The sequence below is a fragment of the Saccharibacillus sacchari genome (genome assembly GCF_037722395.1).
Lineage (GTDB): Bacteria > Bacillota > Bacilli > Paenibacillales > Paenibacillaceae > Saccharibacillus > Saccharibacillus sacchari_A.
The window spans coordinates 230,687-288,357 of the sequence record NZ_JBBKAR010000016.1 but is presented as its reverse complement, the minus strand read 5'-3'; the positions used below and the strand labels follow the sequence as shown (position 1 = coordinate 288,357).

Annotated in this window: 50 protein-coding genes and 2 pseudogenes (2 of these 52 running past the window's edge); 30 read left to right on the top strand and 22 right to left on the bottom strand. The window is 53.6% G+C overall.

From position 1 onward, the window contains the following. From WKI47_RS05500 to WKI47_RS05485, 4 genes are all read left to right on the top strand, one after another. Nucleotides 1–63, top strand: partial view of a CPBP family intramembrane glutamic endopeptidase gene (locus WKI47_RS05500; RefSeq protein ID WP_340226152.1) — the end only. The gene continues 570 nt to the left of window position 1, outside the view; the window shows 63 of its 633 coding nt (coding positions 571–633); the start codon falls outside the window, past its left edge; its stop codon occupies nt 61–63. 12 nt (nt 64–75) lie between these two features. Then, a complete protein-coding gene (locus WKI47_RS05495) occupies nt 76–498 on the top strand; it encodes a hypothetical protein (RefSeq protein WP_340226151.1) in 423 nt (140 codons plus the stop codon). A gap of 19 nt (nt 499–517) precedes the next feature. Next, a complete protein-coding gene (locus tag WKI47_RS05490; RefSeq protein ID WP_340226150.1) occupies nt 518–2,221 on the top strand; it encodes an ABC transporter ATP-binding protein in 1,704 nt (567 codons plus the stop codon). Nucleotides 2,222–2,323: 102 nt separating this feature from the next. Further along, on the top strand, nt 2,324–3,274 hold the full coding sequence (locus WKI47_RS05485; RefSeq protein ID WP_340226149.1) for a sulfurtransferase: 951 nt from the start codon (nt 2,324–2,326) through the stop codon (nt 3,272–3,274). Nucleotides 3,275–3,326: 52 nt separating this feature from the next. Here the strand turns inward: WKI47_RS05485 and WKI47_RS05480 are convergent, their stop codons facing one another. Then, nucleotides 3,327–4,100, bottom strand: a complete 774-nt coding sequence (locus tag WKI47_RS05480; protein WP_340226148.1) for an SDR family NAD(P)-dependent oxidoreductase — start codon at nt 4,098–4,100, stop codon at nt 3,327–3,329. Between the two features lie 127 nt (nt 4,101–4,227). Between WKI47_RS05480 and WKI47_RS05475 the strand changes: the two genes are divergently transcribed. Continuing rightward, entirely contained in the window at nt 4,228–5,064 is an 837-nt protein-coding gene (locus WKI47_RS05475) for a helix-turn-helix transcriptional regulator (RefSeq protein ID WP_340226147.1), read from the top strand. A gap of 80 nt (nt 5,065–5,144) precedes the next feature. On the opposite strand, the gene WKI47_RS05470 is transcribed toward WKI47_RS05475, so the two are convergent. Beyond that, nucleotides 5,145–6,068 carry a VanZ family protein gene (locus WKI47_RS05470; RefSeq protein ID WP_340226146.1) on the bottom strand — a complete coding sequence of 308 codons (924 nt, stop codon included), beginning with the start codon at nt 6,066–6,068 and terminating at the stop codon, nt 5,145–5,147. Nucleotides 6,069–6,306: 238 nt separating this feature from the next. Here WKI47_RS05470 and WKI47_RS05465 point away from each other — a divergent pair, with 238 nt between their 5' ends. Then, nucleotides 6,307–7,473, top strand: a complete 1,167-nt coding sequence (locus WKI47_RS05465) for a diguanylate cyclase (RefSeq protein ID WP_340226145.1) — start codon at nt 6,307–6,309, stop codon at nt 7,471–7,473. Nucleotides 7,474–7,570: 97 nt separating this feature from the next. On the opposite strand, the gene WKI47_RS05460 is transcribed toward WKI47_RS05465, so the two are convergent. Next, on the bottom strand, nt 7,571–8,107 hold the full coding sequence (locus WKI47_RS05460; RefSeq protein ID WP_340226144.1) for an NAD(P)H-dependent oxidoreductase: 537 nt from the start codon (nt 8,105–8,107) through the stop codon (nt 7,571–7,573). 214 nt (nt 8,108–8,321) lie between these two features. Between WKI47_RS05460 and WKI47_RS05455 the strand changes: the two genes are divergently transcribed. Next, the gene (locus WKI47_RS05455; RefSeq protein WP_340226143.1) at nt 8,322–8,672 is read left to right on the top strand and encodes a helix-turn-helix domain-containing protein; all 351 of its coding nucleotides are present in this window, start codon (nt 8,322–8,324) and stop codon (nt 8,670–8,672) included. A gap of 67 nt (nt 8,673–8,739) precedes the next feature. Here the strand turns inward: WKI47_RS05455 and WKI47_RS05450 are convergent, their stop codons facing one another. After that, a complete protein-coding gene (locus tag WKI47_RS05450) occupies nt 8,740–9,288 on the bottom strand; it encodes a hypothetical protein (RefSeq protein WP_340226142.1) in 549 nt (182 codons plus the stop codon). Between the two features lie 216 nt (nt 9,289–9,504). On the opposite strand from WKI47_RS05450, the gene WKI47_RS05445 reads away from it, so the two are divergent. After that, nucleotides 9,505–10,473, top strand: a complete 969-nt coding sequence (locus tag WKI47_RS05445) for an SDR family NAD(P)-dependent oxidoreductase (RefSeq protein WP_340226141.1) — start codon at nt 9,505–9,507, stop codon at nt 10,471–10,473. Between the two features lie 198 nt (nt 10,474–10,671). On the opposite strand, the gene WKI47_RS05440 is transcribed toward WKI47_RS05445, so the two are convergent. Then, nucleotides 10,672–10,929, bottom strand: coding sequence for a hypothetical protein (locus tag WKI47_RS05440; protein ID WP_340226140.1), 258 nt, complete (start codon nt 10,927–10,929; stop codon nt 10,672–10,674). 308 nt (nt 10,930–11,237) lie between these two features. Between WKI47_RS05440 and WKI47_RS05435 the strand changes: the two genes are divergently transcribed. The 3 genes from WKI47_RS05435 (at nt 11,238) to allD (ending at nt 14,139) form a co-directional block, all read left to right on the top strand. Continuing rightward, the gene (locus WKI47_RS05435) at nt 11,238–11,942 is read left to right on the top strand and encodes a hypothetical protein (protein WP_340226139.1); all 705 of its coding nucleotides are present in this window, start codon (nt 11,238–11,240) and stop codon (nt 11,940–11,942) included. Nucleotides 11,943–12,240: 298 nt separating this feature from the next. Continuing rightward, nucleotides 12,241–13,029, top strand: a complete 789-nt coding sequence (allE, locus tag WKI47_RS05430; RefSeq protein ID WP_340226138.1) for a (S)-ureidoglycine aminohydrolase — start codon at nt 12,241–12,243, stop codon at nt 13,027–13,029. 51 nt (nt 13,030–13,080) lie between these two features. Then, nucleotides 13,081–14,139 (top strand): ureidoglycolate dehydrogenase, encoded by a 1,059-nt coding sequence (gene allD, locus WKI47_RS05425; RefSeq protein ID WP_340226218.1) that lies wholly within the window; start codon nt 13,081–13,083, stop codon nt 14,137–14,139. Nucleotides 14,140–14,315: 176 nt separating this feature from the next. On the opposite strand, the gene WKI47_RS05420 is transcribed toward allD, so the two are convergent. Then, nucleotides 14,316–15,947, bottom strand: a complete 1,632-nt coding sequence (locus tag WKI47_RS05420; RefSeq protein ID WP_340226137.1) for a PucR family transcriptional regulator — start codon at nt 15,945–15,947, stop codon at nt 14,316–14,318. Nucleotides 15,948–16,257: 310 nt separating this feature from the next. Here WKI47_RS05420 and allC point away from each other — a divergent pair, with 310 nt between their 5' ends. Next, on the top strand, nt 16,258–17,484 hold the full coding sequence (gene allC, locus WKI47_RS05415; protein WP_340226136.1) for an allantoate deiminase: 1,227 nt from the start codon (nt 16,258–16,260) through the stop codon (nt 17,482–17,484). 43 nt (nt 17,485–17,527) lie between these two features. Beyond that, complete coding sequence (locus tag WKI47_RS05410; RefSeq protein WP_340226135.1) at nt 17,528–18,817, top strand: MFS transporter; 1,290 nt, start codon at nt 17,528–17,530, stop codon at nt 18,815–18,817. Between the two features lie 244 nt (nt 18,818–19,061). On the opposite strand, the gene WKI47_RS05405 is transcribed toward WKI47_RS05410, so the two are convergent. Then, a complete protein-coding gene (locus tag WKI47_RS05405) occupies nt 19,062–19,931 on the bottom strand; it encodes an alpha/beta hydrolase (protein WP_340226134.1) in 870 nt (289 codons plus the stop codon). A gap of 169 nt (nt 19,932–20,100) precedes the next feature. On the opposite strand from WKI47_RS05405, the pseudogene fdrA reads away from it, so the two are divergent. From fdrA to WKI47_RS05345, 12 genes and pseudogenes are all read left to right on the top strand, one after another. Further along, nucleotides 20,101–21,822: pseudogene (gene fdrA, locus WKI47_RS05400) on the top strand (acyl-CoA synthetase FdrA); the annotation flags it as partial. 30 nt (nt 21,823–21,852) lie between these two features. Further along, on the top strand, nt 21,853–23,112 hold the full coding sequence (locus tag WKI47_RS05395) for a DUF1116 domain-containing protein (RefSeq protein ID WP_425355436.1): 1,260 nt from the start codon (nt 21,853–21,855) through the stop codon (nt 23,110–23,112). A 6-nt stretch (nt 23,113–23,118) separates the two neighbouring features. After that, nucleotides 23,119–23,955, top strand: a pseudogene (locus tag WKI47_RS05390) (DUF2877 domain-containing protein); the annotation flags it as partial. A gap of 42 nt (nt 23,956–23,997) precedes the next feature. Continuing rightward, nucleotides 23,998–24,957 (top strand): carbamate kinase, encoded by a 960-nt coding sequence (gene arcC / locus WKI47_RS05385; protein WP_340226216.1) that lies wholly within the window; start codon nt 23,998–24,000, stop codon nt 24,955–24,957. A gap of 193 nt (nt 24,958–25,150) precedes the next feature. Then, on the top strand, nt 25,151–26,137 hold the full coding sequence (locus WKI47_RS05380) for a LacI family DNA-binding transcriptional regulator (RefSeq protein WP_340226133.1): 987 nt from the start codon (nt 25,151–25,153) through the stop codon (nt 26,135–26,137). A gap of 86 nt (nt 26,138–26,223) precedes the next feature. Beyond that, nucleotides 26,224–27,126 (top strand): ribokinase, encoded by a 903-nt coding sequence (gene rbsK, locus WKI47_RS05375; RefSeq protein ID WP_340226132.1) that lies wholly within the window; start codon nt 26,224–26,226, stop codon nt 27,124–27,126. Continuing rightward, the gene (gene rbsD / locus WKI47_RS05370) at nt 27,123–27,530 is read left to right on the top strand and encodes a D-ribose pyranase (protein WP_340226131.1); all 408 of its coding nucleotides are present in this window, start codon (nt 27,123–27,125) and stop codon (nt 27,528–27,530) included. Before rbsK ends, rbsD begins: the two co-directional genes overlap by 4 nt. Nucleotides 27,531–27,549: 19 nt before the next feature. Continuing rightward, nucleotides 27,550–29,031: a sugar ABC transporter ATP-binding protein gene (locus WKI47_RS05365; protein ID WP_340226130.1), complete on the top strand. Its 1,482-nt coding sequence runs from the start codon at nt 27,550–27,552 to the stop codon at nt 29,029–29,031. Nucleotides 29,032–29,059: 28 nt separating this feature from the next. Further along, nucleotides 29,060–30,004 carry a ribose ABC transporter permease RbsC gene (gene rbsC / locus WKI47_RS05360; protein ID WP_340226215.1) on the top strand — a complete coding sequence of 315 codons (945 nt, stop codon included), beginning with the start codon at nt 29,060–29,062 and terminating at the stop codon, nt 30,002–30,004. Between the two features lie 22 nt (nt 30,005–30,026). Continuing rightward, nucleotides 30,027–30,959, top strand: coding sequence for a ribose ABC transporter substrate-binding protein RbsB (gene rbsB, locus WKI47_RS05355; protein ID WP_340226129.1), 933 nt, complete (start codon nt 30,027–30,029; stop codon nt 30,957–30,959). Nucleotides 30,960–31,313: 354 nt separating this feature from the next. Next, nucleotides 31,314–31,856, top strand: a complete 543-nt coding sequence (locus WKI47_RS05350) for a DUF1697 domain-containing protein (RefSeq protein ID WP_340226128.1) — start codon at nt 31,314–31,316, stop codon at nt 31,854–31,856. A 40-nt stretch (nt 31,857–31,896) separates the two neighbouring features. Then, on the top strand, nt 31,897–33,879 hold the full coding sequence (locus WKI47_RS05345; protein WP_340226214.1) for an AraC family transcriptional regulator: 1,983 nt from the start codon (nt 31,897–31,899) through the stop codon (nt 33,877–33,879). Nucleotides 33,880–33,902: 23 nt separating this feature from the next. Here WKI47_RS05345 and WKI47_RS05340 read toward each other — a convergent pair whose 3' ends face one another. From WKI47_RS05340 to WKI47_RS05300, 9 genes are all read right to left on the bottom strand, one after another. Continuing rightward, on the bottom strand, nt 33,903–35,729 hold the full coding sequence (locus WKI47_RS05340) for a hypothetical protein (RefSeq protein WP_340226127.1): 1,827 nt from the start codon (nt 35,727–35,729) through the stop codon (nt 33,903–33,905). 275 nt (nt 35,730–36,004) lie between these two features. Further along, the gene (gene mtnN / locus WKI47_RS05335; protein WP_340226126.1) at nt 36,005–36,730 is read right to left on the bottom strand and encodes a 5'-methylthioadenosine/S-adenosylhomocysteine nucleosidase; all 726 of its coding nucleotides are present in this window, start codon (nt 36,728–36,730) and stop codon (nt 36,005–36,007) included. A gap of 46 nt (nt 36,731–36,776) precedes the next feature. Then, nucleotides 36,777–37,646 (bottom strand): MetQ/NlpA family ABC transporter substrate-binding protein, encoded by an 870-nt coding sequence (locus WKI47_RS05330; RefSeq protein WP_340226125.1) that lies wholly within the window; start codon nt 37,644–37,646, stop codon nt 36,777–36,779. Nucleotides 37,647–37,766: 120 nt separating this feature from the next. Continuing rightward, entirely contained in the window at nt 37,767–38,537 is a 771-nt protein-coding gene (locus tag WKI47_RS05325) for an SDR family NAD(P)-dependent oxidoreductase (RefSeq protein WP_340226124.1), read from the bottom strand. Nucleotides 38,538–38,540: 3 nt separating this feature from the next. Continuing rightward, nucleotides 38,541–39,002 (bottom strand): S-ribosylhomocysteine lyase, encoded by a 462-nt coding sequence (locus WKI47_RS05320; protein WP_340226123.1) that lies wholly within the window; start codon nt 39,000–39,002, stop codon nt 38,541–38,543. A gap of 102 nt (nt 39,003–39,104) precedes the next feature. Then, nucleotides 39,105–39,785 carry a methionine ABC transporter permease gene (locus WKI47_RS05315; RefSeq protein ID WP_340226122.1) on the bottom strand — a complete coding sequence of 227 codons (681 nt, stop codon included), beginning with the start codon at nt 39,783–39,785 and terminating at the stop codon, nt 39,105–39,107. Next, nucleotides 39,782–40,849, bottom strand: a complete 1,068-nt coding sequence (locus WKI47_RS05310) for a methionine ABC transporter ATP-binding protein (RefSeq protein ID WP_340226121.1) — start codon at nt 40,847–40,849, stop codon at nt 39,782–39,784. Before WKI47_RS05310 ends, WKI47_RS05315 begins: the two co-directional genes overlap by 4 nt. 225 nt (nt 40,850–41,074) lie before the next feature. Then, nucleotides 41,075–42,208, bottom strand: a complete 1,134-nt coding sequence (locus tag WKI47_RS05305) for a bifunctional cystathionine gamma-lyase/homocysteine desulfhydrase (protein WP_340226120.1) — start codon at nt 42,206–42,208, stop codon at nt 41,075–41,077. A 2-nt stretch (nt 42,209–42,210) separates the two neighbouring features. Further along, the gene (locus WKI47_RS05300; RefSeq protein WP_340226119.1) at nt 42,211–43,134 is read right to left on the bottom strand and encodes a cysteine synthase family protein; all 924 of its coding nucleotides are present in this window, start codon (nt 43,132–43,134) and stop codon (nt 42,211–42,213) included. Between the two features lie 474 nt (nt 43,135–43,608). Between WKI47_RS05300 and WKI47_RS05295 the strand changes: the two genes are divergently transcribed. Continuing rightward, nucleotides 43,609–43,851, top strand: a complete 243-nt coding sequence (locus WKI47_RS05295; protein WP_340226118.1) for a hypothetical protein — start codon at nt 43,609–43,611, stop codon at nt 43,849–43,851. Between the two features lie 86 nt (nt 43,852–43,937). Here WKI47_RS05295 and WKI47_RS05290 read toward each other — a convergent pair whose 3' ends face one another. Further along, nucleotides 43,938–44,909 (bottom strand): hypothetical protein, encoded by a 972-nt coding sequence (locus WKI47_RS05290; protein ID WP_340226117.1) that lies wholly within the window; start codon nt 44,907–44,909, stop codon nt 43,938–43,940. A gap of 94 nt (nt 44,910–45,003) precedes the next feature. Between WKI47_RS05290 and WKI47_RS05285 the strand changes: the two genes are divergently transcribed. From WKI47_RS05285 to WKI47_RS05275, 3 genes are all read left to right on the top strand, one after another. Further along, nucleotides 45,004–45,177: a hypothetical protein gene (locus tag WKI47_RS05285; protein WP_340226116.1), complete on the top strand. Its 174-nt coding sequence runs from the start codon at nt 45,004–45,006 to the stop codon at nt 45,175–45,177. A gap of 37 nt (nt 45,178–45,214) precedes the next feature. Beyond that, on the top strand, nt 45,215–46,168 hold the full coding sequence (locus WKI47_RS05280; RefSeq protein ID WP_340226115.1) for an AraC family transcriptional regulator: 954 nt from the start codon (nt 45,215–45,217) through the stop codon (nt 46,166–46,168). Between the two features lie 454 nt (nt 46,169–46,622). After that, nucleotides 46,623–47,834, top strand: a complete 1,212-nt coding sequence (locus WKI47_RS05275; RefSeq protein WP_340226114.1) for an MFS transporter — start codon at nt 46,623–46,625, stop codon at nt 47,832–47,834. 758 nt (nt 47,835–48,592) lie between these two features. Here the strand turns inward: WKI47_RS05275 and WKI47_RS05270 are convergent. After that, nucleotides 48,593–48,973, bottom strand: coding sequence for a hypothetical protein (locus tag WKI47_RS05270; RefSeq protein WP_340226113.1), 381 nt, complete (start codon nt 48,971–48,973; stop codon nt 48,593–48,595). A 21-nt stretch (nt 48,974–48,994) separates the two neighbouring features. Continuing rightward, a complete protein-coding gene (locus WKI47_RS05265) occupies nt 48,995–49,648 on the bottom strand; it encodes a stalk domain-containing protein (RefSeq protein WP_340226112.1) in 654 nt (217 codons plus the stop codon). A gap of 209 nt (nt 49,649–49,857) precedes the next feature. On the opposite strand from WKI47_RS05265, the gene WKI47_RS05260 reads away from it, so the two are divergent. Then, the gene (locus WKI47_RS05260) at nt 49,858–50,691 is read left to right on the top strand and encodes an alpha/beta hydrolase (RefSeq protein ID WP_340226111.1); all 834 of its coding nucleotides are present in this window, start codon (nt 49,858–49,860) and stop codon (nt 50,689–50,691) included. A gap of 119 nt (nt 50,692–50,810) precedes the next feature. Here the strand turns inward: WKI47_RS05260 and WKI47_RS05255 are convergent, their stop codons facing one another. The 3 genes from WKI47_RS05255 to WKI47_RS05245 form a co-directional block, all read right to left on the bottom strand. Further along, complete coding sequence (locus WKI47_RS05255) at nt 50,811–55,883, bottom strand: discoidin domain-containing protein (RefSeq protein ID WP_340226110.1); 5,073 nt, start codon at nt 55,881–55,883, stop codon at nt 50,811–50,813. Between the two features lie 314 nt (nt 55,884–56,197). Continuing rightward, a complete protein-coding gene (locus WKI47_RS05250; protein ID WP_340226109.1) occupies nt 56,198–57,184 on the bottom strand; it encodes a sensor domain-containing diguanylate cyclase in 987 nt (328 codons plus the stop codon). Nucleotides 57,185–57,211: 27 nt separating this feature from the next. Beyond that, nucleotides 57,212–57,671 carry the 3' portion of an alpha/beta hydrolase gene (locus WKI47_RS05245; protein WP_340226108.1) on the bottom strand. The gene runs 347 nt beyond the window's last position, so only the last 460 of its 807 coding nucleotides appear in the window; its start codon lies beyond the right edge, outside the window — the gene reads right to left on this strand; its stop codon occupies nt 57,212–57,214.

Here is a 57,671-nt window from a genome sequence, read left to right as displayed (position 1 = left end):
CGAACCGGCAATTTGCGATACACGATCATGTTCCATTTTGCTTACAACTTACTGAATGTGTAGGAGGGGACTTGCTTGAATAAGAAAATGTTGCTGCTTGTATCCTGTATGATCCATCTGGCTGCTCTAGTGCTGCTATTTATTGTTCAAAAAAATATGGATATTTTCGGGATGTTCGCATTCGTTTTACTTCCGTTGCTGTTCAGCTTAGCGCTTGTTTGGTGGAGCCAGGTCAAACTTAAACAAGTTGAACTTCGAAATTTGGGCATTATCTACAGCATCCCCAATATCGTATATATCACGGCTGCTCTATTTATTATTTATCGGAATATGGATAGTATCTTTGCTACAAGTCAAAAATATCAGTCGGAGTACATGACGGTTTCTTCCGGAAATTCTCCTTGGCTGAGTTATATCATTCTAGCTGTATTAACTTTGACGCTGCACTATTTTATATGTAATCTGGTTTTACGAAAAACTGTGAAAAATGTCGGATAAGCAGTGGAGGAGATCGGCAATGAAATATGTGAAGATCGATATCCGGCTTATAGTTATTGTCGGCTACCATTTGTTTTTATCGCTGGTTTCGGTATTGTTTCCTCTGGCTCTGATGAAAGTAACGGATGCGCTGACTCAAGGCGAATGGAATGAATTTCAATACTATTTAATGCTTTCTTTCGCGGTGTTGATTGCCCAGATGAGTTTGACGTATGTGAGCAGCAGGGTCGGCAATACCTATGTTATGCAAAGGATGAACGAAGTTCGAAAAAGACTGATGCACGCGATCCTCCACTCTCGGTATACTGATTTTAAAAAGAAAAAAAATGAAGAATACCTTTCTTTGTTGCTGACTAATGTACAGACTCTTGAAAATGATTATTACAGCTCGGGAATTACGATCATGAGCAAATCGATTCTGATTATAGCTTCGATCATAGCTTTGTTGCTACTCAATTCTTTGCTGACTTTTAGCGTAATTGCCGTTATTGTACTGCTTGCTTTTTTTCCGTTGCTTTTTTCAAAACGTATTTTAAAACAAAAACAAGAACTCATAGAATCGACAGAAAAATATACAGCTTCTGCGACAGAATGTTTATACGGGTTTGAGGTCATCAAAATCAATGCAATTATACATAAGGTGTTTCACAAGTATACGGAAAAAGCTGAAAAAATGGGCAGCGACTCCCGCAAAATGGATAATACGATATCGCTGGCGAATGTGGTGTTCGGGAGTTCGACCATGGTGTTGATTCTGCTTGTATTTCTGATTGGCGGTTACTCGGTAAGCCAAGGGCTGCTTAGTATCGGTTCGCTTATTGCCTGTACTCAACTCATCATGTACGTGCTTGAACCCGCTGTTCAACTGGCTCAAGAAGTGAACGTTATCCGCTCCACTCAGCCGATTCGTCAGCAGCTTGACAACATCATCGCAAATTCCAAGCAAGAGGCAGAGCTTGAACGTTCGGCTACTCACGAACAAGTCCATTCTATTCGTATGAAAAATGTTAGTTACCGGTATGGCGTCGAACAGCGTATGGTCCTGCAAGATTTTTCTTTCGATTTTCAAGCGGGTAAACGTTACGCTCTGATCGGTCCCAACGGCAGCGGCAAGTCTACTGTATTGAAGATCATTGCCGGACTTATTGACGATTATAGCGGAAGCTTGAGTATGAACAACGCACCAGATACCAAAGGAAAGATAGCCAATCCAGGGTATGTCGATCAACAAAACTTTTTATTCAATTCCAGCATCTATGAGAACCTGTATATTTCCGGAGATGAGCATCATGATCCCGTATTCTTTTTGAGCATGCTTGAGCAAATAGGATTGGATACTTATCTTTCGAATCAAGCGGAAGGCACTGACTTTATTGTAGGAGAAGCGGGTCAGCTACTTTCCGGCGGAGAACGGCAGAAGATTTGTATAGCACGGGCGCTGCTCAAAAACAAGGGACTGCTTCTGATGGACGAACCGCAATCGGCTCTTGATCCCGAGGGCGTAGATCGCTTGATGGATCTGCTTGAACAGCTTGAGAACACGCTGTGCATCGTAGTCACCCACAAACAGGATGAAAGCCTGCGAATGTTCGATCAGCTTTTGGTCATGGAAGAGGGACGGTTGGTCAAAGCAGGACGCTATGACGATTTGTTTTCGGAAGACGAGCCAAAAGAAGCCGAACTGTTCGTCATAAATTCTCTTAACAGTCCAATCGCAAGATAAAAATATCGACAATTATTTAGCTCGAATGGAGTCGATCTGGATTCTGGCAGGCGAAAATGCTATTCTAGGTGAAAAGTTCTGTCGGTTGAAGGGAGAGAAAAAATGCAAAACATCGTATCGAACAAATGGCTGCTGGCCCGGCTGTACGAACCGGAGCAAACGATCGTGGATTGCCGATTCACGCTGGGGCAACCGGAAGCGGGACGTCAAGCCTACGAACAGGAACATATTCCGGGCGCGATCTATCTGGATCTGGAAAAAGATCTGTCGGCGCCGGTCTCGGATCACGGAGGACGCCATCCGCTGCCGGAGCCGGAAGAGTTTGCGGCGCGCCTTGCGAAGCTCGGCATCGGCAACGGTACGCGCGTGGTCGCGTACGACGACGAAGGCGGCATGAACGCGGCGCGGCTGTGGTGGATGCTGCGCTGGATCGGGCACGAGAACGTGGCGGTGCTGGATCGAGGTTTCACGGCATGGAAAGAAGCGGGGTTCCCGGTCGACGACAAGCAGGCGGTACGCGTGCCTTCGACATTCGTCCCGAACGTGCAGCACCATCTGGTGACGGACGTGAACGAAGTGCAGCGGATCGTCGGCACGATCAAAGCGGAACAGATCGTCGAAGGCGTCGAGGAAGAAATGGCGGCGGAGCGCGGCGACGTGCCGGTGCAGGATATCGAGATTCCCGCCGCGGGCAGTCCGGCCGTCTTTTTCACTCCGGTGCTGATCGATTCGCGTACGCACGACCGCTACCTCGGCCAGAACGAAACGATGGACCAGGTCGGCGGCCATATTCCGGGCGCGGTCAATTTCTTCTGGAAAGACCTGTTCAGCGATGACGGATCGTACAAGAGCAAGGAAGAATTGGAAAAACACTTCGAAACGGTGGATAAAGAAGCGGAGATCGTCGTGTACTGCGGCTCCGGCGTGAGCGCGACGCCGAACGTGCTGGCGCTCGAACAAGCCGGGTTTAAAAGCGTGAGGTTGTATGTGGGAAGTTGGAGCGATTGGATTAGTTACGGAGATAATCCGATCGGGACAGGGGAAGAAGTTTAAGTTGGTTTGAAGCAGGGAAGCCCGCGGCGGACGCGGGCTTTTTTCGTATCTCTTATACGCTCAATCCCCCGTCTACAGGCAGAACGACTCCCGTGACGAAAGAAGAATAATCGCTGAGCAGCCAGGCTGCCGCATTGGCGATCTCGATCGGTTCGGCCGGACGCCGAAGAGGCGTTTTGGCGCTGATTTGTTCGATAATATCGGGATTGATCGCCACCCACTGCTGGATCATATCCGTCATGGTCGTTCCCGGAGCAATCGCGTTGACGCGGATGCCCGCCGGTCCGTATTCGACCGCGGCTGTTTGCGTCAGACTGTTTACCGCCCGTTTGGATGCTCCGTATGCTCCCAAACCCGGGTTTCCTTTCAGACTGCCCACGCTGCTGGCGTTCACGATGGAACCCGAGCCCGAAGTCTCCAACATGGCTTTGATCTGGGCTTTCATGCACAGCCAGACCCCTTTATGATTTACGGATTGAATAAGGTCGAAATCTTCTTCTTTTTCCTCATGCAAAGGCGATACGGTCACCCCTACGCCGGCATTGTTGAACGCCCCATCCAGACGGCCATAACGTTCTAACGTCGCTTTTACCGCCGCTTCGACGCTGTCCGCCTGCGACAGATCGGCTGCAAAAACAGCCGCTTCGCCGCCGGTTGCCGCGATTTCTTTTCCGATCTGGTTTAGTTCGGATTCGGTTCTTGCGACAAGCATTACGGAAGCTCCCTGCTTTGCAAACAGTCTTGCCGATTCTGCTCCGATTCCTCGTCCCGCCCCTGTAACCATTACGACTTTGTTTGCCAATAAAGGCCTGAAAATAGCTGTCATCTTCATTCTCCTCGTCCTCGGGATTGTTGAACTCGTCAACTGCCTTGAGTATACTTGGACTGTAAAAAGGTGACGATAACCTGCTTGATGGTGGGTCTGCGAGTGACAGGATAAGGGGGAAAAGACTTTGAACGATCATGAGCGCCGTCTGGCGCTGGGCGACTTTTTGCGCAATCGCAGGGCTTCCCTTTCCCCGCCGGAAGTCGGTCTTCCGCCCGGCCACCGCCGCCGGACTCAGGGGCTACGTAGGGAAGAAGTAGCGGTTATCGCCAACATCGGGCTTTCTTGGTATACAAGGCTTGAACAAGGACGCGATATTCATCCGTCTGTTGCCGTACTGGAAAGCTTGGCTTCGGCGCTCCGACTTACCGCCAACGAGCGCAGGCATCTTTTTCTGCTTGCGGGAGAGTCGCTGCCTCCTCAATCCACAATCGCCGAAGAGAAGATTGGCGATTCCGTTCTGGACATGCTGGACAAGTTGAATCCGAATCCGGCTTACGTCATCGGGAAGAAGTGGGATTTTCTGGCCTGGAATCAAGCGGCGGATGCCTTGTTTACAATCACCGGTTCGCCGCTTCCGCATGGTTACAATCTAATGTGGCGTCAATTTACCGATCCGATGTGGCGCGAAGGTTCGGAGGATTGGAACAGCGTTTCGAAGAAAATGGTCGCCGAGTTCCGGACGTCGCGAGCACGCTATTTGTCCGATGCTTCCTTTGATCGCTTGATTAAAGATTTGAAAAAGGCAAGCCCGGACTTCGCAACAATGTGGCAGCAGCACGAGGTTTCGCGTTCTCTTGACGGCTATAAAAAGCTGCTTCATCCCGATATGGGAGCGGTAGAGTTTGAACAAATCACTCTGCAATTCCCCAACGAACCCGATCAACGGATCATGATTTATATGCCTGATCCGGCAGCAAAGTCGCAGTTGGAGCGTTATTTGGCGGACATACAAACCTTTTAGCCGTCTTTTCGCTTCCTGCGAAGTTTAGCATACCTTTTCAAAAGCCCGCGTTCTTTCGCGGGCTTTTTGCATGATAGCACTCATTCCCACCAATGCTTCATCTCCCGATAGCCGGCATCCCATGCTTTCTCGTTTCCTTCTACCGTGATCGTCAGCTCGTCGGCTTGCTCGAAGTACCATTCGAACACCAGCGGGGCATCTCCTTGATACGCTGCGGAATCGGACAAAATCTCTTGTCCGTTCACGGACAAGCTTATGCTTCCTTCGAAATCTTGGGGATCGGAGATTCCGTATTGCAGGCGAAAATAGAAATCTTCCTGATCGAGCTTGTAGCGGTAGGTTTGCTTTTTTCCGTCTTCGGCATCGTACAGATTGAATTCGGGAACGATTTCTTGACCGCCGATCGCAAAAGGTCGCGGCTTTGTTTCTTGCGCTGCCGATCCGCTGCCGCTGATTCCTTCGTTCAAAGCGACAAACGGACCCTGTTTTTTGGCAAGAGCCTGCTCGACTCCCGCGCCGACCGCTCCTGTCCCGATCAACATCAAGACGACGGACATCCCCATCACGGCCAGGCTTCGCCAAACGCTTTTGGTACGCGATCCAAGCTTGTACGCCCCGTATCCGATTGCCGCGCCTGTGGAATTTCTCAAAATATCGTCGACATCGAAGCTGCCGAGCATCGTCAACGCCTGCACGGTTTCAAGCACGGTAATCGATAACACGAAGCCGAGCAGAAAACGAACGAATCTGATCGGGTAGAGCAACGGGATCAATAGGCCGAAAGGAATAAAAGCGGCGATATTGCCCAGACTGACGAGATCCATCAGTGTAGGGTGAAGCAGATCCGACAGACTCGGCAATTTCAGAAAATTATCCGGGACAAACATAAAGGTGTAGCTGTCCGCTACGGAATCGCCCCTGCCGAAAGCGAAAAACATAAAATAAACAATCAACAGCGTGTACAGCGATGTTATGGCGAAAATAAGCTTGCGGTGTTTGGACATCGTCGACTCCTTCGGAAAAAACGTTTTGGTCTACGATGTCTAAGACCCTCCCAAGCTCGATTTTGTATCAAGCGGCTTCATTTTTATGTGACCATTAAGCAATTAGAGAAGAAAGGAGGCAAGAAGTTAAAGTGTAAAAATAAAACAAATCCCTATTTTATAACAAATCAGATTCCCTTAAACAACCGATAAAGGTTCTAAGTCGCTTTATAAATAGACAGGGTTGGAGGAATGATCGATGGATAACGCGATAGAAACGCTGGAATCGGCGGCAAAAGGGACGTACCTTCGAAAACTCCTTTTTAAAGGAAAATTGGAGAAAGAGTACCGGGAGTATCTGATGGATAGCCAGCATCGTCCTTTTTTGATGATTGCGTCGGTGGCGATCGTGATCTGGTTCGGTTTTTTGATCCTCGATATTTGGCGAATCACCTCTGCGGATTTGTGGCGGCATATGGATTTTATCGTCTTTTTATGGATAGCTAGCCGAACGTTTTCTTTTGCTTTTATCTTCTGGTTTTGTTGGTATATTCCGAAAAAGAAAGGCATGGTCGTCGTTGCTTTGGCCTGGACGGTATATATTCTGCTCGGAGCTTCCGTCAATATCGGCATGTACGCCGCTTCCGCGAAAGGGTTGTTCGTGATCGACAGCGCCTGCGTATTGGTCATTATGGCGGCTTATTTGCCGATCGGCCTGACCTTCCGCCAATCCACCTCGATCGCTCTGCTGCTGACCGCTTTTTCGTTGTTCACGCTTTGGATTTGTCCGCCCGGTCCGGAAAGCCATTCCAAAATCGCGATCATCGTGTTGATTTCGTTGCCTTTTTTCATGATCAGCGGTTATTTGCGGGAAAAGGCCGATCGGAAACAGTTCATGTACGCTCTTTTGCTCAAAAAACAGTCCGAAACCGATCAACTTACCAATATTCCGAACCGAAGACACTTTTTGGAGCATGTCTCGGTCTTGCTGGAACGCGCGCGCACGCGCGACGAGACGTTGAGCGTAGGCATTATGGATATCGACTTTTTTAAAAAGTTCAACGATACTTACGGCCATTTGCAAGGCGACGTGGCTTTGCGCGCGGTAGCCGACGCGCTGCGGCAATCGGTGCAGGAAGCGGACTCTTTGCTTGCCCGGTTCGGCGGCGAAGAATTCATCGTGGCTTTTTACAACCGCGACGCGCAATACATCTGGAGCCGGTTCGAGCAGATTCGCGCGCGGATCGAACAATTGCCTGTGTCGCACGTTCAGTCTCCGTTCGGGCATTTGACACTCAGTATCGGATATGCAATGCTGTGTCCGCAAGATTCGCAGATCGAAGACCTGATCAAAAGAGCCGACGATGCGCTGTATCTGGCTAAAGAGCAGGGACGGAATCAAACGGTAGCGCAAACCGATTGCTGATCGAACGCTCGGCAACGAGAAATAAAGCGGCAAGGAACTGTTCGATATGCGTCGGTGTCTGTCCGCGAGTGGTCTGACGACAACTCCGGTTTCCGATTCACGGCGTTTCCCCCAACGCATGCCGGGCATACTCGCGCGCGCTTTGCTCCACTTCTTCGTCGCTCGCCTGAAACGAAGCGCCGTACAACGCGAAAAAAGGCAGCTCGATCGCGCCGACGTGGCGCAAACTGGCTTTGAACGGCGCGAGAATTTCGTCCACGGTGAACGAAACGCCGCCGCTGCGGGTATAATTCTGCTTTTTGTCTCCGATCGAGATGGCGGTGCCAAATGTTTTGCCAGTCAGCTTGTCGCCGCTCGATCCGTAAGCCCAACCGTAAGCGAACACTTCGTCGAACCATGTTTTCAGCAGAGGCGGATAACTGTACCAATACAGCGGAAATTGTAAAATAACGCGATCGTACCGCTCCAGCCGTGCTTGTTCTTCCTTGACGTCGATCCGGCCGTCGGAGTAACGTGCGTACAAATCGTGCAGGTCAATCTGTTCGGGGTGGCGCAGCAGTTCTTCCCGCCAACGTCGGTTGACGCGGGATTCGGACAGATGCGGATGGGCCAAAATAACGAGCGTGCGTTTCATGAAAAGGTCTCCTTTTTGCGGACTGCGTATCGGAACGTCGGCCCGTTTTTCGAATCGGTGTGCCGTTTATTATGCGCCCGGCGGCGGAAGAAGAAAATACGCACAATGAAGTAAGAAGCTTACCTCAAGGTGCGTACTGTACGAAGCCCGGCAAGTATGCCACAATGGACGTTCGCAGATGGCGCAGTCCCGGCCGGAGGAAAGGAACCTGATCATGAAAACCTACAATATGGGCATCGAAGCCACGCTCGAAATCATCGGCGGCAAATGGAAAGCCCTGATAATCTGTTTGCTGATGACCGGAGTGAAGCGGACAGGCGAACTTCGTCGCGGCATCCCCGGCATCTCGGAAAAAGTATTGATCCAGCAGCTCCGCGAATTGGAACGGGACGGCTTGGTGCAGCGCAAAGTATACGAGCAGATGCCGCCCCGGGTCGAGTATCGACTGACCGAATACGGCGTAACCGCCAATTCGATCGTCGAGGTCATGTGCCGCTGGGGAACGGACAATATTCATAGAAGGCAGCGGAACGGCGAAGAGGTCGGATTGTCGGAAAAAGACTGAAAAGGAACCGCCGAAAAGCCCGCGTGTTTTCGCGGGCTTTCGGCTTGTGCAAGATGAGACGGTCGGATTAAGGCTGATAGCGCGTCACGTCTACCGCGACGTGTTCCAGCTTCGTTTTGCTCAAAGAATGGTACGGCGCGTAGATCGTCACGAACCGGTCTTTCAGCGGGAAGGTGAGCATATCGGTGTTGCCGACTTTGTACCATTTGCCTTTGACGTTGTTGGAATCAGGCAGCGTCACGGTCGTTCCTTTGTAGCTGTAGGAATCGTCGCGCGGAGATACGGATACCTTCATATATTTGAATGTAAACGTAACGCTGTCGCCGGATACGGCTACGTTTTTGAACGCGTCGCCCGTGATCATGCGCGACGGCACGTACGGGGTCTCGAATCCGTCGAAAGCGGCGAACGCTTTGACGATGCTTTTGGATTGGGCGGCCGAGTAGTTAACGTCGCTCAACGTAAAGTTGGCGGCTTTGGGTTTGGTGACGGCAGCGGAAGTTGCGGCGGTCGCCGGAGCGGTAACGCCTGCGGCCGAAGCCGTCTGCGCGGACACCGTCCCTGTCAAAAGTACGCCTGCGGCGAGTGAAGCTGCGATCCATTGGGGGTAACGCATAGTTGATCCATCTCCTTTGAGGTCTGTTTTCTTGTATCTGAGGTTATCTTACCCAACGAATGCGTCCGATTTGGAGCGTAATTGTATCCAAGATGTAAATAAATTCGTTTATCCGTCCATACGTCAAACTTGACTTATAGTACGCTCTAAGGAGTAAAGTGGAGAAAGAAAACGCAAGCCCTTCAAACTTATCCGAACTCAAAGGAGCGAACCAACATGGCACAGGCGTATACGCGAACCCCGCAGCATCCGATACACTCGGGATTCGGTCTCAGAAGCACGGCGAACGACGTTTTGAACGGAATTGACTTGTCCGGCAAACTGGCTCTGGTCACAGGCGGCTATTCCGGTCTGGGCCTGGAAACGACCAAAGCGTTAGTTAAAGCCGGAGCGCGCGTGATCGTGCCGGCCCGTCGCCCGGGTGCCGCGCAAGACGCGCTGGCGGGGCTTGACTCCGTAGAAGTAGAGAAGCTGGATCTGTCCGATCTGGGCAGCGTCGAAGCTCTCGCGAATCGCTTGCTGGCAAGCGGACGCAGCATCGACCTGGCGATTCTTAACGCGGGCGTTATGGCAAGTCCGGAGACTCGCGTCGGCCCGGGTTGGGAACTGCAATTCGCGACGAACCATCTGGGACATTTCGCGCTGATCAATCGGCTGTGGCCGCTGCTGACGGCGGGTGCAGGCGCGCGAGTCGTGGCGACTTCGTCGACCGGACATCATTTCTCGTCGATCCGCTGGGACAATCTGAACTTCGAAGGCAACTACCACAAGTTCGAAGCGTACGGCCAATCCAAAACGGCGAACGCGCTGTTCGCGGTCGAATTGGACCGTCGCGGCGCCGAGCAGGGCGTTCGCGCTTTCGCCGCGCACCCGGGCGGCATCCTGACGCCGCTTCAGCGGCATATGGACCGGGAAGAAATGATCGCGCTGAAATGGATCGACGAAGAAGGCAACGGCAATCCGGGCTTCAAAACGCCGGAGCAAGGCGCCGCGACGCAAGTCTGGGCCGCCACCTCGCCGCAGCTTGAAGGCAAAGGCGGCGTGTATTGCGAAGACTGCGATATCGCCGAGCCCGCGCGTGAAGACGGCCCGCGCGTCGGCGTCAAAGATTATGCGGTCGATGCGGAAGAAGCGAAGCGGCTATGGGATCTGTCGGTGAAGCTGACCGGAGTGAGCGGGGCTTAAGCCCGGATTTACGCGATATAAAAAGCACACAAAAACATTTCGTTTTTGTGTGCTTTTTTGTGTTTTTTTGAAAAAATAAAACCGAATAAGGCGTTAAAACGTCTATGTATGCAAGATGCAAAAACGACGTGGCAGGTGTGGTCATTCATCATGACCCCAAAGACCTGCGCACGTCTTTTCGATTATACCAATAAAAAGTTACTTGAGAGAACTTGAACGACGTTTACCGGCTTTTTTGAAAATCCTGATAAATACGGGAAGGTACAAAAGAATGCCTAAAAGGAAAAGAGTATTCTCTGTAATCGTTATTTTTCCGGTATAGGCCGATACGATTAACCAAATAAAAGTCAAATGAAGGGCTAGATAGCCATATTCATACGCTTTTTGATGTTTGGGGAAAAACGGAACTTGAGACATGTAAGCAACCGCCCCGATCGTCATTAGCATAGTAAGCATAGGTATCCTCCTTACTTGTTCATAATTTATAGGCAAGATTTGAACAATTATTCCTAAAAAATAAAATAAATATAAAAATATTTTAGTAAACCGTATCACACTTATTACAAACGAGTCAAAACTTTATTCAATAATCGAACCCCGTTAGCTGTAGACAAAAACGATTTTTCGAATAAAAGAAGTGTTTTTTGAATTTATAATTTATCTTATTAATTTAAATAAATATATAAATTTGACTTCTAAAGGATGTAGTGCTAGGCTTTTTATAGGCAACAAAAAAGTATTAATATTGAAATGGAGGAATTTTTGTGGAATTTAAAATCAATCAAAAAGCTAAGAAGATGATGGCAACCGGACTTGCAGCCGCGTTATTGACGACTGCTTTACCGCTCTACGGAGCTTCGGCGGCAGAAAGCGGAACGATTGAGTCTTCCGTTTCGGCCAACGATGCGACAAATGCTCAAAACGAACAGCTCGTAAACGAGTTATCCAAGTATGTTGAAAAACAACCTGACGGACAGGTCTATCTAAATAAAGACTTTAAAAAAGAAGTTGCGATTAGCGAAGAGGATGCGCAAAAGCTGGAAAATCATATCAATCTAATCAATGAGTCCGTAAGAAACGGCGATCTGGTCGTCAATGATGATTTGTCTGTAGATATTGTAGGCAATCCTTCCGGCGTATTATCCGAATATGGAATCAATTCCGCGACGGCAGCAGCTTCGGGCACTTCTTATACCATCAGCGTATGGGGCGTTACGGTGTTTATGGATAACAACGCTGCTGTTGAATTTGCGCAGACGCTGATCAGCAACGGTGGAGCTGTCGTAGGGGCTTCCGTGATTTCAAGATTTATTCCGACTCCTCCTACTGTACTGGTCTCGACAATCGCGGGAGTGATCGGCGGCGGCGGCGTAGCGGCAGGAAAACGCATAGAGCAATACAATAAAGGTAAAGGCGTGCGTCTGGAATTTAAATTGCCTGCCGGATTCTATGTCTATACAAGATATTAAAATATGTTCGTTTCATGACTCTTTATCATGAATTGTTTTAAATAGAAGAAAGCGACCTTTTCCGAATCGGAGAGGTCGCTTTTTTTATGCAGGAAGTATCGGCACCTGTTTGAATACGTATTGCACACACGATCCGCTGATTTTTGTCTAAAAAACGCACCTTCTTTGTTCATCATCAACAATTTTGCCTCGAGAATTGTATGTTTTGAAACTAGTCGCCTTCCCGGCTAAGCGTTTACAATGAACAGGAACAGTGATTTCGGCTGTAATCCTACCCACGGAAAGGGAACGATTAGACATGGGATATAAAAATAATAACGTCGGCTATCTGGATGGAATTCTCACTTCACGCGCAGTCGTTAAAAAAAATAATTACGCGATTTTGCCTCATGACGGGTTGGTCAACAACGTCGTACCGGGCTTCGAAAATACACGCATCAGCATTCTCGGTTCTCCGCGTCTAGGCGCAAGCTTTTCCGACTTTATCGCGGAGTTCCAGGAAGGCGGCAAAAACATGCTCGGCTTCGGCGGCGAAGGCATCGAGACTTTCGTTTACGTCATTTCCGGAAAATTGACGGTCAGCGACGGCGGAGAGAAGCACGAACTGACCGACGGCGGATACGCGTTCTTCCCTGTAGGCGAGAAAATGTACTTCGAAAACGCCCAATCCGAAATGACCGAAGCTTTCCTTTACCAACGCAAATACGATCCGCTCGCAGGCTACGAAGCGCATAAAGTCGTAGGCAACCGCGCGGATATCGAACCGATCGAATACGAAGGCATGACGGACGTGCTGTTCTGGAATCTGCTGCCGACCGACGATCTGGGCTTCGATATGAACATGCACATCCTGGAGTTTTCCCCGGCGGCCAGCCACGGTTACGTCGAGACGCATTACCAGGAGCACGGCGCGTACATCCTGTCCGGCAAAGGCATGTACAACCTCGACAACAACTGGTATCCGGTCGAAAAAGGCGATTATATCTTTATGGCTTCTTATGTACCGCAAGCGGCGTATTCCACGGATCGCAAAGAAAAGTTGGCTTATGTCTACTCCAAAGACGCCAACCGCAACCCGGGCGTTTAATCATCCAGAAGGGGGTCTTTGACCATGTCGACCACAGAAGAAGAAAAAATGATCCGCGTCAGCGGAGAGCAACTGCACAGCCTGATTAAAAATAAGCTGGTTGCGGCGGGATTGAAAAGCGAGCAAGCCGAAGAAACCGCGCACCATTTGGTCTACGCGGATCTGAGCGGCATCCATTCCCACGGCGCGGTACGCGTCGAGTATTATGCGGAGCGTATCAACAAAGGCGGCATCAACGCGCAGCCGGAGCTGAACTTCGAGCAAACGGGACCGAGCACGGCGATTTTCCACGGCGATAACACGCAAGGACATTACGCGGCGAACGAAGCATTGGAACCGGCGATCAAGATGGCAAAAGAAAGCGGCGTAGCCGTAGTCGGCGTCTCCAGAGTCGGCCATACCGGAACGCTGTCGTATTACGTGCGCAAGATCGCCGAGCAAAACCTGATCGGCATCTCCATGTGTCAATCCGATCCGATGGTCGTTCCTTACGGCGGCGCGGAACGTTACTACGGTACCAACCCGATCGCTTTCGGCGTGCCGAGCGCGGGCGAAGATCCGTTGATTTTCGATATGGCGACGACGGTTCAAGCGTGGGGTAAAATCCTCGACGCGCGTTCGAAAGGCAAACTGATCCCCGATACGTGGGCGGTCGACAAAGACGGCGCGCCGACGACCGATCCGAACGAAGTCAACGGCCTGCTGCCGATCGCGGGACCGAAAGGCTATGGCCTGATGATGATGGTCGACGTGCTGTCCGGCGTGCTGCTGGGACTGCCGTTCGGCAAAGACGTCAGCTCCATGTACCATAATCTGCACGAAGGCCGCAATCTCGGACAGATCTATATCCTGATCGACCCGGAACGTTTCGTCGGATTGAAGCCGTTCCAGGAATCCATCACCCGTACCATGAAAGAGCTGAACGCGATCAAGCCGGCAGCCGGTTTCGACCACGTTCAGTATCCGGGGCAAGGCAGCCATGAACGTTATCTCAAAAATCTCAAAGAAGGCGTCGATATTCCCGAATCCATTATCCGTTACTTCGAATCGGACGTGATCCATTACGACCGGTACGAAGGATTGGACGCGTTCGCGAAATCTTCCAAGTAATACTCTGTATCAGGTCAAATAGACGGATAGAACCATAGCAAAAAAGCATGGAAAGCGAAATCGCGAAAGCTTGCGGCGTGTCTGGTTTAAAAAGGGACACTCCGCTTCATACAGCTTGCTCCGAGACGTTTTCGATGCTTTTTTGCTTTAGGATCTTTTAACATGCAAGTTGGTTTTTAATGATTTTCGTCGCTAAGCGCCAGCGCCAATCTCAGGTTCAGCGAATGGCTCGGCGAATTGACGGCATGGCCGAGAATTTCTTCGCAGCGGAGAATCCGGTATTTGACCGTATTGCGGTGCACGAACAAAGCGGACGCTGCGCTGGCGATTTCGCACTGCGCGCCCAGGTACACGGCCAACGTTTTGCGCAGTTCCGCCAAAGCGGGCTCTTTCGGATAAGCGAAGTCTTTCAGGATGTTTTCGCAAAAAAATCGCACGTCGTTTTTCTCCAAATGATGGAACAACTGCACCATGCCTTTGTCTTTGTAATGGATGATCGGCTGGGTTTGCAGTTTGTTTTTCCGTTCGTCAAACATGAGCCGCGCTTCCGTATACGATTGATTGATCCGTTTCCAGTCCGTGTACGGGTTGCCAATACTGAATACCAATTGAATATCCAGGCTTTCGCTCAGTTGATTGCGGATTTCGAGCAGCTTTTCATCCAGTTCCGCCGTTTCGCGCTGGATCAAAATCACGCTTTCTTTGCTGACGCCGAAAAACAGCACCAGAGCGTTTGCGAAATAATCCGGTACATGCTTTTGCAGCCATTGCGAAGACAGCACCAAACGTTCTTCCTGATGCAAACTCGGCATGGTTTCTTCGAGCGCCGTTTCGTCGAACACATGCACCACTTGATAATAATCCGACAACAAATACCCGTGCTTCATGTTGAGTTCGAACGAGCGAACCGAAGGATTGGAGCCGGAATGGTAGTCGATCAGTTCTTTGAAATATTCCGTCGCGATCGACTGCCTTGATTCCGATACTTTTTCGTTTTTGAACAATACGAACGACAGCACCATCGCCGCCTGATCGATCGCGAAACTTGAGATGGGATACGGGATTTGTTCAGGGTTCACGATCACCAGATAATGCGGGAAATACGTATGCACCCGGATCGGAATGATCGAGATTTGGACTTCATGGCCTTTGGGACCGTTGATGATAAAGGAGTCGTTTTCTTTTGGCATCTCCTGCATGGTCTGTACGATCTGATTGACGTAATGCTGCGCGGGATTGCGGGATTGGTTGAACTGTTTGGAGTAATCCATGATTTCCTTGAACGGGTTGAGCAAAATAATCGGCGTTTTTACGATCTCGCTCAGCTTGTTGATGACCACCTGGTTGTTCGCGTTTTGCACCAGCAGGCTGAAGAATTTTTTTTGAATATCCAAAGCGAACGAAATTTCTTCATACCGCGTGCCCCAGATTTTGTTGAGCAATTGGTGCAAAAGAGAACCGAGCGAGTACGTGTTGGGGATATCAAACAGCGGAAAATTCACTTTTTCGGCGTAGGCGATGATTTCGGGTTCGATTTTACCGATAAAACGTCCCGTTTTGATACCCAGCCCGACCGCTTTGGCGCGGATCAGGGAGTCAATCAGCGAGATTAGACCTTTCTGGTCGTCGACATAGCTCATGGCTGTGGTCAACAACAAAACGTCGTTCGGAATATAATGTTCGATATCGGGCGTTTCGGAAATTTCTACGCTTTGTATCGTTTTTTGCGTATCGACAGACTCCTGATTCGTTAAAAGCTTGAGATCGGAGTAACGGGGAAGACTCAAAATTTCGGCTAGTGTCGTCATCTTTATTTCCTTTCTGTTCAAGCGTGCTACAGGCTCATAACTTCGATCTTAATGAATCGGACGCATGACCCCTAAAGTATAGCATGACAGTTCGCGACACGAAATGAAAGCGATCAATTTTGATTATATGGATATTAATGGATTTTTGCATACGATTTTTGAGCAAAAAATGTGCAGAGTAAACAAAAGAACCGCGACGTTTTGTATAAATCACCAATGATATTGAAAGCGGTTATATTTATACTTGGTGTAGCAAGTCGATCGGTAAGATCATTTAAGGTAGAAAATCAAACATAACGGGGTGAGCTTTGTGATCCAATCAGAACCACAAACAATCGACGAGTTGATGGACTGGATTTCCGGTATATCGGATGCCGAAGGTCCGGGGACGACCCGATTGCTGTATAGCCAATCTTGGATCAAGGCGCAACAGGCGTTAAAAGAAAAATTCGAAGAATTGGGCATGAAAACGGAATTCGATGCCGTCGGCAATCTGTTCGCGACAATCGAAGGCACGGAGCAGCCGGAAGAAATCATCGCGACGGGTTCGCATGTGGACACGGTTGCCAAAGGCGGACGTCTGGACGGGCAGCTCGGAATCATGGCGGGTTACATGGCGGTCAAAGAACTGCTGGAAACCGAAGGCAAACCGAAAAAATCGCTGCAAATCATCTCGATGGCCGAAGAAGAAGGCTCCCGTTTCCCTTACGTATTCTGGGGCTCCAAAAACATTTTCGGTATCGCGGATTCCAAAGACGTCGAAGAGATCGCGGACGCGAAAGGCGTGAAATTCACGGACGCCATGCGCGAAGCCGGATTCGATTTCCTGCAAGGCGAGCCTAGGCATAACCGAATCGCCGCTTTCCTGGAACTGCATATCGAACAAGGCAACTTCCTGGAAAACACGGGCAAAAAGGTTGGCGTGGTGAACGCGATCGTCGGCCAAAAACGCTATACGGTCACGCTCAAAGGACAAGCCAACCACGCGGGTACGACGCTGATGGAATATCGCAAAGATACCGTTGAGTGCATGGCGCGCATCGTGGTTCAAAGCATCGACAAAGCGAAAGCCGAAGGCAATCCGCTTGTTTTGACATTCGGTCGCGTGGAACCGAAGCCGAACACGGTCAATGTCGTTCCGGGGGAAACGCTGTTCTCGATGGACTGCCGGCATACCGACGCGGACGCGCTGGATCGTTTCACCAAAGAGATCGAAGCGGATATGCGGGCGATGGCCGAAGGAATGGGCATCGAGATTGAAATCGACAACTGGATGAACGAGAAGCCGGTTCCGATGGACGCGCATATCATCGACACGATCGAAAGCGTCTGCAAAGACAACGGTTTGAGCTATCAGGTCATGCACTCCGGGGCCGGACACGACTCGCAAATTTTCGCGCCGCGTGTACCGACAGGCATGATCTTCGTTCCTTCCATCGACGGTATTAGCCACAATCCGGCCGAGCACACGGAAGCGGTCGATATTCAGCAGGGCGTGCAAGCGCTGGCGGAAGCTTTGAAACGTTTGGCTTACTAAGAAAAATAGAGACAGATAGACTAAAAAAGAGAGTTGGGTAGCGATGTCCACACTTCAAAACCAAAGTATTTACCCGCCGAATTATTGGAAAAGAGTCGTCTTCACGTTCTGTATGGGCTGGGCGATCATCTGGGTATACCGTTCCATGCTTTCGCCGATCTACACCGAGATTCAAGGCACCATCGGTCCGCAGACCAATGCCGCAATGGGTCTGATCGCATCGTGTTATTTCTTCGGTTACACCGCTTTGCAGATCCCTTCCGGGATTCTGGTCGATAAATTCGGGCAGAAAAAAATCTTGATTCCCGGTTTTATCGTATTCGCGCTGGGCGTTCTGTCGATCGCGTTCGCGCAAAACCTGACCATGATCTACCTCGGTGCCGTTTTGGCAGGCGTAGGCTGCGGTACGTATTACGGCGCGGCGTTCTCGCTGACGGCGCAGCACGTTCCGCCCGAAAAGAAAGGCATCGCGACGGCAATCGTTAACTCCGGTTCCGCGCTGGGTCTGATTTTGGGTATGACCGGTTCGTCGTTTATCGTCAAACAGCTCAACCTGCCTTGGCAGACGATGGCTTTCATCTCGGCGGGTCTGATCGTATTTTTGGTGATCTGGTTTGCCGTTATGATCGTGGGCGCCAAAAACCCGCAAAACGTTCCGACCGCTCAAGCCGCCAAAACGGCCGGAAGCGACGAGACGATCGAGCCTTTGGCTCAAGCCGCAGCGGAAGAAAACAAACCGAAAAAAGGCTTGTTCCGCAGAGAACTCGTGGCTTCGTATATTTTGTACTTCTCGACGTGTTACGCGTACTACCTGATCGTCACGTGGCTGCCGAAGTTCCTGGAATCCGAGCGCGGCATCCAAGGGTCGATGATCGGTCTGATCACGTCCATGATCGCGGTCGCGGCCGTTCCGGGCGCTTTGTTCTTCGCGAACATGTCCGATAAAAAGAAACACAAAAAACCGCAAATCATTATCGGGCTTGAATTTTCGGCCTTCGTACTGATCGCGGTTTCCGTATTCGTGCCGAACGCCGGTCTGCTGGCAGGCGTGCTGCTGCTGTACGGTTTCCTGGGTAAACTGGCGGTCGATCCGGTCTTGATTTCGTACATTACCGACAAAGCCGATTCCAAATCCGTCGCGTCGACGCTCGGCGTGTTCAACTTCTTCGGCATGTCGTCGTCCGTTGTGGCACCGGCGTTGACCGGGTACATCATGGATACGACGGGATCGGGCGAATGGGGCTTCTATATCGGGGCGATCATTCTGTTGGTGGGTACGGTGATCTTCACCGTTATCTCGGTCACTTCGAAAAAGACGGTCGGCGTAAGCTGACTTTAGGCGAGGGAAACGAGAAGACTTCGAGAAAAATCCGTTCAAGACGCTGTCTCACTTGGAAAACTGGATTGGAATTTTAGTTGTAGGGTTTTCCAAGTTCAAAGGCGTCTTTCACTGGATTTTTCTCTCCGTCTTCTCGTTTCCAGTTACGGTGAGTGTTAATAGGTAGGGGAAAGTAAAGGCGGCTTGAACGTGTTTCTACGTTCAAGCCGCCTTTTTTTGAAAGTGATGATTTAAGCAATTATGGGTTTGAAGATCGGGTATTCAGCCAGGCGATCAATTTTTCGTAAAGGTCTGTTCCGAACTCTTGGATTTGCGTGCGGTCGAAGTCATGTTCGGCGGATTCCACCAGATGGAGTTCGCTGTTCGGGATGAATTTGTGCAGCATTTTCGATTGCCGTACCGGAACGTCGGGGTCTCCGGTAGCGGCGGCGAGGAAAGAAGGGGGCAAAGCGGCCAATTGTTCTTTGGCCAAAGCGTAGGTGCTGGCGTCTGCCGGGTCGTTCGAGATGAACGGAATCCAATTTCCGCGCTGCCGGACGGCCAGGTACAGTAGATAACGTTGATCGGAAGGCGAAGTCGCTAACGGTTGTTGGCTGATCAGGCTTTGCATCATCGTATCGGACACTTGAGGGTAACTCAGGAAATGCCGATTGGGTACGCTGAAGCTGGCTTCGTGCAAGGTGTAATAGCCGTATAACGCGATTACGCCTTGCGGACGAACCGGAGCATGGACGGCGTGATACAGCGCCAGATAAGCACCGGCCGAGCGTCCCATCAGATAATAGCGGGACGGATCGACGTGAAGTTGGTCCGCCGAGTTTGCCAAAAACCATTCGATCCCGCGCTGGACCGATCGCATGATCGCGGGCAGTTTGCTTTCCGGAGCCAGCAAATAATCCAGCGCGAGCACGTTATATCCGTTATCGGTCAACATATCCAGGTAGACTTGCGGCAGATCTTCCCGGTGGCCGAAAATCAATCCGCCGCCGTGAAAATAAAGCAACGTCGCTTGATCGGCACCGCCGTTTTTTGCCCGGTAAAAGGTTCCGTTCAACTGTGCGCCGTCAACGGTTTCGATCGGAACCGTCCGGCTTTCGTAAGCAGGCAATCATTTTCCCACCTTTCTTATAAACCATGACTGTTTTCTTTCTTACTTTATCATAAGGCGTTTATCGCTCTTTTGTTGAAAGTGCACAAAGGTATGAGCGTTTTTATACGGATTGTTCATTTTTCGTATCCATGAAAGCGGTTATACTAAATGCAAAAGGAGGGTTTCCATGTTACACTCTGTGATCCAAAAAAACAATTACCAAGACTCGATCAACTTAATGCTGTTAACCAACTCCATTAACGGATTAGAAGGTGTTCAACAAGGCCAGGTCATGATGGCTACGGACGCCAATAAAGATATTTTGAAAGCTGCGGGATTGTTCACTGACGAAGTTCAAGCTGCGGGTGCCAACGATATGGCAATTGTCGTGGAATCTGACAATGCCGACATTCTCGAATCGGTCGTCGAAGAAACGAAACGCTTTTTGAGCAACCTGTCGGGCAGCAAAAAAGGCGACGGAATCGAAAGCGTGGACAACTGGAAAGACGCGCTCGAAGGCATGCCGGACGCCAACCTGGCACTGCTTTCGATCCCGGGCATCTACGCGGCGGGCGAGATCGAAAAAGCGTTGGATTCGGGACTGCATGTATTCTCCTTCAGCGACAACGTGAGCCTGGAAGACGAGATTCGCCTGAAGCAAAAAGCGCATGAAAAAGGTCTGCTGTTGATGGGTCCGGATTGCGGTACAGGCGTACTGTCCAGCGTTCCGCTTGCCTTCACCAACGTGACGAACCCGGGCAATATCGGCATCGTGGCCGCATCCGGCACGGGTATTCAGGAAGCGACCACCATCATCGACCGTCTGGGCGGCGGCGTCGTTCACGCGATCGGAACCGGCGGGCGCGATCTCAAGGAAGGCGTGAATGCGCAAACGATGATCGACGCCGTAGTCGCGCTTGAGCAGCACGCGCCGACCGACGTGATCCTGGTTATCTCCAAACCGCCTGCGAAAAAAGTCCGCGACAACGTGATGCAGCTGCTGCAATCGTTGTCCAAACCGGTCGTCGCGCTGTTCCTGGGCGAAAAGCCGGAAGCGCATATCGGCAACGTATCGCTGGCTTACACGCTGGAAGAAGCGGCGAAGATCGCGGTCGATATTTCGAACGGCGACGACGTGAAGCCTAACTACAACGAGCCGATCGAATTCACGGTCGACCAACCGCTTGCCGCAGGCAAAACGGTGAAAGGCCTGTACTCCGGCGGCACGCTGGCGAGCGAAGCGGCGACGCTGATCTCCGACGCGCTCGGCCTGGACAACGTCAAAGGCGAAGAAGGCTATATTCTGAACACGCAAGGCTTCCAGGTCATGGACCTCGGCGACGACGTGTATACGCAAGGCAAGCCTCACCCGATGATCGACCCTGAAGTGCGCGTGAACAAACTCAAAGAAGTGCTGAAAGACGAAACGACAGGCATCATTCTCGTCGACGTCGTGCTCGGATACGGCGCGCATGCCGACATGGCGGGCGCTCTCGCTCCGAGCATCAAATCCGCTTTGGACGAAGCCCAAGCTTCCGGCCGCCAATTGTACGTGATCGGCAGCGTGGTCGGTACGGACAATGATCCGCAAAACTACGCCCAAGCCGTGCAAACGCTCAAAGACGCCGGCATAATCGTCGAAAGCAGCAATGCGCGTGCGATCCGTTTGGCGCTCAAGCTGATGGGACGCGAACTGCAAGTGGCCGACAAAGGCCGCGTGGAATATACCGATTCTAAGATCGAAGTTCCGGCTCCGGGCGAAAAAGTGCTTGAGTTGTTGAACAGTGTGCCGCGCGTGATCAATATCGGCATTCAAAGCTTCACCGAATCCATTACCGCATTCCAGGGCAAGGCGCTGCAATTCACATGGCGTCCGAAAGCGGGCGGCAATCAGAAGCTGATCCGTATCCTGAACGAACTGGAAAAACGCGAAGAAGAAATCAATGCGTCCAACGATAAAGTCGTGGCCCGCCTGATCGAATCGCAACCGTTCCTCGTGGACGCGCGTCCGGCCAAAGAAGTGATCGCGGAACTGAACACAGGCGAGAAAGTGATTCTGCACGCGGGACCGCCGATCAAGTACGAGAACATGACCGGCCCGATGAAAGGCTCCGTGATCGGCGCGATGCTGTTCGAAGGCTGGGCAGCCGATCAGGAAGACGCTTTGCGTCAGCTCGACAATAACGAAGTGAAGTTTATTCCGTGTCACCACGTCGGCGCCGTAGGCCCGATGGGCGGCATTACGTCGGCGAACTTCCCGGTATTCGTCGTCGAAAACAAAACGGACGGCACGACCGGTTATTGCATCATGAACGAAGGCATCGGCGAAGTGCTGCGGTTCGGCGCCAACAACGAGAACGTCATCAACCGTCTGAAATGGATGCGCGATGTGCTGGGTCCGGTACTGGGTCAAGCGCTGCGTACCCTCGACGAAGGATTGAACCTGAACGTCATGATCGCCCGGGCGATCGCGATGGGCGACGAGTTCCACCAACGCAATATCGCGGCGTCGCTCGTGTTCCTCAAAGAAATCACGCCTGCGATCACGCTGCTCGATATCGATCAGAAAGACAAAGCGGACGTGATCCAGTTCCTGGCGAACACCGATCAATTCTTCTTGAACATCATGATGGCGACAAGCAAAGCGATGGTCGACTACGCGCGTAAAATCCAAGAAGGCTGCGTCGTCACGACGATGGCCCGCAACGGCGAAAACTTCGGCGTACGTATCAGCGCTTTGGGCGACGAATGGTTCAACGGTCCGGTCAATACGCCTGACGGCTTGTACTTCACCGGCTATTCGGCGGAGCAGGCCAACCCGGATATCGGCGACAGCGCCATTACCGAGACGGTCGGCGTCGGCGGCATGGCGATGATCGCGGCACCGGGCGTAACGCGCTTTGTCGGTCTGAACGGTCTGGACGACGCGCAAAACATTTCCGAAGAAATGCAGCGCATCTCGATCACCAACAACCCGACCTGGACGATTCCGAACTGGAACTTCAAAGGCGCGACGCTCGGCATCGATATCCGCAAAGTCGTGGAAACGGGCATCACCCCGATCATCAATACCGGGATCGCGCACAAAGAAGCGGGCGTCGGCCAGATCGGCGCGGGTACGGTGCGTGCGCCGCTGGTCTGCTTCGAAAATGCGCTGATCGCCTACGCGAAATCGCTGGGCATCAACGTTGAAGAGTAAAACACAATGAACGATCGGAGCTTGACCTCGGAAAAGTCCTGTATCAGCTCCTACGTCTTTCTGCAACTTCAGCAGCATAAGCAACAACCAAGCATTCAGGCGCGGGTCCATTCGATCTTCTCGAATGGATTCAACCTGAAAGTTCAAGATCGGTTATGGTTCGTCGGAAAAGGGGAAGGCAATCTGTCGGCGATCGGGCTTGCGCTCGATGCCACAGACTTCGAGCGTATTGCGGCAGGCTTATTCGTAGGCGCACAAGTCAGACTGAATCCCGTTTTTTCCCGATCCGACGAACAACTTGATCTGACATTGACCTGCTATATCAGGCCGATGCCGATCACGGTAACCGTACCTTCTATTCGTAGGATAGATTTGTCTGTTCCTCACATCCCATACGAAAAGTTGAACCGTAGCACTTTGCTGCATCAACTCGAAAAAGCGAAAATACGGGAAAAATCAGGCTTTGCTTCGGCAGCGCTTGAACAGGCTTATACACGCTTCGTTGACGGGTCAGACTCGTTTTCTGCCGTTTCTCTTCAACCTTTAATCGGTGCGGGAGTCGGCTTGACGCCTTCGGGCGACGACTTGTTGCAGGGGATGATCTTGTTTGAACGAATCACGGGCGGCGCGGCAACAATCACGGAGCTGACCCGGCAAGAACTGCAAAACAGGTCTACGACGGAGATCAGCCTGACTTATTACCAAGCGCTGTTCGACGGATACGCCAACATACAGTGGATCGACCTTTGCCAAGCGATCGACAGCGAAAACGAACAGCGGATTGCCGCAGCGATCAAAAAGATTCAAGCATACGGAGCAACCTCGGGAAACGACAGTCTGATGGGTGTGCTTACTTTTTTAAGACAAGCCAAAATGGAGGCAATCATGGGAAAACGAATCGTAGTCGCACTCGGCGGTAACGCCATTTTGAACGAAGATCCTTCGACGCAGGGACAGATCGAAGCGCTGCGTCATACCAGCAAACAGTTGATCGAATTGATCAAACAAGGGCATCAGCTTATCATCAGCCACGGCAACGGTCCTCAGGTCGGCAATCTGTTGCTTCAGCAGTCGATCGCGCAATCCGAGAAAAACCCGGCGTTGCCGCTCGATACGTGCGTGGCGATGACGCAAGGCAGTATCGGCTACTGGCTGCAAAACACGATGAACGAAGCAATCGCCGAAGCCGGTCTGAACCAGCAAGTGGCTTCGATCGTGACGCAGGTCGTCGTAGACGAAAACGATCCGGCGTTCAGCAACCCGACGAAGCCGATCGGCCCGTTCTTCACGCAGGAAGAAGCGGAAAAGCTATCGTCGGAAACCGGCGAAGCGTACGTCGAAGATTCGGGCCGCGGTTACCGCAAAGTCGTGCCGTCCCCGAAACCGCAAACGATCGTCGAATACCCGATTATCAAAACGCTGATCGAAAACGGCTATGTAACCGTATCGGCAGGCGGCGGCGGTATTCCGGTCAAAAAAGTCGCGCATGGTTATGAAGGCGTGGAAGCCGTAATCGACAAGGACTTTGCCTCGGCGAACCTGGCAAATCTCGTCGAAGCCGACTATCTGTTCCTGCTGACGGGCGTGGACAACGTCTATGTGAACTACAACAAGCCGAACCAGGAAAAGCTGGAAGACGTCACGATCGACCAACTGCAAGCCTGGATCGCCGAAGACCAATTCGCGCCGGGCAGCATGCTGCCGAAAGTTCAAGCGGCGATCGCGTTCGCGGAAAGCCGTCCGGGCAGCAAAGCCGTCATCACCTCGCTCGAAAATATCGGCGCGATCTTCGATGGCGGATCAGCTACGGTGGTAATGGCGGGAAACCCGGTGCAGGCGGTCTGACCACCCCATAAGGATCGTCTGCTCCCTTCCCGCGTTATCCTATATACAATAGAAGAAACACGATCGACGAATCCTTTCGTTTCTCGGCTTAGGCCGTGCGCGAAAGGGTTTCTTTTTTTATCAACATATCTTGAAAGCGGTTAAAATTTGTGATACCTTATGTGTAACCGGTTACTCATTTGAGGTGAAAAGCATGGTCACGATAAAAGATGTCGCAAAACACGCCGGCGTATCGGTCGCTACCGTATCGCGGGTGCTGAACGAAACCGGCTATGTGCATGAAGATACGCGCCGTATGGTCGAAAAGGCGATTGAGGAACTGAATTACACGCCCAACGAAGTGGCCCGCTCCTTGTATAAGCGCAAATCTAGATTGATCGGATTGCTGCTGCCTGATATTACCAACCCTTATTTCCCGCAGCTTGCCCGAGGCGTGGAAGACCGCATGCAGGAAAGCGGATTTCGCCTGATTTTCGGCAACAGCGACGAAAGCGAACAAAAAGAACGGCATTATATCCAGACCTTCGTGCAAAATAATGTGGTCGGCATCATCTCGTCCACCAATTTTCCGGGCATGGATTTCTATCGGCGTTTGAAAATACCGGTCGTGTTTTTGGACCGGATCTCCAGCGACCGGCCCGCGGTTTACGCGGACGGTCGCGAAGGCGGGCGGATCGCGGCGCAGCAGATCGTCGAACGCGGCAGCCGCCGCGTCGCGGTGCTGCAAGGCCCGGCGCATATCCGTCCGGCACAGGACCGCTTTCAAGGCGCGATCGAGGTACTTCAGGATAACGGCGTTTCGCACGAAGTGATCCGGACCGATTCGTTCGCGCTGCATGAAGCGGAGCAAAAAGCGAAAGAGCTGTTCGAGACGGTCCCGGATGCCGACGGCGTGATCGCCAGCAACGATATGGCGGCGATCGCCGTGCTGCACGAAGCGCTTCGGTTAGGCAAAAAGGTGCCGGAGGACGTGCAGATTATCGGTTTCGACGATATTCCGCTGAGCGGACTACTCTTCCCGCCGCTGTCGACGATCCGCCAACCCGCTTACGATATGGGCTACAAAGCGGCGGAATTGATGATTCAATTGATCGAGGAACAAACGGTAGAACTCCGCAATATCCAGATGCCCGTCGAATTTATCGAACGGGGCAGCACGCGCGCGAAGCCGGAGCAATGACAGCCTGTCCCCTTTTAAATCAAAGAAAGCATTAAGCAAATTTCTTGACCGTAACAAACTATTTTATAGAAAAGGCGTGAATATAGATGAGTATAGCTAACGAAAAACGCGCACGCGTCGTCGTGGTCGGAAGTTGTTCGATGGACTTGGTCGTTACGTCTTCCAGACGGCCCGGCGCGGGAGAAACGGTGCTTGGAGAAAGCTTCAAGACCGTCCCCGGCGGCAAAGGAGCCAACCAGGCGGTAGCGGCAGCCAGACTCGGCGCGGAAGTGTCCATGATCGGGCGGGTCGGCGACGATTCGTTGGGCCAAACGATTTTGGATAACCTGAACCAGAACGGTGTTCTTGTGCAAAATGTGGAACCGGTTACACATTGCGAAAGCGGAACGGCTCATATCATTTTGGCCGAAGGCGACAACAGCATCATCGTGGTCGAAGCGGCCAATCGCGAAGTAACGCCCGAGTATGTGGAAAAAGCCCGCGCAACGATCGAGCAGGCCGATATCGTGCTGATCCAGCAGGAGATCCCGGCCGAGACGGTGCTGTTGGTTAGCCGCATCTGCAAGCAGGCCGGCGTGCCGCTGCTGCTGAATCCCGCGCCTGCCCGGCCGGTTGAAGCGGAAATCATCGAAAATAGCACGTACTTGACCCCGAACGAGCATGAAGCCAGCCTTTTGTTTGACGGAACCGATCTGAGTGAAAGCTTGCGGAAGTACCCGAATCGCCTGATCGTGACCGAAGGAAGCCGGGGCGTGCGTTATTTCGATGGCAGCGAAGAAGTGGTCGTACCTTCTTATCCCGTCGAAGCGGTCGATACGACGGGAGCCGGGGATACGTTCAACGCGGCGTTTGCGGTAGCGCTGGCTGAAGGACAAGGGATCGCGGACAGTTTGCGTTTTGCCAACAGAGCCGCATCGTTGTCCGTCACCCGCTTCGGCGCGCAGGGCGGCATGCCGACCCGGCAGGAAGTAGAGGAGGCGCTGGCATGAAAAAACACGGCATCCTGAACAGCCATATCGCCAAAGTGCTCGCCGATCTGGGGCATACCGATTATATCGTCATCGCCGACCTCGGGCTTCCGGTGCCGGCCGGCGTGCCGAAGATCGACTTGGCGTTGACTTACGGCGTTCCCGGTTTCGAGCAGGTCGTCGAGACCGTGGCCGCCGATATGGAGATCGAACAGGTAACGATTGCGGAAGAAATGGTCGCACAAAATGAAGCCGCTTACGCTTTTACGCTCAAAACGTTTGAGAATGCCGAACTTCGACGTTGCAGCCACGAAGAGTTCAAGAAGCTTACCGCGGGGGCAAAAGCCATTATCCGAACCGGCGAAGCCAAGCCTTATGCTAACTGCATTTTACAAGCGGGCGTTCATTTCGGAAACGAAGTCTAAACAAAAAGGAGGAAGCGGCATGCATATCGGAATGCAGGGCATTCACAAAGCATTCGGCACGAACCAGGTGCTTCGGGGCGTCGATTTCGAGCTTCGCGAAGGCGAAGTTCATGCGCTGATGGGCGAGAACGGCGCAGGCAAGTCCACCTTGATGAATATCCTGGTGGGCCTGCACGCTCTGGACGAAGGCACAATCACGGTCGATGGCAAAAAAACGGTTTTCGCGAATCCCGGGGAAGCGGAAAAACAAGGCATTACGTTTATCCATCAGGAGCTGAATATTTGGCCGGAAATGACCGTGCTCGAAAATCTGTTTATCGGCCGGGAACTGAATTTGCCGTACGGCCTGCTGGATACGCGCAAAATGAAGCGGCTTGCCCGCGAGCAGCTTCAGCGGTTGTCGGTCGATCTGCCGCTGAGCCGGGAAGCCGGTGCGTGTTCGGTCGGACAGCAGCAAATGATCGAAATCGCCAAAGCGCTGATGACGCAAGCCAAAGTCATCATCATGGACGAGCCGACGGCGGCTTTGACCGAACGCGAGATCGTCAAGCTGTTCGAAGTCATTCGCGCGCTCAAAGCCGAAGGCGTTTCCATTGTGTATATTTCGCACCGGATGGAAGAAATCTTCGCGATCTGCGACCGGATCACGGTGATGCGAGACGGGATTACGGTCGATACGAAAGACATTCCGGCGACGAATTTCGACGAAGTCGTGCGCAAGATGGTCGGACGCGAACTGACCGAGCGTTATCCGAAGCGGAATCCGAAGCCCGGCGAAGTCGTGCTGGAAGTGAAAAACGCGACCCGTCGAGGATTGTTCGAAAACGTCAGCTTCAACGTGCGGGCAGGCGAAGTGGTCGGTTTCTCGGGGCTGATGGGCGCGGGACGGACGGAAATCATGCGGTCGATCTTCGGGTTGGACAAACTCGACAGCGGAGAGATCGTGCTCAAAGGGAAAAAGATTAACATCCGCCGTCCGGAAGACGCGGTGCGGCATGGGATCGGCTTTATCACGGAGGATCGCAAAGACGAAGGGTTGGTGCTCGACTTCTCGATCCGCGAAAATATGGCGCTGCCGAATCTGTTCAGCTTCACGTCCAAAGGCTTCATTTCTTCCCGCAAAGAAAAAGAGTTCGTGGATACGCTGGTCAAGCGCCTTCAGGTCAAAACGCAATCCGCCGAAACGCCGGCCGGAAGCTTGTCGGGCGGCAATCAGCAAAAGGTAGTCATCGCCAAATGGATCGGCATCGGACCGAGCTTGCTCATTCTCGACGAACCGACGCGCGGGGTGGACGTAGGCGCCAAGCGGGAAATCTACCAGTTGATCAACGAACTGACCGACCGGGGCGTGGCGATCATCATGGTGTCTTCCGAACTGCCCGAAGTGCTCGGCATGAGCGACCGGATCATCGTCGTGCATGAAGGGCATATCGGCGGAGAGCTTACGGGCAGCGAAGCGACGCAAGAAAATATTATGACTTTAGCGACAGGGGGACAATAAGATGCAAAAACCAGCTTCCGCAGCCGATATGGGTAAGCGCTTCAAATTATCGGAGGTCACGCAAAAACTCGGACCTTTACTGGGCTTTATCATTCTGGTCGTCATCGTGTCGGTCCTGAATCCGGCATTTATGGAACCGCTTAATATTTTGAATCTGCTACGCCAGGTAGCGATTAACGCGCTGATCGCTTTCGGTATGACGTTCGTGATCTTGACCGGCGGCATCGACTTGTCGGTCGGTTCGATCCTGGCGTTATCCAGCGCGTTCGTCGCGAATCTGATGCTGGCCGGCGTCGATCCGATCCTTGCGATTCTGATCGGCTGTATCGCCGGCGCGATCATGGGCGCGATCAATGGCCTGCTGATCACGAAAGGCAAAATGGCTCCGTTTATCGCGACGCTCGCCACGATGACCATTTTCCGGGGATTGACGCTGGTGTACACCAACGGCAATCCGATCACGGGCTTGGGCGACGATCTGTCGTTCCAATTGTTCGGACGCGGTTATTTCCTGGGCATTCCGGTTCCGGCCATCACGACGATGATCGTGTTTGCGGTGCTGTGGATCATTTTGCATAAAACGGCTTTCGGACGTAAAACCTATGCGATCGGCGGCAACGAAAAAGCGGCGATCGTATCGGGCATCAAAGTGCATCGCGTCAAAATCATGATCTACAGCCTGGCCGGATTGCTGTCCGCGCTCGCGGGCTCCATCTTGATGTCCCGCCTGAATTCCGCGCAGCCTACGGCCGGACAATCGTATGAACTGGATGCGATCGCGGCCGTCGTGTTGGGCGGAACCAGCCTGACCGGCGGACGCGGATGGATCGTAGGTACGCTGATCGGCGCCTTGATTATCGCGACACTGAACAACGGCTTGAACCTGTTGGGCGTCTCCTCGTTTTTCCAGATGGTGGTCAAAGGCGTCGTGATCCTGATCGCCGTGCTGATCGACCGCAAACGGTCGGCTTAAATCCAGAAAGAAGGTGGCTTTTATGAAAAAAACAATCACTGCGCTCGCCGCCGTTCTCGTCGTTCTAATGCTCGCGGGTTGCTCGATGCAGCCTCCGGCTTGGGCGCGAACCGACAAATCGGCGAACGGCGGACAGATCAAAATCGGCTTGTCGATCTCGACCTTGAACAATCCGTTTTTCGTATCGCTCAAAGACGGCGTGACCGCCGAAGCGCAAAAGCTGGGCATCGAAGTCATCGTCGTCGACGCGCAAAACGACTCGGCGAAACAAAGCAACGACGTGGACGATCTGTTGCAACAAGGCGTGGATGCGCTGCTGGTGAATCCGACCGATTCGGCCGCGATCTCGTCCGCCGTGCAAGCAGCCAACGGACTGGACATTCCGGTGATCGCGCTCGATCGCTCGGCCGATCAAGGCGACGTCAAAGCGCTGGTCGCGTCCGATAACGCCAAAGGCGGACAGATGGCGGCCGAGTACCTCGTGCAGCAACTTGGCGAAGGCGCCAAAGTGATCGAACTGCAAGGCGTACCGGGCGCGTCGGCGACCCGCGAACGCGGCAAAGGCTTCCACGAGATCGCCGACAAGCAGCTCGACGTGATCGCCAGCCAGGCGGCCGACTTCGACCGGACCAAAGGGCTGACCGTGATGGAGAACCTGCTGCAAGGCAATCCGGACGTGCAAGCCGTGTTCGCCCATAACGACGAAATGGCGCTCGGCGCGATCGAAGCGATCGAAAGTTCCGGCAAAGATATCCCGGTCGTCGGCTTCGACGGCAACGACGACGCGCTGACTTCGATCAAGAACGGCAAACTGACCGCGACCGTGGCCCAACAGCCCGAGCTGATCGGCCAAATGGCCGTCGACGCCGCGCGCGACGTACTGGACGGCAAAGCCGTAGAAGCTTCGATCCCCGCGCCTCTGAAGCTCGTGACGAAAGACGATGCGCAGCCTTGATTCGGGCGGCGACTTGCCGATCGAAGTAATCGCATCGCATACACGCATCTACACGTAAAAGGACTGTTCCCGAAGCCGTGATCCGGCCGGGGACAGTCCCTTTTGCATAACGCTTGCTTTCGACCGCCTATATGGCCCGGACGGATCGGTTCGATTCCCTGAATCGCCGATACGCCAGACCGACATACCTCTCGTTTTGCGAATAAATGCGTATATACACTTAATTTTGTATCCTTTTACCGCAAAACCTTTCTTCGCTTTGCCCCGCGTTCCGGCTATACTGAAAGCTAACGTCAGACGAAAACCAAAACCCCGCTTTTTACCCTTAACCCTATCCGAAAAGGAGCATCCACGATGATCTACATCGCTTTGCTGCGCGGCATCAACGTAGGCGGCAACAACAAAATCGAGATGAAAACGCTCAAGGCCGCTTTCGAAGCGGCGGGCATGGAGCGCGTCAAAACGTATATCAATTCCGGCAATATCGTTTTCGCGAACGACGAACTGGAGCAGGCGGCGCTGCCCGCGGTTTTGGAAGCGGCGATCGAAAAGCAATTCGGTCTGCGCATCCGTGTGCTCATCCGCAGTCTCGAAGAGATGCGGGCAATCTCGAACGTGCTGCCCGATTCCTGGAGCAACGGCAGCGAGATGAAAAGCGACGTTTTTTTCCTCTGGGATGAAGTGGACGAAAATTCCGCCGCCGAAGCCCTTCCTTTAACGCCCGGCGTCGGCACGCTGCTGGTCGCTCCGCGCGCGCTTCTGTACTCGGTGAGCCGCGAAGACGCCGGGCGCAGCGGGATGAACAAGCTTGTCGGATCGAAGCTGTACGCGCAAATGACGGTACGCAACGTGAACACGACGCGTAAGATTATGCAAATGATGCTTGAGCTGGCTTAAGACGCGAACGATAGTAAAAAGGAGTGCGAACGACGTGAACATGGACCCTCATATTCGACTTTGGACGCAAGCGGCGTTCAAGCTGCACGATATTCGCGCGCAAACACTCGAAGTAGGCAGCGGCGAGTACGGCTACAGGTTTCCCGCCAGCGCTTTTTTGGTCATGCGCAAAGGCAGGCTCGAACTGAAGCTGGACGGGCAAAATTTGAACATGGAAGCGCGGCAGATCGTGCATGCAGGCCAAGGCGCGAAGCTGCGTATGCGGCCGATCGAAGACTGCGAGTATGTGCTGATGCTGTACCGGGGAGAGCTGCTGCTGCCTTTTTCCCAAAAGCTGCGCCGGCAATTGGAAGAATGCAATCCGTTCGCGGTTCAATACCGCTTTATTCCCGCTTATCCGCTGGAGTTGCTGGAGCTTGCGGAAACACTGCTGCGGGATTGGCAAAGCGACGACGCGCTCGATAAGCTGCATGCGCGCGCGACATTCGCTTCGTTCGTGCACGAGCTGATGCGGCAAATGAAGCGAAGCGAACATCATCCCGTCCAACCCGACCTGCTGGATCAAACGCTGCGTTACCTGGAGAGCCACTACCGACATCCGATCTCGCTGGAACAGCTTGCCGACGTTTTCGGATGCAGCGTAAGTTTTTTGAGCAAATTGTTCAAAAACAGGTTGGACGAAAGTCCGATGCGTGCTTTGACCCGAATTCGCATGGAGCGCGCCGCGTATGATTTACGATACGGCGAGTGGTCGGTGCAACAGCTTGCGGAACGATGCGGGTATCCGGACGCGCATAGCTTCAGCCGGGCTTTCAAAAAGTTTTACGGAACGGCGCCGATGCGCTACCGGGCCGGTTCGCGACAAGGCAACGCCGTACCGGATTTGCCCTTTTTCGATCCGAAATCTGCCGTATTCCCTCCAAGCGGGCAGTGCTATAATGGCGAAAGTGTTGAGAAACATTATCATTTGAGCCATAAGGGGGATTTATCGGTGAGAAAAAGAACATCCGCGGTCATGTTGACCTTCGCTTTGTTCGGCATGTTGTTGAGCGCATGTTCGGGAACGGGGACCGCGAACACCAACCAGTCGGCAAACGCGGTCAAGGAAGGGACGGCGTCGCAAAAAACGGCAGCTGCCGAAAATACCGCAGACAAAGCCCCGCAAACGGCTACCCAAGTCTATCGCGACAGTATGGGCGATGTGACGATTCCGGCGCATCCTCAGCGCATCGTCGATCTCACGGGCAGCGCGATCGGCAATTTGCTGGTGCTTGGGGTCAAGCCTGTGGCGGCGGTCGATTATTCGCTGTCGAATCCGTACCACGACGGCATGCTGGACGATATCGAAGATATCGGGGACGCGCCTACGGCCGAGGTCGTGCTGGCTCAAAAGCCGGACTTGATCATCGCGTTCGATTATTTGGAAGAAGCGGATTACGAACAGCTCAAGCGCATCGCTCCAGTCGTCCGATTGAAGTACGGAGGCATGACGCCGCAAAACCTGCTGATGGAATTCGGGAAAATCACCGGAAAAGAAAACGAAGCGCAGCAATGGGTGGAAGGATGGGAAGCAAAAATCGCCGAAGTCAAACCGAAAATCCGGGCGGTCGTTGGCGAACGGACCGTGTCGATTTTGCAGCCGTATGCCAAAGGCATTTACGCATGGGGAAACAAAGGAGGACGCGGCGGGGAAATCCTGTACGACGATCTGGAACTGAAAGCTCCCGATATCGTTCGCGAAACGCTGATCGACGGGCAAGGGTTCGGCGGCGATTTGTCGCTTGAAAAGCTGCCGGACTACGCGGGCGACTATATCTTCACCAGCAATTGGGGCTGGGACGACGGAGACGCGAGCGTGGTCTACGACAGCGAGATATGGAAATCTCTCGAAGCGGTGAAGAACGACCGGGTATTCTGGATCGATCCGAAAGGCTCGTATTACAACGATCCGATCTCGCTCGAAGCCCAGCTCAAGCTGATCGAAGAAAGCTTTTTGGGCAGCGGGAGTTCGTCGGATTCGTAAACGTTGACGGTTGCGGGCCTTTTTCAAGGGGTTAAAATCAGATTCGGACGCATTGGTTCGCTCATGCCTTCGCCGAGGAAATAATCCGTCAGATGCGATTGCGCGTAGCCTTTGATCGTCATCGAGTTGCGGTAAGCCGGATTTTGCGCCATCGTATACAGACGGGTATCGGTCGGCACGTCCGTCGTGAAAACGACCAGCTTCGAATAATTGTCGGCCGACATGATCACTTCTTCGCGCCAATCGCCGATGATGTCGCCGTAAAACAGCGATACGCTGCGGTAATTCAAAGAAGCGTTGCGGTATTTGTACAACGACTCCACGCGGGAAGAACCGTTCGTCAAGTAGTTCCATTTGTTGATGACGTTCTCGTGCAGTTGTTCGCTGAGCAAATCGCCGTCCCACCAAATGCGGATCGAAGGCCACGGCTGCGTGCCGGAAGGCGTAACCTGCCGATTGCCGGAGCCGTTGTAGATGCCGGAAAACGACCACGTTTCGTAACCCGGATAGCGCGGATCGAGATCGCCGACGTCGCCGCGTCCCACATCGCCCGCAGGCGGCGTCGTGCTATGTTGCCAAAGCATGTTTCCGGTCGCGGCGTCATAATAATATTCCAGCAAGCCGTTCCCGTTGTCCTGTTGAATCCCGTATCCTTCCAGCCCCGGACGGTTTGGATCAAGATCGCCGATATAGAAACGGTCGCCGTGGATCACGCCCTGATCCGCCAGCGAGTAGCGTAGCGTGCCGTCTCCGTTCAGCACGAAGCCGATCTCCGCGATCTCGTCTTTGCCGTCGCCGTCCACGTCGATAATGCGCATCTGATGCCCGTCCGACGCCGCTTGCGAACCGCGTTTCCACGTCCATTGAAGAGCGAGATTGTTGCCGGTGTACCGGTAAGCGGCTACCACGGCGTTGAAAGACCGGTTGGGCTTGCGGTTTTTCATGAACGCGACAAGGCTCGGCTTTTGCCCGTCGAGATACCCGATACCGAGCTGCATGGCGAGCGGACCGTCCGCGGCGTAATCGTCGGGCAGCGCGGCGTACTTTTTCAAGCTGCCGTTCATGCCGCCGAGCACCGCCAGCCACTGCTTGTCGTCGCTGTTACGCGTCGACCATTTGCTGCCGTCGCCGAACGTGACGCCGTTGGCGATCCGCAGCGCGACTTCGGCTTTGCCGTCTCCGTCGAGATCGTACACCGTCACGCCGTCCCACATGCCGACGTCGATCGCAGTGGGTCCGGGGGAGATGTTGTTTTTATTGACGCTGCCCGGCCCCAGATCGACCGACCATAGAAACGTGCCGTCGCGTTTGTACGCTTCGAGCGTTTGCGTTTCCGTGGCGCGGCGGCTGAGCACATAATCGTACTCGTGATCGCCGTCGAGGTCCCCGACCCATACGTTCCCGATCTCTCCGCCTTCGCGCAGCGGAACGATGAAGGCCGGTTCGTCCGGCGCGTTCGCAGGCAACGCAAAAGACTCGCTTGCCGCCTGTTCGTTGCCGCCGCTCACCGGCCTGACAAAGTAGGCGTTCGTCTGCGTGCGGTCGGCGGTCCGATCCGTAAAGTTCGTGCCGAGCGTCAACGTTTCCGTATTCAACTTTTGCGCCGTGCCTCCCGCCGTGGAGCGGTACACGTTGAATCCGAGATCGGACGCGTCTTTTGCGAGCAGTCTCCAGCTTACGAACACGTTGGAACCGGCTCTCACCGCAACGACGCCCCGACCGAGATTTTCCATCTGCCTGGCGGCCGGAGCGGCTTCTGCCGGAACCGGCGGCAGCACCGCGGCGGCGGCCAATCCGAACGACATCATCAAAGCCCAACCTTTTGCCCAACCCCGCTTTTTTGCTTTCATTTTATCATCCTTTCATGTGAATAAAATTTCTAAATCGAGTTTATTTTACATAAAATATGTATAATTAAACATGCTGAAGAAGAACCAGATTTATGTGTGTTCGTGCATGGATAAGCGAGGCGGGTCGGTAGGTCGAAAGACAGGAGTGGTCAATCAAGTGCCCGAAATCGTCATGAACGAATCGTGCAAACGCTTGGTTTTGAAAAGGTCGACCCAAAAAAGCTTCGCTCCATCTAAAACGATAGGAGCGAAGCTTTTAAAGTTTTCTTATTCGGTCACACAGTCTCTTCCGTACCCAAACTCCGCAGCAAGAATTCCGTAAAATGCACCGCGTGACGCCCGGCCAGCTCGACGTTCTCGTCGAAGCTGTCGGCCGATTCCGCGCCGTGTCCGGCGATATCGGATACGGATTTGACGGCGATGACCGGAATTTCGTAACGTTGTCCGACTTCCACGATCGCCAAGCCTTCCATATCGGATACTTTCGTAGCAGGCAGCTTGTCCAGAATGCCCTGAACGCGCTCGCCTTCGCTCATAAACGAATCCAGCGTCAGCGCGAGTCCGAAGTCCAGGTGGTAAGGCAGGCTGCCTTGTTCTTCCTGGGCGATGGCGCGCAGGCGTTCCAGCCAAGCCGCGTCGATCTCGTAGGAAGGAGGCATTTGCGGCATTTGGCCCCAGGCATAGCCGAAGCAGGTCGCATCGACGTCTCCGTAGATGTAGGAAGTCGGGATAACGACGTCGCCGACTTTCAGCGTAGCATCAAATGCGCCGACCGAACCGGTATTGATGATCAGATCGGGGCGGTGACGTTCGGCCACAAGCGTTGTCGCTACCGCCGCATTGACCTTGCCGATGCCGCTCTCGACGAGCAGCAGTTCACGGCCTTCCCGGACGGCATGTTCGATAACGGTCTTGCCCATTACTTCACGGCCGGTAATATCCGAATTGATGCGAAAAGGTGCAATTTCTTCTTCCATGGCACAGATAACAGCGATTTTCATGATCGAACCTCTCTTATGAACGGATTTCTTTTCCAACGATTAACGCTTAGTTTTCTTCCAGGTACGAAATCGGCTCGTTAACGTCTACTTTCGTACCGCCGAATTCGTCCTTGATGTACTGCTGCGTATCTTCGTTGTGGTACAGTTCGCCCAGCTTGAGCAGACCTGCGTCGTCTTTCTTGTCTTCGGTCGTGACCAGAACGTTGATGTTGGCCTTCGTGTCTACGGACACTTCTTCGTGGAACAGGGAATCTTCCAGCACGTTCAATCCGCCTTCGAGCGCGATCGTGTTGCCGATGAGAACAAGGTCAACGTCCTGAATAACGCGAGGACCTGTTGTGTCGTCGATCAGCTCGAACTTGAGGTTTTTCGGATTGCTGGTGATATCGTTGGTGCTGCCTGTGCCGACATCGAATCCATCCTTAAGCTCGATCAGACCTGCTGCTTGCAGCAACAACAGCCCGCGAGCCGTGTTGGCCGGGTTGTCCGCAAGGGCCACAAGCGCGCCGTCCGGAACGTCTTTGATGTCTTTGATTTTATTGGAGTAGATACCCATCGGCTCCAGGTAAGTCGTCGCGATTGCCGTCAGGTTGGCGCCGCTGTCCTTATTATAGCTTACGAGATACGCCCAGGATTGAAAAGCGTTTACGTCGACTTCTTTTTCTTTCGTTGCGTTGTTCATTTCCACGCCGCCGTCGATTTCTTTGACCTTGATATCCAGCTTGGCGTCTTTGGCTGCTTGGGATGCCGCGATATGCTCCCAGATTTGGGCGTCGGAGCCCATCGAACCGATCGTGATCGTCTGTGTACCGTCTGCGGCTACGGCGCTTGTGCCGCTGTCTGCCGAGTTGCTGCCGCATGCTGCGAGAACAACCAAAGCGCTGAGTGCCATGCCTGCGAACCATTGTCTTTTCATCTGTGTTTCCCCCTAAATTGTTCTTTTTGTATAAGGATGTAATACGTTCAATCGGTAACGTGTGAAAGCGAGCAAATATAAGAAGATCCGAGAATAACGTCGTGCGTGCCTTTGTTTCTTTTAGTGCATGGTCATGCCGCCGGTTACGTTGATCGCTTGCCCCGTCATGTACGAAGCGAGAGGGCTTGCGAGGAACAGTACGACATTCGCGACGTCGCGCGGCTGCGCGGTCCGGCCAAGCGGCACCTGCGAGCAATCTTCTGCGTAAATCTCTTCTGCCGTCATGCCGCGAATCAGACCGCCTTCGATCCGCTCGCGATGCTTCATTGCGGTCTCCACGATGCCCGGACATACGGCGTTGACACGAATGTTTTGGGCAGCCAGCTCAACCGCCATGACTTTGGTCAGGCCCAGCACGGCATGCTTGGACGCGCAGTAACCGCCCATGGCACGATAGCCGTTTTTGCCTGCCTGCGACGAGATTTGGATGATGCTGCCCGGTTTGCCTGCTTCGGACAAGGCTCGCGCAGCGCGTTTCGATGCGACATACAAGCCGGTCGAGTTAATCGCGAATACTTTTTCCCAGTCCTCGGTGCTGCTGTCGGTCACGTAATCCATCGTCGAGATCCCGGCGCAGTTGACGAGCACGTCCGGCACGCCTTCGCGTTCCAGCACGGTGTCGAACCAGCGCTCTACGTCATCGGGTTTCGACAGGTCGAGCCGCGTTTCCGCAAAACGCTCGCCTGTCTCTGCATAGTCTTCGCTGTAACGGAGATCGGCGGAGATCACTCTCGCGCCGCTCTCCAGAAACAACTCGACGATCGCGGCCCCGATGCCTGATCCGCCCCCGGTCACGACGACCTTTTGCCCCGTGAGATCGATGGCGATCATGGCTTAAAATACCCGGTTAAACGGATCGCGGCTAATGCCGGCTTCCAGCACCTGACGGGCATACTCTTGGGCGGAGAAAAGGGAATGGTCGCGGTAGTTGCCGCATTCCAGCGCCGATACAGCCGGAACTTCCGTCGTTTCGATGACGAGGCGCAGTGTTTTTTCCAATGCCGTCGCGACTTCTTCCGGGGAATGCTCGTTCCACAGAATCATGTAAAAACCGGTGCGGCAGCCCATCGGAGAGATGTCGATAATGCCTGTCAGCTCGTCGCGCAGGTAAGTCGCCAGCAGATGCTCAAGGGTATGAACGGCCGCCGTTGGCAGCGCATCTTCGTTAGGTTGGAGGAAGCGCAGGTCGTATTTTTGCACCGTGCTGCCTTTCTCGTCATGTTCAACTCCGGCAGGACGTACATAAGGAGCCTTTACGATTGTGTGATCCAATTCAAAACTTTCGACTTTTGCCATTGCGCTTCATTCCTTTTTCATTAGATTGGGTATTGGGATGCGCCCTGAATTTCCGGTTCGGCTGAACATCCCAAGCTTTCTGTCGAGCGATACGTTTCGAAATCAATGCGTGGACTTGCGTGTGAAATAGTCTCCGATAAACTGACAAACGAATACAAGCAGCAAAATCAAGATCGTAGCGACAAAGGTGATATCCAGTTGGAAACGGTTATAGCCTTTGTTGATCGCGAGACTGCCAAGACCGCCGGAGCCGATCGCGCCTGCCATGGTGGTTAGGCCGATCAGGTTGATGACCGTGACCGAAGAAGCTCGGATGATGCCGGTCAGGCCCTCTTTTAAGTATACACGGAAAATGATCTCTACAGGACCCGAACCCATCGCCTGGGTGGCCTCGATAATGCCGGGATCGACTTCGAGCAGAGCGTTCTGGATCTGTCTCGCGTAAAAAGGCACGATTCCGATTACCAAAGGTACGATTGCCGCATTCATCCCGATCGAAGTGCCTGTAAGGAGTCGCGTGACCGGAACGACGATCGCGATCAGGATGATGAACGGCACGGAGCGGAAAAAGTTCACGATCTTTTCCAAAATGCTGTACACCCAACGGTTAGCGAGAATGCCGCCTTTGTCGGTTGCGACCAGAATGACGCCGAGCGCAATCCCGAAGATCGCGGAGAACAGGGAGGTCATGAACACCATGTACAGCGTCTCGTAGGTGCTTTCCCAAATTTCCGATTTGTTTTCCATGACGTTGGGCAAATACCGGTTCAGAAAATCATTCATACAACGCTTGCACCTCCCAAAGCCGCTTTGCCCGGCGAATCCAAGCGGTCAACCGTGACGTCGAGCGAGCGCAGATAAGCAAGTGCTTTTTCCAACTCCGAACGTCCTCCCGACAGCACCACGATGAGACTGCCGACAGGCGTTTGTTGCAGAATCTCCACGTTGCCGAACAAGATGTTGGCCGAGACGCCGAAACGGGTCGCGATATCGGAAACGATCGCTTCGCTGGTCCGGCTGCCGACGTAGGAGATTTTGCAAAGCAGATCGTCGTTTTCCATACGGGCGAGGGACGGGTGCGACATGATCTTTTCCATCGTCTGCCCGAAATGCGTCGCCGTATGGATAAAATCGCGCGTCAGCGGCTGCTTCGGCTCGCTGAAGATCGAGACGATATCGCCTTGCTCGACGATCGCGCCTTCTTCCATCACGGCCACTTTGTTGCAGATTTCTTTGACCACCTGCATCTCGTGCGTGATGATGACGATGGTCAGGCCAAGCTCGCGGTTGAGATCGCGCAGCAGGTCGAGGATCGACAGCGTCGTTTTCGGGTCGAGCGCGCTGGTCGCTTCGTCGCACAGCAGGATGCGCGGCTCGTTGGCGAGCGCCCGGGCGATCGCGACGCGCTGCTTCTGCCCGCCCGACAGCTGGGAAGGGTAGGACGCGAGTTTATCGGACAAGCCGACCAATTGAAGCAATTCCCGGACTTTGCGGTCTTTTTCGCTTTTTGGCATGCGGGAGCTTTTAAGCGGATACAGCACGTTGTCGTAGACGGTACGGGATTTCATGAGGTTAAAATGCTGAAAGATCATTCCGATTTTTTTGCGTGCGCTGCGGAGTTCTTTCGGTGTCAGTTCAAGCAGCTTCTGGCCGTTGACGACCACCTCGCCGGAACTGGGACGTTGAAGCAGGTTCATCACGCGGACGAGCGTGCTTTTGCCCGCGCCGCTGTAGCCGACGATGCCGAACACGTCCCCTTCGTCCACTCGAAGGTCGATGTCCCGCGCGGCGACGAGGGTGCGCGAACCGGTATTGAACGTGACGTTGATGCGAGATAACGAGATCATAAGCAGAACCATCCTTAATCCGGTTTCCGATGTAAGCTTTCGGTGAGTTATTTTCCGATATTGTACACCGTGTTACTCGGAATTGCTAGAGGAAAAAACAGATTAATTTTGAATGGGGCAAAAGGCACAACACATTAACGCTTCCAATGGAAAAGAAGGCGAAAAACAGCAAAAAACCTGCTTTTCACGATAAGGAAGGCAGGTTTGATTTTTGTCGCAATCGGTTTAGTCAAGCGCGCTTTGCAGATCTTCCAGCAGGTCTTCGATATCTTCGATTCCGACCGAGATTCGGACCAGGCCGTCGCCGATGCCGAGTTCGCGGCGGCGGTCCGCCGGGATAGACGCATGCGTCATGCGGGCCGGAACGGAGATCAGGCTTTCCACCGCGCCGAGACTTTCGGCCAGCGTGAAGTAACGGACTTTGCCTAGCAGGATATCGACGTTTTCCGCGCTGCCGACATCGAACGAGATCATGCCGCCGAATCCTCCGGCTTGCGTCGCCGCCAGTTCATGCTGCGGATGCTCGGCCAGACCGGGATAATGCACTTTGGATACTTTCGGGTGGTTGTTCAGGAATTCCGCGATGCGGCGCGCGCTGCGCTCGATCGCTTCCATGCGCAGACCAAGCGTTTTGATGCCGCGCAGCACAAGCCACGAATCCATCGGTCCGAGTACCGCGCCGATCGCGTTTTGCAGGAAATGCAGGTCTTCGCCGAGCTGTTCGTCGTTGACGACCGCAAGGCCCGATACGACGTCGCTGTGCCCGCCGACGTATTTGGTCGCCGAATGCACCACGATATCGGCGCCGAGCGTGATCGGTTGCTGCCAGTACGGCGTGCCGAACGTGTTGTCGACGATCACGAGCAGGCCGTTTTGTTTCGCCCAGGCGGAAACGGCGCGCAGATCGGTGATTTTAAGCAGCGGATTGGTCGGCGTCTCGATAAAGACCGCTTTCGTTTCGGGACGAAGCGCCGCTTGCAGCGCGTCGAGCGAAGTCGTGTCGACGAACGTCGCTTCGATGCCTTGACGGTTCAGCACTTTGGACACGATCCGGTACGTGCCGCCGTACACGTCGTCGGTCAGCAGCACATGGTCGCCGCTTTTCCAGAGCGAGAAGACCGCGTGGATCGCCGCCATGCCGGAAGAAAAAGCGAAGCCGCGCACGCCTTCTTCCAGTTCCTTGATGACTTCTTCCAACGCGTGGCGCGTCGGGTTGCCGGTGCGGGAGTATTCGTAGCCTTTGTGCACGCCGACCGATTCCTGTTCGTAGGTGCTGACCTGGTAGATCGGCACGCTGACCGCGCCGGTATAGGGATCGCCGACGATGCCGGCATGGATCAGTTTCGTTTTTTGTCTCATCGTTATTCGCCTCCGCCGTAAATGTTTTGACTCAGATACCGTTCGCTGCTGTCCGGGAAAATAACGACGATCCGCGTGCCGGGCGCGGCCTGCCGCGCTTCGCGCAACGCCGCTTCCATCGCCGCGCCTGACGAACTGCCGACGAGCAGCCCTTCCGACGTCGCGAGGTCTTTGACCCGCGCGAACGCGTCCGCGTCGGAAATGGTGTGGATCGCGTCGAAATACCCCGTATCCATAAACGCCGACAACTTTTCGACCCCGATTCCTTCGGTACGGTGCGAACCGGACGGTCCGCCGTTCAGGATCGAGCCTTCCGGTTCGACGATGCACGTTTTGACCTGCGGATTGAGGTCTTTCAAATATTTCGAAGCGCCCATGAACGTGCCGCCCGATCCGGCCCCGGCGACGAAAACGTCGACCGCGCCTTCGAGATCGCGCCAGATTTCCGGCCCGGTATGTTCATAATGCGCTTGCGGATTGTCGAAGTTGGAAAATTGGCCCGGAATATACGAGCCGGGAATTTCGGCCGCCAGTTCTTCGGCTTTGCGGATCGCTCCGGTCATGCCTTCGGACGTCGGCGTGTTGACGACGTTCGCGCCGAGCGCCCGCATCAACTGCTGCTTTTCCACGCTGAATTTTTCCGGCACCGCGAATATGACGTTCAGGTCCAGGCCGATCGCCGCCATCGCCAGCCCGATTCCGGTATTGCCCGCCGTCGCTTCGATGATCGTGCCGCCCGGCTTGACGTCTCCGCGCTTGAGCGCCTGTTCCAACAAAAATTTGCCGATCCGGTCTTTGACGCTGCCGCCGGGATTCATGAATTCCAGCTTGGCGAACAGCCGCACGCCTTCGGGCAGCGGGTAACGGGTGAGTTCGAGCAGCGGCGTATTGCCGATCAGCTCCTGTACATGCGTATAAATGGTCACGGTGAACCGGTCTCCTTTTTTCGATGGCGAGCTTGTCCGCGCAGCTAGCGCTATGTCCGGGTAACGCATTATCGCATAAAATGACCAGTGGTCAAATGTGTCGCAAAAAAAGGCGCAAAGCCCGGGAGCCGCCGATCTTTCGTTTAATTCATAGTATGTCAATTGGGATTATATACGATAGTCGGAAAATAAAAAAGAAAAATTTTTCGACGCGGCGATCCGTTCCGGTTTTCTGCGCTTTTTCGGGGCATACGGTCGTAAAAAGGAGCATACGGCCGCACATTTGCGAACCGTTTCGCTCAGTCGCTCCTTTGTTTGCTCAGCATGGCTCGCCGCGTCTGAGGCAAGCTGACCCGCGTTGGGAGCCGGATTCTTTTCCCGTATAATAGTAAACGTTACGCCGGATGGAACGCTTAACGGTTGGCAAGCGTCCTACGACGTCGGAAATCGAGCAAGCCGAAAGGATGAATCCCATTGGGTTATACGGAAGTGCTGGAACGGAAAAGCGAAATTCTGAAAAAGACGATGGAGAATTGGATTTTGAAAGAGAACCGCGACGGGTTAAACCGCCAGGAAGCGCACATTTACCGGAATATGCTCAAAGAACTTCATCAGAACGAACAGGAACTGAACACGGTACGCGGCGAGGAAGTCGTGAAGCAGCCGGAATCGGCGGAATCTTCGACCGAGCGTGTTCTCGTAGGAACGACTGTTTAATCGAACAGAGGCCAAAGTCTTTTATACGGACAAAAAAGATCGAAAAACCGCCCGAACTTCGCTGGATGCGAGGTTGGGCGGTTTCTTTATAATCTAACGACTCTCCGGTAAACGAGACAATCCAGCAGCTCCGGCCAATCCAGCTCCTGCTCATACGGATCGCGGAAAGCCGTGGCGGTAGGCAGATAACCCAGCAGTCGGCCAAGTCCGCCGTGGATGTTATTTCCTCCGTCGCCGCCTTTTCCCGTATAGCCGTCCGGCGCAAGCACCAGCTCTTTGATATAAGGATCGCCGGGAAAACACAGGCCGAGACTGTTGGGCAACTCCAGTTCATACGGCGCCTGCGCGAAATGCTTCAAACGCATCGACTCGCCGATCTCGTCCCCCCACGGGAAAAGGGTGGTCGCTCCTGCGCCGTACACCGTTTCCCATTCATCTTCGGTAAGCAAATCAAACCCGGCTTCAACCTCGGCTTCGCTCCATTCTTCAAACGTCTCGCTATCGTCGAACAGATGCAACCGAATATCGTCTCCGTTTCGTTCAAGTCGAAGATATTGGTAGATTTCCAGGCTTTGTTGCGGCATCGAGCGGAAGCGTTCAACCTCTTCAAGCAGATCGGCATCTTCTTCGGGGTCCAGTTCGTCAATCTCGAAAGGATACCAACCGGCGGAAAGGGTCTGACGTTCAACCAGCATCGGTCCGGTCGAGACTTCGCGGATAGGCGACATCAGCTTGTTCAGGTAAGTGCTTGCTTCTTGCGAAGTCGCCTGAAGCTGCTGTTCGAAAAAGGCAAGCAATCGTCGGCGCGCAGGCGTCTCGGCAGCGGATGACGGCTCTATTCCTGTCCAGCCAAGCCTCGCGGTATCGCCGGGCACGAACACGAATTCGCGGCCTTGATAAGCAAAAACTTCGTTTTCCCGCGTTTGTCCGAACCGTTCGAACGTCTCCGTGCGCAGCCATTCGAAACCGGAAGGAAGCTGCCGGAGCAGGTTTTCGATCTGTTTTTGCCGCTCGTCCTTCGTTAAAGCATTCCATTGTTGACGATTCCATGAGTCCATGAATAATGTTGCTCCTTTCGCCGTTTTTCGATGTACGAAGTGAAGGGATGCAAAAGAAATTCCGTCCCGTTATCGCCTATTTTAGCGGTCGGAGTTGTCCGATTCAATCCGGCAGAACGAATTCGGTCAACCGTATATCTTGCCCGCCGCCGGACGTATGACCAGCCGCCGAATCGGACGCGAGACCCGTTATCGTCTGTACGCCAAGCTTTTGGAAAAATCAACACCGGCTATCCTTTCCCTGCGCTTCGTTTTCCGCTACAATTGATTGATAACCATTCTCAATGAAACGGAGGTGAACGCAAATGCAGGCAAGCACGTTATCGGAGATCTACGGCAAATATCTGAACCGCCCTCCTTTTCGGGAATGCGAGACGGATCTGTACGCGCTGTGTCCCGAAGCCGGAGCCGGTCTGATCCGTCGGTGTACCACGTTCGGCGGAATCGAGATCGTGCATTCGCAAATCCGCTACCACGATCCGTACCGCAGTTCGTTTTCCGCCAGAGGCCAATTGATCGAGCTTCAATTCGCGCTGTCCGGCCAGCGTTACGTGACGATCGACCGTCAGGAATACACGCTGCCCGTGGGAAAAGGCGCGCTCGTGCTGCTTCAGGATTTCCGGGCCAGTTTTCATCCGCCGTCGGATCAGCCGTACGATTCGTTCGCGCTGGGCATTCCGGTTCCCCTGTTTCATTACGCGCTGTCGTCGCTGGGCATTCGGTCGTCGGCCGATCTTCCGCGGCTGCTCGCGGGAAATTCGTTTTGGTCGATGGACTTCGAGTTGGACGCGGTGTGCATGGCGCAGGTACAGCGGTTGATCGCCGAGCTGCGGCATCCGCTGCGTTCAGCGCTTCGGCTGGAAGCCGCGGCGCTGGAACTGCTCGACCGCTCGCTGCAACGGTTGTTCGATCCGTCGCCCGCGCCGGAAGGCTTTTCGCGGGAAGATGTGCGTCGGCTGCACGAAGCGCGTCGGATCGTGGAAACTTCGTCGGAGCATCCGCCTTCGCTGCTTCAATTGTCGCGCCTTGTCGGCATCAACGATTTTAAGTTGAAAAAAGGCTTCAAAGCCTGCTTCGGCACGACGGTGTTCGAGCATGTACGGGCGACGCGGTTGGAGCGGGCGATGGCGCTGCTGCGGGAAGGCAGCAGCGTGACGGAAGCGGCAATGTCGGTCGGGTACAGCAACGCCAGCGCGTTCGCGCAGCAATTTTTCCGGCGCTACGCAGTCAAGCCTTCGTCGGTGGGGCGGCGCAGATGACGGTTTTTTTGCGGAAAAAGCGATAGTGGCTTAAGCGATGATGTCCTTTTTCAAATCGCTGTATAGGTGCTTCGGATTTGCGAATAAGTGCGTAAATGCACTTATTTGGATCGGATCTTGCGATTTGGAGAAAATAAATGCAGATATGCACTTATTTTCTCGGTATTGTGGAGCATTACGCGTTTTTTCTTCAAATAAGTGCAGATTCGCACTTGTTTGAAAATTAGGGGGCATATCGAATGAAATAAGTGTATTTGAGCATTTATTTCGCGATACGATTGTGATTGCTACTGTTATGGTTACGTCATGCGCGTTACGTCGACCGTATAAAAATCCGCCGCGCGTGCGTTCGCTCCGTCAGCAGGCGGTTTGACCTTTTTCGCTTTGCTATCCTTTTTCTATACATCATAGAGGGCAAGCCTGTGTGGCAGAGCTGCCCGGAAGGAGAAGGAAAGTGGAGAAGGCAAACAAAGTCAAAGGAAGTATCTTTTTCAGTATATTCGTAGCCATGCTCGGCTTGATGCTGATCGCTCCGATTATGCCGCCGCTGATCCGGGAACTGGGTCTGAAAGCGGGACACTCGGGGCTGATTATCTCGCTCGGATCGATCATGATGGCGGTGATGGCTCCGGTCTGGGGAAAATTAAGCGATAAGCTGGGGCGTAAACCCGTTATTTTGGCAGGTTTTGCCGGAATGACGATTGCTTGCGCGTTGTTTGCGGCTGCTTTGTATGCGGGATTGCAGGGAGTCATCCAAGGAGGCTTGCTGCTGGGAGCGCTCATTGTCACGCGAAGTCTGATCGGCGGATTTATTCCGGCGGTATTGTCTTCGTGCCAAGCCTATATGGGCGATATTACCGAAGGGGAAGAGCGAACCAAAGGCATGGCGCTTATCAGCGCGGCTAACGGACTGGGGTTGGTATTCGGTCCGGCGATTGCGGGAGCCTTTACGTTGGTCGGTCTGTTATGGCCGTTGTACTTTGGCATTGTCGTCTCGGCAGTCGCTTTTGTGATTGCATGGATGTCGATTCCGGCCGCGCGGCCTGTGTATCGAACAGAGACGACAGAGAAGCTTAGACTGAAAAATTCAGGCATGACTTCTTATCTTTTTGCAGGCATGGGGGTTATGATGGCAATCGTTACGCTTCAGGTTGTCGGAGGCTTCTACTTTCAGGATATTCTGGACTTGTCCAGCGGAGCGACGGCACGTACCGTATCGTTTGGCTTGATGGCGGCTGGTATCGCGATGCTGTTGGTTCAGGTGTTCCAGATGAAAAAACTGACCTGGCCGCCACGGCGCATGATTGCGGTGGGCGCGATCTTCGCAGTCGTCGGCTTGCTGATGTTTTTGCTGCCGGGCGGTTTGCCGCTGTATTACGCCGCTTTTTTCGTGTTCGGCGCGGGAGCGGGCCTGTTGATGCCGGGATTTATGGCGGGAGCCTCGCTTGCGGCGGGAGCGGGTAAGCAGGGCGGCGCGGCTGGATGGGTCGCGTCGATGCAGGGGATTGCGGCGATCATCGCACCTTTGCTCATGACGGGATTGTATAGCGTGAATCTGCGGATTCCGTTTGCGTTGTCGGCTCTGTTGATCGCGGTATCCGCGGCGGTGCTGGGATTGAGCCGACCGGATAAGAAGGTAGCGTTGCCCGAAGCCGAAGCTTCTTGATCTCGGGCGACATGTCGCGCTCGACCGCTCGCCGATCAAATTTCATCGTGTCGATCTAACGATTCGATTAGGAAAAAGGAAAAGGCTGCGATCCGAAGATCGCAGCCTTCAAGCTGTCGAGCGAGTCACTCCGTCTTGTTGATTCCAGTCACGTTGGATTTTCTCGGCATTCTTTCTTTGTCTTTTCTTCGATTGACGCTAGGCTTGATCCGATGCCGGAAAAGAGGATACAATCTTCTGATGCACATATAGACAAACTTCATGCACGGATGGGGAGCGTTGAAAAAAACCAACTCCGAAAAAGCTTGAATCGGGACAAATCAGGAGAGGGATGTTGAAAATAAGTGCGAATATGCACTTAATTCATTCAAATTATGCCATTTAGAGAGAATAGATGCGGATATACACTTAATTTCTCCATATCCTGATCTTTTGCGCGTCTTTTATTCAAATAGTTGCATATATGCGCTTATTTGAAGATCCGGGAAGAAATCGAGCGAAATAAGTGTATTTTGGCACTTATTTCAACCGCTCTTGCTGAATTTTCGCTCGCCCCTTGCTCAAATCTGATTCCCATCTCGCTCGCTCCTCGCTCAAATCTCAATTCAAACCAAGCTAACCTGAAAAAGCCTTCTCGGCGCTTCCCGCCACCTCGGCGGTGTCAAACTTCCGAATCAAGCCGGCGAACCGTTGGTTGTGCGCGTCACTTTCTCGGCAAGCTAAAGGCTGCGATCCGAAGATCGCAGTCTTTTTCGCCTTCACAGATTGCCGCTGACTGTCACGTAGTCTCCGACTTCCAGCGCTTCTTGCAGCCACTGCCCGAACGCGTTCCGAAAATCGGCTTCCGCTTCGTCGCGCGGGCGGATACTTTGCAGTTCCTCCGCGATCGCGGCCCATACGGCTTTGGGAACAGGGTTCTCCCAGCAAGGGTCGAACGATTCGACCCGTTCGCCGCTTTCGGGATCGGGCAACGGATATTTGAGGCGGAGCCGGGCCAGAATGAATTCCGCGTCGATCTCATACAGAAAGATGCGGCGGAATTCCGCAACCGGCTCGCCGTTTTTGGCCGCGAAAAACGTGAAGCCCACGTTTCGTCGAGGCCCTGCATAGTGCAGCTTCATGATCTGGGTCTTGTTCATTTCGGCATCGCGCTTTCCGGTTTATTTGTAATACGAAGTGGTCAAAGGCACAAACAGTTTGCCGCCGTCTTTTAACTCTCCGTACACGTAAAGCTCTTTCGAACCGGAGATGTTCACGGTGATCGTTTTGAGGCCTTCGCCGCGCGCGATCGAGGTGGATTTCAGTTCTTTGCGCGTATCGCTGTCCAGCACGACGAACTTGGTAATGTCTTTGTCGAGCGCCGCAGCCTGAAGCACGAGCGTCGCGTATTTTTTATTCGGGTGCAGCATGAACGAACCTTCGCGGTCGCCATCGCCGTCGTTGTAATACACTTCTTTGTAGTCTTTGCCCGCGTACGTCGTTTTGGCCGGTTCTTTGGTATGGTACATATCCGAAAATCCTGCCGCGATCGAGACGCCTTGCGTTTGTTCGCCGAGCTGAACCAATCCTTTGGCGGCGTCGTAACGCACCGGCACGTCCAGCGCGTCGGCGACGGAACGAAGCGGAAGATACGTAGTGCTATTGTATGTAATCGGAGCGGAGGACGAGGTGAAGCTTTGACCGTTCACTTGGATCTTTAAGCCGGTATTGAGAAAAGCCTGAATCGGCTGCAAATTCGATGCCGCGAACGCTCCTACACCCATGCTGAAAAACATTCCTGTTCCGATCAGAGCTGCTGCCGTTTTCTTTTTCATGTCTGGAAAGCCTCCCGAAAGTCAAAGTATAAAACGCTTGCAAAAACTTTATAAGAAAAACGGAAATAAAACAAGAAGCTTTTTGCTTGCATGACCAAAGACCCAATCTGTTCGAAAGAAAGAAAACTCCGAAGCTTAAAAGCGAACGTGCATTCGTTTTCTATGGATTTTATATGCTATACTTAACGAAAAAAATGGTGGAGGACGTTATGGCTGTAACTTTGTATCGAAAACGTATCGTTTTAAAACAGGTCGAGTTGTTTGTACTGGATACGCAAACGGAAGGGCCGGCGATTGTATGTCTGCATGGCCGATGGGGAAGAGGAGAGACATGGGCAGATCTGATGCGCCGTTACGGTGACCGTTACCGGGTGATCGCTCCGGATCAACGCGGTCACGGCTTGAGCGGCAAGCCGCTTGCCCGGTACACGGCCGAAGAGATGGCGAAAGATGTGGTTGAACTGCTCGACGCGTTAGGGATTGAAACCTGCATGCTGGTCGGACATTCGATGGGGGCGCAGAATGCCGCCCATGTCGCAGCCATGTATCCTACCCGCGTATCCAGCCTGGCGCTTCTCGACAAGACTCCGGCAGGACCGTCCGTTCGGATCGATACGCCCCCGGAACAGCTTCCTGCCGTCGACCCGTTGACCGCCAATTGGCCGCTGCCGTTTTCCGATCGTGCAGCGGCCCGTGACTTCATGCGCCGCGAACTGGACAGCGAGCTTGCTTACGAATATTTTATGAACAGCCTGATCGAAACACCGGACGGCTATCGCATGATGTTCAGCGCTCAAGCCATGGCCGCCAACATCGCATACAATATCGACTGGTACGCTCGGCTGGGCGAGATTGCTTGTCCGACGCTGTTGATCCGGGCGCAAGATGGAGACAATATGCCGGACGACGTATGGGAAAAGGCCAAACAGCAGTTGCCTGATTGCATGGCACGCGAAATGCCGGGGCCGGATCATAATGTTCATCTGAGCGACCCCGAACGGTTTTACGGATTTTTGGATGAGTTTTTGAAAATTGAGCGTTAAAAAAACAAAAAGCCGTTCCGGCGAGCCGAATAAATCGGCAGGCCGGAACGGTGTTTTTGTGCCCGGTTCCAGAAGAGTCCAATCAGGCAGCGGTATAGAAATATCGACGAAAGTTCATTTTACCGGTAAACGTTCAGCTCTGCGACCGACCACCAGTAATCGGCAGAGCCTGTTTGTACAATACGAAGATAACGGGACGTTTGCGAAGTATCCAAAGCAGCGTCGACCCCGTCGGTTGTTCCTTCGCCGGAAGATACCTGCGTCCATTCGGTTCCGTCGGCAGAAGTCTCGATCGTATACGCACGTGCATAATCATCGGGTGCGGATAGGGAGGTTAACCGCACGCGGGAGAACGTAGTTTTTTCGCCCAGATCGACCCTGATCCATTGCCCCGGAGATTGGACTTCGCCGGAAGACCAGCGGCTGGAGATATCGCCGTCCAGCATAGAAGAGATCGCATAGTCCGCACGTTCAGGTAAGGACGTGGTCACAGTCCAGTGCGTGCGATCCAACAATGTAGGAAGACCGTCGTGCGGCGCGGAAGGATCGCGATCCGGCGCAAATACGGTCACACCGGAGATCGACCACCACTGCGAATGCTCCGCTGTCAATTCGATCCGCGCGTAACGTGCGGACTGCGGTTGGAAAGAAGACACGACCTGCGCACCGCTGCCGAATCCTTGCGCCACAGGTTCGCTCCAGTTCACGCCGTCAGCCGATACGGAAACGGCGTAACCGCGTGCGTAATCGTCGGCACTGCCGGTACTGTCCCAGACAAGCTGGCTGAATTCGATCGCTTGGCCGAAGTCCAGCGTCAGCCATTGGCCGACACGCTGCTCCGTACCTGTCGACCAACGCGTGCCGGAGTTACCGTCCAGCACGGCAGCCGGCTCTTGGCCGGAAGCGGAAGACGAAGCTTGCGCCGTCCATCCTGTCGGTGTCAAAGCTTTCAATTTGCCTGTGCCGTTGTATTGCACGTCAAGCTCGGAGATCGACCACCAATTGGACGATTCTCCGGTTTGCACGATTTTGATATAACGTGCCGCTTGTTGCCGGAAGGTGGAGCGGACGACCGAAGTTTCTCCGCGTCTTCCTGCGGCAACAGGTTCGCTCCATGAGCGCCCGTCTTCCGACAGCAGAATCCGGAAGCCGTCCGCACCGTCGCCGATGGATCCGCCTGAATTCAGTACGACCGTATCGACTGCGGATAAGCGACCCAGATCAACCGTCACCCATTGCCCGTTCGTTTGCGGACGCCCGGAGGTCCAGCGGGTGGAGATATCGCCGTCGAGCATAGCGGCAGCGGTGTCGGTTCCGTTATCGGCAAATGCCGTCACCTGCCAATCTTCGCGGCTGCCCGGCCCATGATCCGGAATCGGTGCCGTAGGTTCTTCCGGTTCGCTCGGCTCCTCGTTGTTATCCGAACTGCCGTTGAACGAAGCCAGGCGAAGCTCGGCAATCGACCACCAACTGTCGGTGCTTGCCGTCAGCTCTACGCGGATGTACCGGGCTTGCTGCGTCCCCAAGTCAACCGCTATGCCTGCCGAGTCTCCTGCGCCGGAAGCAACGGCTTCCGACCAGTCTTCGCCGTTATCCGAGACGAATACCTCATACCCGCGCGCATAGTCGCCGCCGCTTGTGCCCGAGTTCATGAACAAGGTATCGAAGCTTTGCTTCGAACCGAGATCAAGCTGGAACCATTGCGCGGCGTTTTGCGCAGCGCCTGACGTCCAACGTGTGGACAGATTGCCGTCGATCATGTTGGATACCGGATCGCTGGCCAGATCGGCGGAAGCGGTCAGCGTCCAATGAGTCCGATCCAGATAGCGGATGCCGCTGGAGCGATCCGGCTGCGTGACGGTTTCTTTTTTCGGATCGACTTGCACGAGTGCTTTCGGATGAACGACCGCGGAACCGACCTTGCCATTCGCATCGTAGAACCCGACCGTTTTGGACGCAGAAGAAGGGTTCCAGATTTGAGCGGCATATCCGTTCGTTCCTTTATACACCGTGACTGCCGGATCATCGCTCCAAATCTCCGCGGTGCGGCTGCCCAGTGCGTTCATGGAATGAGTGAACCAATACGCATTGAAAATTTCGTTTTGCTGCATCAGACCGGCATCCCATTTGGCCAGTACGGCCTGCGGGTCGCTTAATGCCTGGAAAGGCCAGATGATATGCTGCCAACTGCGTTCCCGATCGGCGCTGCCGCCGCTTTGTTTACGGATATCCGCAAGCAGGCCGTCATACAGTGTCGCGGCTTTTTGCGGATCGCGTCCGTAAGCCGACATCCATTCGCCCAGCGGCAACCAATGAATCCCGTAAATATGTTCGGCGTCGCCGGAGAAGAACGTGGTATACGCATAAGCGCTGCCATAGACATGTCCGGCCGTTTCGTGCGTGTAACCCGGCAGGAAGTTATCCCCGTCGTAATCGAACCAATATTGCTCCGCCGCTTTCAATTCCGTGGTGAAGCCCCAGATCGCGGCATCCCGGTAATCGGCATTGTTCGTGACTTCGCCCCACATGAACTGTCCCACCCAACCGAACAGAGCTTCTCCGGCTGCTTCCTGGTTGTTGCCGCTCGCGTTGTCCGCGAAACCGCCTGCCCAGGAATGGCCTTCATAGGGATCGAAATTGCGCATCCAGGGGTATAGGCTGTCGGTACGCGAAGGGTTGGCGTAATCGCGAATCAGATGCTCGACCATATCCCCATAATCGCGTACGAAGTCTTCGTCGTATTGCCCCAACACAGCAGACGCGAACGCATAATACCCGTAGGTGAAGTGATGGTCGGTCAGCCCCGTATTCAATCCGAAGCCGCTGGCATACGGGAAGATCGAGCCCCACGCCGGAGAGTAATGGAAGTAATGCGAATGCTGCGGCTCGTCTTCGGAATACGTATACCAATCCGTTAAAATGCTGCGTAGCGTGTCCAGATACAGATCGCGCCGATCCGTGTCTCCGATCTGATCGCTGACCAGCACGCCCATCGCCAGCGGATGCAGCTTTTTGCCTTGCCAATATGGATCGCGGCTCATCAGTCCGGCTGCGATGTCCGCATCCAGCATATCAAGGTAGGCACTGAGCTGCACGCGGGAATAACCGGCAGAATCGCTCGGCTCGGCAAACTGCGGCAGCAGGCCGCTGAAGCGATCCTGCGTCGTGAACGCGTTTCCTTCATGCACTTTCAATACGCCACGCACAGAAGGATAAGTCAGTCCGGTCAGCTCGGACGTCGTGATTTTCCATTGGTGCGGCAGCAATGTCGCTAGCGTCTCACTGGAGAATCCGTCCCGTTTGGACTCGGTGCTTGCCGTGAAACGAGTGGTAACCCGTGCCGATTCGGCGTTGTAATCATAATCAACCGCGGTATCGGTTACGAAGGCGTAGCCGTGCAGCCGATACAGGGAAAGGTCGTCTGCCGAAGGCAGCGCGGCCAGCGACAGATAAGCTTCGTCCCCCGCGAACTTGATTTTGATCGTGTCGCCAAGCTTCATGAAGGTGGTTCCCGGCGGAGCGAACACGCCGTAGTTCCGTTCGAAAGTCTCCGGCACGGGCGCCCGGTCCGTGTTCGTGATCGCAAGCCCCACATGATCGGCGGTTATCGTATCGCCGTCTTGCAGCTCGATCGTACGACCGGATTCGTCATACAGGCGCGTCAGATTCGCCGTACGCAAGACGACGGCATCCGGGTTTTCGAAGGTGTGGTACAGATACGGCGAGCCTTTGACGAAAGTGGTTTTCATTTTCGCTGTGTCATCGTCGCTCATCACCACGTCAACGGAGTAGTCGCCGTATCCGGTGACCGTAGTCTGAACCTTGGCCGGATTGATCGACGCTTCATTGATATACAGATCGGGCTCGCCGTCCGCATTGACGGAGCCGCCGTCCGAGGACGCATAACCTGCACCGGGCGTCATGACCGCGAGCCCCATCGTCGTATATTTATTTTTAAAAGGAAGCGTGATAACGCCGTTGCTTTCGCCCAGATTGAAGATCAGCAGCGATTGCCACCAGTCATTGGACGGGAAAGGCGCCTTCAATCCGTCCGAGACAAACTTGGGACTGCGCGGTTCAAGCTGGGACAGATCGCCGATCTCATAGCTGCCTGCGCCGACTTGGACTTTCTCGATCGTTGGCAATTCCGGGATGTCGTAAACAGGCTTGGCATCGCCTTCACGGTACCCCGGCACTTCGAACTCGAACAGCGAATAGCCGTAATCGTTGCTTCGCGCGAGACCCTGCATTTTTATGTAACGTGCTTTCGCATAAAGGTCGATTTGCTCTTTTTTGCCTGAGCCGTCCAGTTGACGATAGATCGTTTTCCAATTCTGTGCATCGTCGGAGATCTGAATATTGTAGGCGCGTGCATAGGAATTTTCCCAATCGAAACGCACGCCGCCGATTTCTTTGCTTTCGCCCAGATCCACATAAATCCAACTATCCGTGCGGAACATGGAAGCCCAGCGTGTATTGCGGTTGCCGTCGGTAGCGTTTTCGGCCAGATAATTATTCGGAACCGGCCGTTCGTTTTCCGGGCGGTTCAAATGTTCGTCGATTTCCAGCGAAGATGCCGTAACCGGCCGATTCAATGCCAGATTAACAGGAGCGGGGCGGAGGTCATCGTTTAGCCCGCCTGTCCCGTACACACGCAATTCCCAGATCGAGATGCCGTAAGCGGCTTGGGAACGTTGGGTGCTGAACAAACGCATATATCGGCCTTGAGCCTTCGTGGCCAGCTCGATCTTTTCTTTTCCGCCGCGACCGTCGGTTGTGTCGTAGACGTCGCGCCAGTTTAGCTCATCGTCCGATACCTGAAGCTTGTAAGCCGTTGAATAAGCGCCTTCCCAATCGATCTCGACCCGAGATATATCCGCTGTTTTGCCCAAATCCAGATAAATCCATTGCGGGTCCCGTTTCCAGACACTTTCCCAACGCGTATCCGCCAGGCCGTCCGTGGCCAGATTCGGCGTACCTCCGCCTAGCGACGATGAAGCATAAACGGGTCGGTTGGCCGACAACAAACGCACGGCCTCGCTCGCTTCTGCGGCCTGCGTCGTTGCGGGCTCGAATCCGATTGCACTGCTAACCCCTCCAGTCAGCAGCATAAGCGCCAACGCCGCATTCCGCCAACGCCGTTGTCCGCTTCGCCGTGCAGCCCGACTTTTGCCTGTCCTTGTTTTCTCCACCTTTCAATCTCCCCCCAAAATTCACTGTAATCATTCCGCCAAGACCGACAAACACGTTGATATATTCGGTCCTTCGGTACAATCTCCTGTTCATTTCTGCAAAAAAATGTGAGAAACGCTCTCTAAACGTAAAAATAGACGAAAAGGAGGGGGCCTATCGAACTAAGCGAACGAGCAAGCGAAAGAATATTTGAAGAGTGCGTACAAAGTGGATTAAGAGGCTGAAAAATCTGGATAATGTTGAGGGAAAATAAAAAACCGTCTCTGCCAAGTGGACAAAGGACGGTTTGGTTACACCGAAAAACACGAACATATCAAGCTTTGTCAAGTTCTTCGGCATGAGAAACTCGGTTTCGGCCGTTGCTTTTGGATGCGTACAACGCCAGGTCGGCACGCTCCAGCAAAGATTGTTCCGTCGATCCGGATCGCGAGGTCTCCACGCCTACGCTGATGGTTACGCGATGCGTGCCAAGAGGGGTGTTTTCAATAACGGAACGAATTTGCTCGGCGGTGGCGCATGCGCCTTCACTGTCGATCGCAGGGAGTAGCACAACGAATTCCTCTCCGCCAAACCGTGCACAGATGCTTAAAGGTCCAGCCGTTTCGCGCAGTAAGCGAGCCAGCTCGATGAGCACAAAGTCTCCGACGGGATGGCCATACGTATCGTTGATATTTTTAAAATGATCGATATCGACAATGAGCAGGGAAAGCGGTTGGTTGTTGTCTATGCTGGCCAAAAGTTCACCGCGCAGGCAGTCTTCGAAAAACCGACGATTATGCAGCCCTGTCAGCGGATCGGTCGAAGCTAGCGTCTCCAGGCTGCGATTCATCTCCAGCAGTTCTTGCTGTTTGTTCTCGTACTCCTTATGCAGCGCTTCCAGCCTGTTATTCACTTCGCGGGTAGTCTGGTACAGCTCTTCCAACTGGCGTTTGCTGCGCAGGGTATCTTTTTCGTACTCCAGCCGTTTGCGCATCAACAGGGCGACGCAGTCGATGACCGCTTCGCCGCAACGCTCTTGTTTGATCCCGTTGACCAGCACCGGCACGCTTTGCTTATCGGCCGCCCGAAAAGAGAAGTACATTTCGTCCACCCGTTGATACAGCTGAATATGCGGATAAAAGTACGTATGGAAAAAAATTTTGTTGGTGGGGGACATGACGGTTTCGATATGTCGTCCAATTAGCTCGTCTGCGCTTTGGATACCGAGCATATTCAGGAAGGTACGATTGACGGACTGGACGAATCCCGATTCCGAGATTGAAAAATAACCGCCGGGCGCGCAATCCAATTGATTATCCATAGGCGTACTGCCTTTCTTCCGGTACGTTTACAGTCCGGCCAAATATTGATCGATTTGCGTGTAGGTTTCTTCCGGTTGGCTGAGTTGGGGATAATGCCCTTTGGCCGTCAACCGGCTTAATGTGCTGCCCCGCAAGTTGCGGTGCAGATAGTCTCCCACTTCGAGCGGCGCGATACTGTCGTCTGCACATTGCATGATGAGTGTCGGAACCTTGACGTCGGCCAAAATATCGCGACAGTCGCAGTAGAAAGTGACTTCGGCGAATTGCCGGGCGATTCGCGGATCGCGCGAAGCGAATTGGCGCTCCAATTCATCGGCCAGCTCGGCGCGGTCCGCGTTTTTCATGATGGCCGGAGCCATATAGCTGGCCCATCCGCTGAAGTTGAGCTGCATCATTTCAAGCAGCTCATCAATATCCTCGCGATCGAATCCGCCGTAATAATCCGGAAGATCGTTCAAATAACGAGGAGAAGGTCCGACCATGACC

Coding starts and splice junctions, on each gene's coding strand:
- WKI47_RS05490 (WP_340226150.1), top strand. CDS start 518: ATGAAATATGTGAAGATCGATATCCGGCTTATAGTTATTGTCGGCTAC.
- WKI47_RS05485 (WP_340226149.1), top strand. CDS start 2,324: ATGCAAAACATCGTATCGAACAAATGGCTGCTGGCCCGGCTGTACGAA.
- WKI47_RS05480 (WP_340226148.1), bottom strand. CDS start 4,100: ATGACAGCTATTTTCAGGCCTTTATTGGCAAACAAAGTCGTAATGGTT.
- WKI47_RS05470 (WP_340226146.1), bottom strand. CDS start 6,068: ATGTCCAAACACCGCAAGCTTATTTTCGCCATAACATCGCTGTACACG.
- WKI47_RS05465 (WP_340226145.1), top strand. CDS start 6,307: ATGGATAACGCGATAGAAACGCTGGAATCGGCGGCAAAAGGGACGTAC.
- WKI47_RS05460 (WP_340226144.1), bottom strand. CDS start 8,107: ATGAAACGCACGCTCGTTATTTTGGCCCATCCGCATCTGTCCGAATCC.
- WKI47_RS05455 (WP_340226143.1), top strand. CDS start 8,322: ATGAAAACCTACAATATGGGCATCGAAGCCACGCTCGAAATCATCGGC.
- WKI47_RS05450 (WP_340226142.1), bottom strand. CDS start 9,288: ATGCGTTACCCCCAATGGATCGCAGCTTCACTCGCCGCAGGCGTACTT.
- WKI47_RS05445 (WP_340226141.1), top strand. CDS start 9,505: ATGGCACAGGCGTATACGCGAACCCCGCAGCATCCGATACACTCGGGA.
- WKI47_RS05440 (WP_340226140.1), bottom strand. CDS start 10,929: ATGCTTACTATGCTAATGACGATCGGGGCGGTTGCTTACATGTCTCAA.
- allE (WP_340226138.1), top strand. CDS start 12,241: ATGGGATATAAAAATAATAACGTCGGCTATCTGGATGGAATTCTCACT.
- WKI47_RS05420 (WP_340226137.1), bottom strand. CDS start 15,947: ATGACGACACTAGCCGAAATTTTGAGTCTTCCCCGTTACTCCGATCTC.
- WKI47_RS05410 (WP_340226135.1), top strand. CDS start 17,528: ATGTCCACACTTCAAAACCAAAGTATTTACCCGCCGAATTATTGGAAA.
- arcC (WP_340226216.1), top strand. CDS start 23,998: ATGGGAAAACGAATCGTAGTCGCACTCGGCGGTAACGCCATTTTGAAC.
- WKI47_RS05380 (WP_340226133.1), top strand. CDS start 25,151: ATGGTCACGATAAAAGATGTCGCAAAACACGCCGGCGTATCGGTCGCT.
- rbsK (WP_340226132.1), top strand. CDS start 26,224: ATGAGTATAGCTAACGAAAAACGCGCACGCGTCGTCGTGGTCGGAAGT.
- rbsD (WP_340226131.1), top strand. CDS start 27,123: ATGAAAAAACACGGCATCCTGAACAGCCATATCGCCAAAGTGCTCGCC.
- WKI47_RS05365 (WP_340226130.1), top strand. CDS start 27,550: ATGCATATCGGAATGCAGGGCATTCACAAAGCATTCGGCACGAACCAG.
- rbsC (WP_340226215.1), top strand. CDS start 29,060: ATGGGTAAGCGCTTCAAATTATCGGAGGTCACGCAAAAACTCGGACCT.
- rbsB (WP_340226129.1), top strand. CDS start 30,027: ATGAAAAAAACAATCACTGCGCTCGCCGCCGTTCTCGTCGTTCTAATG.
- WKI47_RS05350 (WP_340226128.1), top strand. CDS start 31,314: ATGATCTACATCGCTTTGCTGCGCGGCATCAACGTAGGCGGCAACAAC.
- WKI47_RS05345 (WP_340226214.1), top strand. CDS start 31,897: ATGGACCCTCATATTCGACTTTGGACGCAAGCGGCGTTCAAGCTGCAC.
- WKI47_RS05340 (WP_340226127.1), bottom strand. CDS start 35,729: ATGAAAGCAAAAAAGCGGGGTTGGGCAAAAGGTTGGGCTTTGATGATG.
- mtnN (WP_340226126.1), bottom strand. CDS start 36,730: ATGAAAATCGCTGTTATCTGTGCCATGGAAGAAGAAATTGCACCTTTT.
- WKI47_RS05330 (WP_340226125.1), bottom strand. CDS start 37,646: ATGAAAAGACAATGGTTCGCAGGCATGGCACTCAGCGCTTTGGTTGTT.
- WKI47_RS05325 (WP_340226124.1), bottom strand. CDS start 38,537: ATGATCGCCATCGATCTCACGGGGCAAAAGGTCGTCGTGACCGGGGGC.
- WKI47_RS05320 (WP_340226123.1), bottom strand. CDS start 39,002: ATGGCAAAAGTCGAAAGTTTTGAATTGGATCACACAATCGTAAAGGCT.
- WKI47_RS05315 (WP_340226122.1), bottom strand. CDS start 39,785: ATGAATGATTTTCTGAACCGGTATTTGCCCAACGTCATGGAAAACAAA.
- WKI47_RS05310 (WP_340226121.1), bottom strand. CDS start 40,849: ATGATCTCGTTATCTCGCATCAACGTCACGTTCAATACCGGTTCGCGC.
- WKI47_RS05305 (WP_340226120.1), bottom strand. CDS start 42,208: ATGAGACAAAAAACGAAACTGATCCATGCCGGCATCGTCGGCGATCCC.
- WKI47_RS05290 (WP_340226117.1), bottom strand. CDS start 44,909: ATGGACTCATGGAATCGTCAACAATGGAATGCTTTAACGAAGGACGAG.
- WKI47_RS05280 (WP_340226115.1), top strand. CDS start 45,215: ATGCAGGCAAGCACGTTATCGGAGATCTACGGCAAATATCTGAACCGC.
- WKI47_RS05270 (WP_340226113.1), bottom strand. CDS start 48,973: ATGAACAAGACCCAGATCATGAAGCTGCACTATGCAGGGCCTCGACGA.
- WKI47_RS05265 (WP_340226112.1), bottom strand. CDS start 49,648: ATGAAAAAGAAAACGGCAGCAGCTCTGATCGGAACAGGAATGTTTTTC.
- WKI47_RS05260 (WP_340226111.1), top strand. CDS start 49,858: ATGGCTGTAACTTTGTATCGAAAACGTATCGTTTTAAAACAGGTCGAG.
- WKI47_RS05250 (WP_340226109.1), bottom strand. CDS start 57,184: ATGGATAATCAATTGGATTGCGCGCCCGGCGGTTATTTTTCAATCTCG.